Consider the following 53096-nt stretch of genomic DNA (forward strand, 5'->3'; position numbering starts at 1 on the left):
AGGTGCTCGGCGTCGGCGACCCGGCGCATGCCGCGCCCGCCGCCGCCTGCTACCGCCTTGACGAAGATCGGGTAGTCCAATTCCTGTGCCGCGGCAAGCAACTCGTCCACGTCGGCGGACGGCGCGCTGGACCGCAGCACCGGCAGCCCGGCCGCCTTGGCCGCCGCGATGGCCCGCGCCTTGTTGCCCGCGAGCTCGAGCACCTCGGCGGACGGGCCGATGAAGGTGATGCCCTCGCGGGCGCAGGCCGCCGCCAGGTCCGGGTTCTCGGACAGGAAGCCGTAGCCCGGGTAGACGGCGTCGGCGCCCGCCGACTTGGCCGCGTCGACGATCGCGTCGATCGAGAGGTACGCCCGGACGGGGTGCCCCTGTTCACCGATCTGGTAGGACTCGGCCGCCTTCGTCCGATGGACCGAGTTGCGGTCCTCGTACGGGAAGACGGCCACCGTCCCAACGCCGAGCTCGTAGGCCGCGCGGAAGGCCCTGATGGCGATCTCGCCCCGATTGGCAACCAAGACTTTCGTGAACATTGGCCTAAGGTACCCGGACCCACCCGCCTCACAGACACGGAAGGGCCCTTCGCAAGCATCTTCACAACGCCGTCCGGCGGCGTTGCGAAGATGCGTTCATCCGCGCGTCACACTGTCAGATCCAGTGCATCGTCCGATGCCGGAGCCCGCCGCGGAACTGACCGACGGCGAGGCCGATCATCAGTCCGCGCTCCTCGGCAACCAATCCGCGAGTGAATGGCAGACGAATCATGCGTAACAAGACTTCGGGCAGGTGAATTTCCGGCAACCCATTGTTCGGGAATTCCGCATTCAGCCGGGCGAGGCCGATGCCCCGGCTGCGTCCCTGCCGATATCCGGGACGGAAGCCCTGCCGGTATCGATAGGCGACGAGCGCCTCCGGCAGATATCCGAGACGGTATCCCTCGCGATGAGCCCGCCAGCCGAATTCGAGATCCTCGTTCGCGGCGTAGCTGGTGTCCTGGCCGCCCAGCTTCCGATACACCTCCGCCCGGCACGCCATGCTGGTCCCGATGATCACAGGTGCATAAACGCCGGTCGGCTGGAATTTGTCGGGCGCCGGGATGTTGGCGACGTGGCGCGGATTGGCCGCGTTGAGCGAATCACCTTCGACCGCAGAGCAAATCAGGTCGTAACCCTCGTCCAGGAACTCGACCATGCGGCTGACCCAATTGGCATGCGCCTGGTCGTCGTGATCGCAGAACAACAAGATCGTGCCGGTGGCTTGCGCCGCACCGACATTACGGGCAAATGCCGCACCGGAGGTCCCCGACGCGTCTACATAACGCAGTTCGAGGCGTCCGTGCAGCGGATGAGATTCGATATGGAGTTTCACATCGATCGGGGATCCGTTGTCGGCTATGACGACATCGAATTCCCCCCTATAATCTTGACGCGTCAAGGCGCCTAGTTGGACATCGAGTAGATCCAGGCCGTCGGCCGTCCCGATGTAGGTTGGAATGACGATCGATACCGACCGTTCAGTCACCACGCGTACTCCTGCAATCGTTTCCCCACGCGGGAGCCCTCCCCCCGAGGGGACAACCTTAAACGCATTTCGGAAAGAGCGGCTACACCCGAGTTCCGTGGGCTTCCTCACAGACTTGGTCAAATGACCAAACAGTGATGGGCAAATGATCGAAGACCGCCGCTCCCCCGCCCGGCCGCCCACCACCGCGCCGCGCGCCCTATGCTCGTAGGTGCAGCTGGTTCACTGCGGCGCGTACGAGATGGAGCCCCGTCGTCGCGCAGCGGAGTCGAGTTCGACCGCCCCGAAAGGGTGGCCGGGCGAGAGGGAACCCGGTGGGAATCCGGGACTGTCCCGCAGCGGTGAGCAGGAACGACCGCCGTCACACGCACTGGGCACCATGCCCGGGAAGCGACGGCCAGTAGGTCGGCCGGAAGGCCGGTGCCTGTGAGTCCGAAGACCTGCCAGCCGTGTCGGATACGCCGTATCCGGCGGCCACCGCCTCGTGGATCTGGGCGCGCGGTTCTACCAGTACTGATATGTCGGGCTCTAGTTCTGTCGAATCTCCTGGCGTATCTCGGTAGCCGCGCAGCCCTTATGGCGTCGGCCTACGACACCAGCACTGGAGAGACAACGTGACTGTTGTAAATCAGACACCGTTCACCGCAACGGTTCTCGGGCTACCTAGGGTCGGACCGCGGCGTGAGCTCAAGCGGGCCACCGAGGCCTACTGGGCGGGCAAGATCGACGCCGGGCAGCTGCACGCCGTCGCGCGCGAACTGCGCCACGCCCAGCTCACCGAATTACAAGCGGCAGGCCTGGATTCGATCCCGGTGGGCACCTTCTCGTACTACGACCAGGTGCTCGACACCGCCCAGCTGCTCGGCGCACTGCCGCAGCGGGTCGCCGGGATCGCCGATCCGCTGGACCGGTACTTCGCCGCCGCCCGCGGCACCGACACGGTGGAACCGCTGGAGATGACCAAGTGGTTCGACACCAACTACCACTATCTGGTGCCGGAAATCGGCCAGGACACCGTGTTTTCGCTCAATCCGCAGAAGCTGCTGGACGAGGTGCGCGAGGCGGCCGAGCTCGGCGCGAACGCGCGCGCGATGGTGGTCGGGCCGATCACCTTCCTGAAGCTGGCCAAGGCCACCGGCGGTGCGCCGTTGGACCGGCTCACCGAGCTCGTCCCGCTGTATCGCGAGTTGCTCCGGCTGCTGGCCGAGGCAGGGGTCGGCTGGGTGCAGATCGATGAGCCCGCGCTGGTCACCGACCTCACCGACGACGAAATCGACCTGGTGCGTAGCACTTACACCGATCTGTCCGCGTCGTCGCAGCGCCCCGCGATCCTGGTGGCCACCTACTTCGGCCACCCCGACGCGGCACTGACCGCGCTGGCGGGCACCGACATCGAGGGCATCGCGCTCGACTTCACCGCAGGCACCGGCGTCTCTGATGTGGTGGGCGTCCCGGCCCTGGCGGGCAAGCTGCTGGTGGCCGGCGTGGTCGACGGCCGCAACGTCTGGCGGGCCGATCTCGACCAGGCACTGTCCACCCTGGGCACCCTGCTGGGCAGCGCCGCATCGGTGGCGGTCTCGACCTCGTGCTCGCTGCTGCACGTGCCGTACACGCTCGCCGCGGAGACCGGGCTGGACGATCGCCTGCGGTCCTGGCTGGCGTTCGGCACGGAGAAGGTGGCCGAGGTCCGGCTGCTGGCGACCGCGCTGACCGAGGGCACCGAGGCGATCAGCGCCGAATTGGCCGACGTGCGGGCGGCATTGGCGACGCGGCAGTCCGACCCCCGGCTCAACGACGCGCAGGTGCGGGCCAGGCTGGCGGCGCTCGGTCCGGACGCGAGCCGGCGCGCGCCCGCCGAGGAACGTCGTGCGCTGCAACAGGAACGGCTGCAACTGCCGCCGCTGCCGACCACGACCATCGGTTCGTACCCGCAGACCTCGGCGATCCGGTTGGCCAGGGCCGCGTTCCGCAAGGGCGAGATCGACGAGGCCGAGTACATCCGCCGGATGCGTGCCGAGGTCGCCGATGTCATTGCGCTGCAAGAGAAGCTGGGCCTGGACGTGCTGGTGCACGGCGAGCCGGAGCGCAACGACATGGTGCAGTACTTCGCCGAACAGCTCGACGGCTTCGCCGCCACCGAGCAGGGCTGGGTGCAGTCCTACGGTTCGCGGTGCGTGCGACCGCCGATCCTGTTCGGCGACGTGACCCGGCCTGCCCCGATGACCGTCGACTGGATCAGCTACGCACAGTCGCTCACCGACAAGCCGGTGAAGGGCATGCTCACCGGGCCGGTCACCATCCTCGCCTGGTCGTTCGTCCGCGACGACCAGCCGCTCGGCGACTCGGCGCGGCAGGTCGCGCTGGCCATCCGGGACGAGACGGTGGACCTGCAGGCCGCGGGTATCCGCATCATCCAGGTGGACGAGCCCGCGCTGCGGGAGTTGCTGCCGCTGCGCAAGATCGACCAGCAGGCCTACCTCGACTGGTCGGTGCAGGCGTTCCGGATCGCCACCTCCGGCGTCTCGGACGCCACCCAGGTGCACACCCACCTCTGCTACTCGGAGTTCGGCGAGGTGATCGACGCGATCGCCGGGCTGGACGCCGACGTGACCTCGATCGAGGCGGCGCGCTCCCGGATGGAGGTGCTCGACGACCTCAACGCGGCGGGCTTCGATCTGGGTGTCGGGCCGGGTGTGTACGACATCCACTCGCCCCGGGTGCCCAGCGTGGAGGAGATCACCACGTCCTTGCGTGCGGCACTGAAAGCCGTTCCCGCCGAACGGCTGTGGGTCAATCCGGACTGCGGGCTGAAGACCCGCGGGCAGGTCGAGGTGGAAGCGTCACTGCGGAACATGGTGGCCGCCGCGACGGCTGTGCGCTGATCGTTCTGGCATTTTGAAGTTCAGCCCCCTTCGTGTTCGCGGAGGGGGCTGAACCCGACCCTTGTTTATGACTGACTGGTCATTCATAATCGGATCATGCCGAAGAAAGTCGACCGGGTCGCGCGCCGAGCGGAGATTCTCGAGGCGGCGGTGCGCGTGTTCGCCCGCAAAGGCTTCGCCACCTCGCGCATCGAGGACGTCGCCGCCGAGGCGGGTATTGCCAAGGGCAGCGTGTATCTATACTTCGACAGCCGAGATGCGTTGCTGGCCGGGGTTTTCGACAGCTACGCCGAGAGCAGCGGGCAGGTGCTGGCCGAGCTGGGCGACGGTACCGCGCTGGATCGGCTGACCCGGCTGATCCGCGGGACGGTCGAGATGCTCGCCGCGCACCCCGACCACACGCGCGTCCTGCTGGACGTCTGGGCGTCGAACCCACCGCTCGATATGGCGACGGTGTATCGCGAATACCGCTCGGCCATCGCGGATCTGCTGCGGCAGGCACAGGCCGACGGTGAGGTGCGACCCGGCATCGACGAACGGCATGCCGCAGTCGTCGTCGGCGCCATCGAGGGCTGTCTCGTCCAGGCGTTGGTCGATCCACAGGTGTCCCTGCGCGAACTGGCCGACCCGATAGTGCAGATCTGCGTGGAAGGAATCCGTCGATGAATCTCACGGATAGATTGATCGCGCCGAATGCCACGCGCGGCGAGGTCACCATCGGGTTCGGCGCGGCATTCGGCGGTGCCGCACTAGCTTTCGGGTTGGCGCTGCACGCCGAGTTGTCCTGGCTGAGCGTCGCCGTCGTCACGCTGGTCGCGTTCGACATGTTCGGCGGCGCGGTCGTCAACGCCACCGATTCGGCGAAGCGCTGGTATCACCGCCCGGACCGAACCAGCCTGCACCACCTCGGCTTCGTCGCCATCCACGTCCAGCCGTTCCTGCTCGCCCTGGTGGTCCCCGGCTTCACCTGGCTCGCCGCCGCCACCATCTACGCCTCGGCCCTCACCGGAGCCGTCCTGGTCACGACCGCCCCGCGCGAGCTACGCCGCCCCATCGCCTTCGGCGCCACCGCCGCCGCACTCACCATCACCACCAGCATGCTCACCGTCCCGCACGTCGTGGCCTGGTTCGCTCCGCTCCTGCTGATCAAACTGCTACTCGCACATTTACTTCCGGAGAACGCCAGCCGCTGACGGTCGGTGCCTCCCACTACGGGAGGCACCGACCCACCACCTCACTCGAATTCGGTCTCCGGCCGCAGCCGCTGCCGCCGCCGTGACGTGTACCGCTCACACGGTTCCTCGGCCCGCTTGACCGGTTGCTGCCGCGACCTGGAACTCATCCCCCGCCGCCACGCCGTATGACACCCCGGACATCGGTCCATACCAACCCCTTTTCACCCGTCGTCAACCACTCCATGAATCGCCCCTAACCACCTTCGACGCGCGAACTCACCCGTCGGTTCCGGGTAGCTACCAGGAATTTTCCAGAACGGTCCGACCGGTTCGACCGGGTTCAGCCCGCCAGGTTGAAGGCGCGGTTGATGACGCCCATGTCGAAGTAGTCGCGCCAGGCGACGATGGCGTCGCCGGCTACCTCGAAGACGCCGGTGACCGGGAGGGGGATGGCTTGGCCCGCGCTGCGGAGGGTGTCGGTGCGTTCGTTCATGACCAGGTTGCCCGCGGCGATCTGGTGGTGGATCTCGAAGTCGATGGCCTCGAAGGTGGTGAGGAAGCCCGCGATGAACTCGCGGATGGCGGCGCGGCCGACCACCGGTTCCATCGGGATGTTGTGGTAGACAGCGTCTTCGGCGAAGAAGGACGCGATGCGGTCCGGATCGGGGTCGGACCAGCTGCGGCACATGTCGCGGACGAGTTCATCGGGGCTTGGCATGGGTTTGGCTCACTTTCTGATGCCGGGGGCGGCCGAACCGCGTTGTCCGCGCCGCCTCCCCGATTCAACCAAGCAAGTGCTCGGTTAGGAAGACCCTGTCTCAGTGGAGCCCGGCGAGCTCGCGTTGCGGCACCCCGACGTACTCCGAGAGCGGCCGAATCAACGCGTTCGAGGCCGCCTGCTCCGCGATATGCGCGGTCCACCCGGTGATCCGGCTCATCACGAAGATGGGCGTGAACATCGCGATATCGAAGCCCATCAGGTAGTAGGCGGGTCCCGCCGGGAAGTCGAGATTCGGCTTGATACCCGTGGCCTCGGCCATCGCCCGCTCCAGTTCGGTGTACATCCGCAACCACCGTTGCCCACCGGTCACCTCGGCGACCTCCGCCAGCGCGGCCCGCATGGTCGGCACCCTGGAGTCGCCGTTCTTGTAGACGCGATGCCCGAACCCCATCACCTTCTGCTTGCCTTCGAGCTTGGCGCGCAACCATTCCGCGGCCAGCTCGGGTTCACCGATCGCCAGCATGGCGTGCATGACGGCCTCGTTCGCGCCGCCGTGCAGCGGCCCCTTCAGCGCGCCGATGGCGGCGGTGATCGCGCTGTACATGTCCGACTGCGTCGAGGTGACCACCCGCGCCGCGAAGGTCGAGGCGTTGAAACTGTGCTCCGCGTAGAGGATCAGGGAGATCTCGAAGGCCCGGACGATGCGCGGGTCAGGCACCGCGCCGAAGCACATGTTCAGGAAGTTTTCCGCGAAACCCAGATGCGAGTGCGGCGCAATGGGATCGAGGCCGCGCCGACGGCGCATATCGGCGGCGATGATCGTCGGCAGCGCCGCGGTGAGCCGTAAAGCCTTGCCCAACAAGGCACGCGGCGCGGGGGCCGCAGCCAGCTCCTCCTCCGGATCCTCGGCCCCGAGGAAACTCACCACCGTCCGGACCACATCCATCGGATGACAGGAGGTGGGCATCTTCTCGATCAGCGACAGGATGGATCGGTCGACCCGGCGCTGCGCCCGCTCCCGCTGGCACAGCAGCGCCAGCTGGGCCGCGTCGGGCAGTTCGCCGTACCAGAGCAGGTAGGCGACCTCTTCGAAGGAGCAGTGGGCCGCGAGATCCTGCACCGCGTAGCCACGATAGGTCAGTGAGTTGGTCTCGGGCACCACCTTGGAGATGGTCGTGGTATCGACCACCACCCCGGCCAGGCCCTTCTTGATCTCGGTCATGTCGCTCACTCGCTAGGGGTGTACGTGAAGATTCCGGAATCGAAGTCGTTGTACTGCTGGTAGTTCAGGAGTTCATAGAGTCGCGATCGGTGCTGCATCACCGGGATGAGACCGGATTGGGTTCCGGTCGAGGCGATTTCGCGCAGTCCGTGTTCCACGGCGTACATGGCCAGTCGCAGCGTCGTCACCGGGTAGATGACGGCGTTGTAGCCGAGATCCGCCAGGGTCTGTGCCGAGAGCAGCTCGGATTTGCCGAACTCGGTCATGTTGGCCAGCAGCGGAACATCCACGGCGGCGCGGAATTTCGCGAACTCCGCAGCGTCGGTCAGGGCCTCGGTGAAGATGAGATCCACGCCCGCGTCGGCGTAGGCCTTGGCCCGATCGATGGCCGCGGCCAACCCCTCGGTGCCGCGGGCATCGGTCCGGGCGCAGAGCACGAAGTTCGGGTCACGCCGCGCCGACACGCCTGCGCGCAGGCGGCGGACCATCTCGGCGACGGGCACCACCGCCTTGCCGTCGAGATGACCGCAGCGTTTGGGGTTCACCTGATCTTCGAGATGACAGCCGGCCAGGCCCGCATCCTCCAGCAGGGTCACCGTGCGTGCCGCGTTCATCGGTTCGCCGAACCCGGTATCGGCATCGATCAGCACCGGCAGGTCGGTGACCCGCGCGATCTGCTGTCCCCGCGCGGTGATCTCAGTGAGCGTGGTCAGGCCGATATCGGGCAGGGCGAGCTCGGCCGACATCACCGCGCCCGAGACGTAGACCCCCTCGAAGCCGACTTCCTGAATCAGCTTGGCCACCAGCGGATTGAACGCGCCGGGCAACCGCTGGAGCTGCCCCGATGCCAACCCGGCCCGGAAGGCCACCCGCTTGTCCGCCGCACTCGTCGCGGCCGCCAGCAGTCCCGTCATCGGCGGCACCGTTCTAGGCTGACGGCATGAACGATCGTCCCCTGCGCTACCGCTTGATCACCGGCGTCGACGACGCCTCGTTCTGTGCGCGGATCAGCGGCCTGCTCGATCAGGGCTACCGGCTGCACGGCTCCCCCTCGGTGACCTTCAACGGCGTCGCGGTGATCGCCGCGCAGGCGCTGATCTGGGATGGCGAGTAGCGGCATCAGAAGATCCCTTCCGGAGTTTTGGGCGCGCGGTCCAGCACGGCGTTCGACACGGTGAACGTGAGCTGATCCAGTTCGCCCGCAGCCAGTTCCGGGGTGCGCTGGGCCGCGTCGAGGAAACGATCCTGCTCGGCCCGGTCGAGCACGCCCTCGGCGAGCGTGCGGAACTTGGCGAGGTACTGCGCCCGCGCGAACGGTCGCGCACCGAGCGGGTGCGCGTCAGCGACGGCGAGCTCGTCGACGATGGTCTCCCCGCTGTGCAGCGTCACCACCGCCCGTGCGCCGAAAGCCTTTTCGTTAGGGTCGGTGGCGTGATAGCGCCGCGTCCACTCCGGATCCTCGGTGGTGGAGATCTTGCGCCACAGCGCGACGGTGTCCGGTCGCTGCGCGCGCTCCGGCGCGTAGGACCGCTCGTGGTGCCAGGCTCCGTCCTGTAGCGCGACCGCGAAGATGTAAGGCACGGAGTGGTCCAGGGTTTCGCGGCTGGCGTGCGGGTCGAACTTCTGCGGGTCGCCCGATCCGGTGCCGATCACCACGTGCGTGTGGTGGCTGGTGTGCAGCACGATCGAGGCGATCTGGTCGAGATCGCCGATGCGCGAACGCATCCGGCGGGCCAGGTCGATCGGTGCCTGGCTCTGGTACTCGGCCGAGTGCTCCTTGGTGTAGCTGTCCAGGATCGCGCGCTTCGCCTCGCCTGGACCCGGCAGTGGCACACGATATTCCGCGTCGGCCCCGCCGAGCAGCCAGGCGATCACCCCGTCGGCGCCCTCCCAGATCGGCGACGGCGCGCCCTCGCCACGCATGGCCCGGTCCACCGCCTCGACCGCCATCTTCCCGGCGAACGCGGGCGCGTAGGCCTTCCAGCTGGAGATCTCGCCCTTGCGCGACTGCCTGGTCGCAGTGGTGGTGTGCAGCGCCTGCCCGATCGCCTGGTAGATCGTCTCGGGGTCGAGCCCGAGCAGCGTGCCGATGCCCGCGGCGGCGGACGGCCCGAGGTGCGCGACATGGTCGATCTTGTGCTCGTGCAAGCAGACTCCGCGCACCAGGTCGATCTGGATCTCGTAACCCGTTGCCAGGCCACGGATCAGGTCCGCGCCGCTGCGACCGAGATGCTGGCCCACTGCGAGGATCGGCGGGATGTTGTCGCCCGGATGCGAGTACTCCGCCGCCAGGAAGGTGTCGTGAAAGTCGAGCTCGCGCACCGCGACTCCGTTGGCCCAGGCGGCCCATTCCGGCGATACCCAGCGCTGCGCGGGCAGGCCGAACACCGTCGCGCCCGACCGACCGGCGCCGGGCCGATACGGCTGCGCGAGCGCCTGCGCCCGGGCACTGGTCACCGGACGGCGGGTCAGTGACGCGGCCGCGACCGCCGCGTTGTCGATGATCCGGTTCACGATCATCTCGGCGACCTCCGCCGGGACCTCGACCGGGTCGGCAGCTACCTCGGCGATCTTGGTAGCCAGGTGTTCCGCGCGCGGGAAATCGGCGTCGGCGGGGCGGGCGCGTACGATGTGTGTCTTCAATGCGTCCTCCAAGGGGTGGTGAAAGAACCTCTCTTCGCACGCTACGCAGCCGACATCTCGCGCAAAATACCTCGCAGCAGCATATTTCTGTGGAAAAGAAGTGTGGATATTGCGATGATTGCGAAGGCCCGGGGCTACGATCTTGCAGGTGCGGAAGATGTATGCGGGCGCCCGGCTCCGACGGTTGCGCGAAGAACGCAGACTCACCCAGGCGGCTCTCGCGAAGTCGCTGGACCTGTCGCCCAGCTATCTCAACCAGCTCGAACGCGATCAGCGACCGCTCACCATCCCGGTCCTGCTAAAACTCAACTCCACCTTCGATCTAGACGTCCAGTTCTTCGCCGCCGACTCCGACGCGCGCCTCGTCTCCGATCTGCACGAGGTGCTGATCGACGCCGCGGGTGGGCACACCGCGCCGCTGACCGAGGTGGAAGAACTCGCGACCAGGCAGCCCGAGGTCGCCAGGATCGTCGTCGCGATGCACCGCCGCCTGCGCGCCGCGACCGACCAGCTCGACCTGCTCTCCGCCCGGGTGTCCGCGCCCACCGGCGCGCCGGGCATGCCCATGCCCTACGAGGACGTCCGGGACTTCTTCTACGACCACCACAATCACATCCCGCAGCTCGATCTCGCCGCCGAGCATCTGTTCGAGCAGTCCGGCCTGACCATCGGCTCGCTGGATCGCCAGCTCGCCAGGGTGGCCGAGGAGCGGGCCGGGGTCACCGTGCTCGTGCGCGGCGACGGTGCGGATCCGTCCATCCCGAAGCGGCAATACGACCCCGACAGCCGCACACTGACTTTGGCCAGGCGACTGCGGCCGGGGCAGCGCGCCTTCCAGATCGCGACCACCCTCGGGTTCCTGCTGTACAGCACCGAGCTGGACGGCGTGCTCGCCGAAACACCCTCACTCACCGGCGAATCCCGCACGCTGGCGCGGATCGGGCTGGCCAACTACTTCGCGGGCGCACTGGTGCTGCCGTACGGCCGCTTCCTGCGCTCGGCGGAGGAACTGCACTACGACATCGACCTGCTGGCGCTGCGCTTCGAGGTCGGCTTCGAGACCATCTGCCATCGGCTCAGCACGCTGCAACGCCAAGGCCAGCGCGGGGTGCCGTTCTTCTTCGTCCGCACCGACCGCGCGGGGAATATCTCGAAACGCCAGTCCGCCACCGCCTTTCATTTCTCCCGGGTCGGCGGCAGCTGCCCGCTCTGGGTGGTGCACGAGGCGTTCGCCCATCCCGGCCGCATCCTCACCCAGGTCGCGGAGATGCCGGACGGGCGGCGCTACCTGTGGATCGCGCGCACCGCGATGACCGCGCCGCACGGATTCGGCACCGCGACAAAGAACTTCGCGATCGGCCTCGGCTGTGACATCGAATACGCCGAGCGCCTGGTCTATTCGTCCGGCCTCCAGCTCGACGACCCCGCCGTGGCAGTGCAGATCGGCGCGGGCTGCAAGGTCTGCGAGCGTCCGTCGTGCCCGCAGCGCGCCTTCCCGCACATCGGCAGCCCCCTCGCCGTCAACGAGCTCACCAGCACCGACCTGCCCTATCCGCGCGTCGGACGCTGATCACCCGCGATCCTGGCGAGCTTGTCCGGGTTGGCCACCGCGTAGATGCCGCGGATCTGCTCGGTGCCCGGATCGATGTCGAGCACGACCACCGCGAACAGCGCGTCACCGGAGAAGACCACCGCCGACGGGTCACCGTTGACCCAGCGGTGCCGGATGCGCAGGTTCGGCACATGGCCCAGCACAATCGGACTCGTGATCAGCCGGGCGACCTTGTCCATGCCGTGGATCGGGCGCAGCGCCGCCCGCTGCTTGCCGCCGCCGTCGGACCAGAACGTCACATCCGGGGCCAGCAGTTCGAGCAGGCCCGCCATATCGCCGCCGAGCTGGGCGGCCAGGAACTTCTCGGTCACCTCCCGCTGCACCCTCGGGTCGGCCTGGTGGCGCGGTCGGCGGGCATGGACGTGTTCGCGCGCCCGGTGCGCGAGTTGCCGGACGGCCGCGGCGTTTCGGCCGAGCATGTCGGCGATGTCGGCGTGCGGATAGCCGAACACGTCGTGCAGCACGAACACCGCGCGCTCGAGCGGAGTGAGCGTCTCCAGCACCACCAGCATCGCCATCGAGACGGATTCGGCGCGCAGCGCGGTCTCGGCGCTGTCCTGGGCCGTCGGTTCGTCGGAGACCAGCGGCTCGGGTAGCCACGGCCCGACGTAGGTTTCCCGCCGCCTGCTGATCGCGGCGCGCCTGGCCAGCGCGTGGTTGACCGCGATACGGACCAGATAGGCGCGCGGGTGCTCGATCTCGGGGCCGTCCGCGCGAAGGCGCGCCACCCAGGCCAGCCAGGTGTCCTGCAGCACGTCTTCGGTGTCGGCGACACTGCCGAGCATGTTGTAGACGACCGAGAACAGCAGTTCCCGGTGGTCGGCGAACACAGTGGTCGCATCCTCGTCCACGATTTCGATCATCGTCGCTCCTCGTACCGGTGTCGCTACTAGGAGCGAGACAGCAGGGTGAAAAGTGACGCCCGCGTGAGAAATGTGATCCGGCTCTCCCCATGTCACGTACCGACCTGGGCGTCGGCTCTCGGATGGCAACGGATGAAAACACGTCCGCACCCGAGAGAGGACATCGGAGTGAGTGCACTCACCGAATCACCGTCGTTCCTGGCCACCCGCCGCGGCAAACTCATGCTGACCCTGCTGTGCCTGGTCGCGTTCCTCGACTTCGTCGACGGTTCGATCGTCAATGTCGCGCTACCCACCATCCAGCACGAGCTGGGGCTGTCGGTGTCGACGCTGCAATGGATCACCAGTGGCTATCTGCTGACCTACGGCGGGTTGATGTTGCTCGGCGGGCGGCTGGCCGACCTGCTCGGTCGGCGCCGCGTGCTGATCGCCGGGACGATCCTGGTCGGCACCGCCTCGGCCATCGGTGGCCTGGCCGAGTCCAGCGAGCTGCTGATCGGCGCCCGGTTCGCCCAAGGCGTCGGCGCCGCATTGATGCTGCCCGCGGCGCTGTCGATCCTCACCACCAACTTCCGGGAAGGCACCGATCGCACCACCGCGCTGAGCGTATGGGGCGGCACCGCCGGACTCGCCTCCGCCGCAGGGGTTTTCCTCGGCGGCGTGCTGACCCAAGGCCCCGGCTGGCGCTGGGTCTTCTATGTCAACACACCTGTGTGCCTACTGGTGCTGGCCGTGGTGCCGTTCCTGGTGCCCGATGACCGGCGCAACGAGATACGTGGTGGCTTCGATGTTTTCGGGACCGCGCTGGCGACCGGCGGTCTGATGCTGCTGGTCTACGGCTTGGTGCAGGCGCCGCAGCACGGGTGGGGCGATGTGCGGACGATACTGCAACTCGGCGTGGCGGTCGCGCTGCTCGCCGGCTTCGTGCTCAATGAGCAACGGACCGCGGATCCGCTTGTGCCGCTGTCGATCTTCCGGGTCAAAGGCCTCGCGGCAGCCAACCTGACCCACCTCACCCTGGCCGCGGGCATGCTCGCGATGTTCTTCTTCGTCACGCTCTACATGCAGGAAGTGCTGGGCTACGGGGAGTTCCAGGCGGGCAGCGCCTACCTGCCGATCAGCCTCACCATCGGTGCTGCCGCCGGCGTGACCGCGAAGTTCATCGCCAGGACCGGGACTCGGCCGCTCATCGTCGCCGGGTCGGTGATCTCCGGGCTAGGGCTGATCTGGCTATCGCGCATCCCCACCGACGGTTCGTACCTGGTCGACCTGCTGCCCCCGATGGTGGTCATGTCCGTCGGCCTCGGTGTGGTGTTCGTCGCGAACACCACCGCCGCCAACGCGGGCGTGCCCGCCGAGCAAGCCGGACTCGCCGCCGCACTGCTCAATACGGGCCAGCAGATCGGCGGCGCGCTCGGTTTGGCCGTGCTGACCGCGGTCGCAACCTCCCACACCACGAGCCAGCTGACCGCGGGCGACGCGCCGCTGGAAGCGATGACCTCCGGCTTCCAGCTCGCACTGCTGATCGGCGGGTTCATCACGCTCAGCGCCGCGTTCATCGGGTTGCGGACCGTCAACTCGCGTGGCGAGGAAGCCGCGGCGATACCTGTCGCCGCTTAGCGTGACTGCAGGCCGGGTAGCGGCAGTGTCGGTACCCGGCCCGCAGGTGTTCCATTCGTCCAAGCCCGTAGCCCGAGGTCAGGTCTACCGTGCGAAGCATGGCAACGACACGTTCTTCCGCCGCTGACGGCTCGATCGACGTCCTGTTGGTAGGCCTGCTCGACCAGTGGATGGCCGCGATCGTCGCCAACGATGCGGTCAGGATCGCCGACTACATGACCGACGACTGGACCATGGTCTCCGAGAACGGGATCACCTCGGCCGCGGAATTCCTCGCGTTCGTCCAGTCCGGTGCCCTGACCCATTCGGCGATGCAGCGCGTGGGCGAGGCCTCGATCAAGCACTACGGGCACGTCGCGGTGCTGACGGTGCGGGCCACCAATACCGCCCACTACCAAGGCGATCGGTTCGAAGCCGACGAGTGGACGACGGACGTCTTCGTCGAGACCGAGCAGGGGTGGCGCTGCTCGCTCACCCAGATCACCGCCGTCGCGGCGCAGTGATTCCCGTTGTCGGCCAGCCGATTACGACTTGGCCAGGTACTCCAAGCGTTCGGCGTCGACCGCCGCGTGCATCATGCTGGCCAAACCCGGATGCTTCTTCAGGCCCGGGTCGGCCTCGACTACCTCGCGGGCGAGATCCTGTGCGGCGGTGATGACTTCGAGGTCGTCGAGCAGCGAGAGCAGGCGCAGCGAGCGAGCGGTGCCGGACTGGGCCGAGCCGAGCACGTCGCCCTCGCGGCGGGTGCGCAGGTCGAGCACGGCGAGTTCGAAGCCGTCGGTGGTGGCGGCGACAGCGTCCAGTCGCGCCATGGCCGAGCCGTTGGGCGCGGAATCGGTGACCAGCAGGCACAACCCGGGATGCTTGCCTCGCCCGATGCGGCCGCGCAGCTGATGCAGCTGGCTGACGCCGAAGCGGTCCGCGTCCACGATCACCATGACGGTCGCGTTCGGCACGTCCACACCGACCTCGACGACGGTCGTGCAGACGAGCACGTCAACGGAGCCGTCGTTGAAAGCGCGCATCACCTGGTCTTTTTCGTCCGCGGGCAGGCGGCCGTGCAGCAGGCCGACGCGCAGCTCGGCCAGCGGACCGGTGCGCAACATCTCGAAGACGTCCAGCGCCGCCTGCGTGGTCGGGCCTTCCTTTTCCGGCTCCGCCGCCTTCTTGCCGTTGCGGGACTTGCCGGAGCCTTCCGCCTCGTCGTCGCCGATGCGTGAGCACACCACATAGGCCTGCCGACCGGCCTTGACCTCCTCGACGATGCGCTCCCAGGCGCGGTCGACCCAGTTCGGATGTTGCCTGCGCGGAACAACTTTGGAGGTGATCGGCGAACGACCCCGCGGCAGTTCGGTGAGCGTCGAGGTCTCCAGGTCGCCGAGGGTGGTCATCGCGATGGTGCGCGGGATCGGCGTCGCGGTCATCACCAGCAGGTGCGGGCTGGCACCGGATTTCGCCTTGGCGCGCAACGCATCCCGCTGTTCGACGCCGAAGCGGTGCTGTTCGTCGACGACCACCATGCCGAGGTCGAAGAATTCGACGTTGTCCTGGATCAGCGCGTGCGTGCCGATCACGATGCCCGCCTCGCCGGTCATCGCCGCCAGCAGCGCGGCCTTCTTCGTCGCGGTCGACATCGAGCCGGTGACCAGCACCACCTTGGTCGACTTCTCGCCCGCGCCGAGCTCACCGGCGTTACCGAGATCGCCGAGCATTGCGCGCAGGGACCGATAGTGCTGGGCGGCAAGCACTTCCGTGGGCGCGAGCAACGCGCACTGCTGGCCCGCGTCGACGATCTGCAGCATCGCCTCCAACGCGACGATCGTCTTACCCGAGCCGACCTCGCCCTGCAGCAATCGGTGCATCGGATGGCTGCGCGACATGTCCGCGGAGATCTCCGAGACCACCTTTTTCTGGCCCTCGGTCAGCTCGAACGGCAGCCGCTTCTCGAACTCGGCGGCGATGCCGTCGGCGCGCGGCGGACACGGGCGCGCGGCCCGGCCGGACACCTCGTGGCGGCGTTCGGCGAGCACCAACTGCAAGGCCAGCGCCTCGTCGAAACGCAGCCGCTCCTGTGCCTGGTCGATATCGGTCTTGCGCTCCGGCAGGTGGATCAGGCGCAGCGCGTCCGAGATCTTCATCAGTGAACGCTCGTTCCTGATGTCGTCGGGCAGCGGATCATCGATGGGATCGAGCTGATCGAGTACCTGCCGGACGCAGGCCAGCACGTCCCAGCTCTGCACCTTCGCGGTGGCCGGGTACACCGGGATGAACTCACGCTCCATGAACGAGGTGTCCACGCCCTCAGCGCCTTTCGCGCTCTGCGCGAGGCCGCGCAGGTCACCGCCGCCGCGCACGGTCTTCACCGCGCCCACCGACTCGTCGTCGGTTTCGGGCAGGATCAGGTAGCCCGGATGACTCAGGTTCCACTGGCCGGGCCGCCAGTAGTTCACCGTGCCCGACATCATGGCGCGAAGCCCTTCGCGGACAACGTATTTCACCTTGTCGCCGTTGAAGAAGGTGACGTCGACGCCGCGGCCGGTGCCGGAACCGGTGTCCAGCACCACCTTCAGCAGCGAACCGCGGCGGTTGCGCATCGGCCGCAGCTCGGCCTTGGTGATCCGGCCGATCACGGTGATGTGCGTACCGTCTTCGGGCTCTTCCTCGGTCAGCGGCTGACCCTGGGTGGCGTAGCGCAGCGGGTAGTGCCGGAGCAGGTCCTCCACCGTGTGCATGTCGAACGCGTCGACCAGCGAACCCGCCGCCTTCACGCCGAGGACATGGTCGAGCCGATCACTCAGGGTCGCCATCTACTCCACTCCGATCTGCACCAGATCCCCGTGCTGCCCACCGGAATACACGGTGACCTCCACGCCGGGAAAGCTTTCGCCGATGTGTGCGGCGAGTTCGCCGGCGAGACCGTCCGGTGCCGCCGCGCCCATCAACAGGGTGACCAGTTCGCCGCCGAAGGCGAGCATTCGGTCCAGCAGGGTCAGGCCCGCCGCGCGCACATCGTGGTCGATCACCACCACGTCGTGGCCGACCAAGCCGAGCCCGTCGCCCGCTTCGCAGGTGCCCACCATGGTGAGCGCCCGTTCCTGCGCCGCGCGCAGCGACCCCCACCTGGTGGTCGCGGCCGCCTCGGACATGGCGAAGGCGTCGTCGACGGCGATCCGGCCGCGGTCGTGCACGGCCAGCGCCGCGAGGCCCTGCACCATGGACGCGCTCGGCAGCAGCAACACGTCACGGTGCACGTCACGGGCGGCGACACCGACCGCGACCAGGTCGTGGGCGGGTAGCGCGCCGTTGGGCAGCACGAGCACCTCACGGTTCGGCATTGCCCGGATCGCGTCGAGCAGGGCCGCGGCCGTCACCGCGCCGTCGCCCGCCAGCACCACCGCGCCGGCGTCCTCGAACAGCTCGGCCGCGCCGACACCGGCCGCGACGGCCAGGATGCCGCGGTCGGCGGGGCCGTCGGTCTCCTTGGCGGAGTCCATCGTGGTGTGGGTGACCAGGTGGCCGGGGGTCATGTCGTGTTTGGCGGGCGCGAAGCTCTCGATGCGGATGCCGCTGAGCTTCCCGGCGGCGATGCCCGCTTCCACGGCGGCACCCGCGTCGGCGCAGTGCACGTGGGCGGACCAGGAACTGTCACCGTCGCCGACGACCACCACCGAGTCGCCGAGCTCGGTGAGGCGGGCGCGCAGTTCGGCCAGCTGATCCTGGTCGGTGTCGGCCAGCAGGTACATCACCTCGTATTGCGGTGCGGGCGAGCCGGTTACCTCAGCGCTTTCGGCAACGTGCGCCGGGACGGGGTCGCGCGGGGTGTACTCCGGCCGGGTCGGGAACTCGCCGAGGGTGACCGAGACGAGGCAGTCCAGCAGCACCACCAGCCCGCGCGCGCCCGCATCGACGACGCCCGCCTCGCGCAGCACGCCGAGCTGGGACGGGGTGTCGCCGAGCGCCTTGGCAGCACCGTCGGCCGCCGCCAACGCCACCTCCGCGAGTGAGGTGTCCGGGCAGTCGGCGGCGCTGGCGGCCGCGTAGTCGAGGACCGTGAGGATGGTGCCTTCGATCGGTTCGCTCAGCGCTTCGCGGACCAGGGCCGAGCCGCGGCGCAGAGCATCGCGCAGGGTTTCGGCGGTCAGCGGCTCGTGCCGGACCGCCTCGGCGATACCGCGCAAGACCTGCGAAAGGATGATGCCCGAGTTGCCGCGGGCACCGAGCGTCGCGCCGCGCGCCATCGCGGCGGCGACTTCGTGCGTCGACATTCCGCGTTCTTGGGCCGCAGCGTCGACATCATCCGCCGACATTGCGGCGAATCCGTCAGCAGCGGGCATCGCAGCGTCGACATCGCGTGCCGGGCTCGCAGCGTCGACATCGCGTGCCGGGCTCGCGGTGCCGCCATCGTGCGCCGAGCTCGCGGCGGCCGGAGCGTTCGCGACTGCCGCATCTCTCGCGGCGACTGTCGCGGAAGCTTTCGCAGCCGCATCCATCGCGGCGCGCATCGTGGCGAGCAGGTTGGTGCCGGTGTCGGCGTCCGGGATGGGGAAGACATTGAGGGCGTTGATCTCCTCGCGGCGATTTTCCAGGCCGTCGAGGCAGGCGCGGCCCCAGCGCAGCAACGCCGTGCCGTCCATCACATCCCGCGCTCCGGGCACCGTCTCCCCTTCTTTGTCAGACCTGCACCGCCCGCAAGGTTAGCGGGCGATACCGACATACTGGTGGTACCCACCTCGTGTTCCGGCAACGTCGGAAAGCGACCCGGTTTGGTGGATCGGGGGCCGTCCCGCTACCCTTGCAGGGTTGCCTCGCGTGGCCGTTGCCGGTTTGCGCTGGCCGATGTCAGTCGGCAGGGGTACGTCAATACATTGTTTCCGGACATGCTGCCCGCGGGCGGCGGTCCTCCACATGACATGAAGGAGTTCGCGACTATGGCTGCCGTCTGCGACGTCTGCGCCAAGGGCCCCGGCTTCGGGAAGTCGGTCTCGCACTCGCACCGGCGCACCAACCGTCGCTGGAACCCGAACATCCAGACCGTTCGCGCCCAGGTTGCGCCGGGTAACACCCGTCGCATGAACGTGTGCACCTCCTGCCTGAAGGCAGGCAAGGTCGTTCGCGGCTGATTCAGCCTCGGCTGAACCGGTAAGAGACCGACGCACGCCCCGGCACCCTCACGGGTGGTCCGGGGCGTAGTCATCGATGGGTGAAAATGTCGGGTATGACCGACCCCGAGTGGCGCATCCTGCCGCTCGCCGCCGAGCACACCTACCGCCTGGCCGAATGCCACATCGCCTGCTGGCGGGAGGCGTATCCCGGCCTGGTGCCGGCGCATGTGCTCGACGCGTTCGATGTCGAGCGCCGCGCCGAGCAGTGGGAGCGGCAACGGGTCACCTACCCCGGACGTACGCGGGTGGCGCTCGTCGATGATCGAGTGATCGGCTTCGTGACGGCGGGCGAAAGTCTCGACGATCCGCCGGTGACCCCGCTCCAGCTGAACGCACTGTACGTCCGAGCGTCCTGGTACGGCACCGGCGTCGCGCACGATCTGCTGCGCGCCGCGGTCGACCCCGCAGCGGCCTGCTCGCTGTGGGTCTTCGAGGAGAACCCGCGCGCTCAGTCCTTCTACCGCAAACACGGTTTCGCGCTGGACGGCACCCGCCGGGTCGAAGCATTCACGCCTGCCATCGAGGTCCGAATGGTCCGCCCGTCCGGCGCCGAGCAGTGAGACAGCCCACTCGCGCGCACGCGATAAGGTGCTGACCATGACCTCCACCGAGCAAGCCGGGTACGTGAGCACCGCCGACGGCGTTCTGCAGATCACCATCGCGACCGCGGCCAACGGTACGTCCATGGACTTCGGCGGAATCGTCGCGGGCACGGCCGCCCTGCGGTCGCTCGGCAGCGACGTCGGCGCCGTCCTGTTGACCGGCACGGGCGCCAACTTCTGCGCGGGCGGCAACGTGCGCGGCTTCGCGGCAGCGACCGACCGGGCCGCCCACATCTACGGTCTGGCAACGGATCTGCACCATTTCGTGCGCGCGCTCGACGCGACGACGGTGCCGGTGGTCGTCGGCGTGCACGGCTGGGCCGCGGGTGCGGGCATGAGCCTGGTCTGCGCCGCCGACATCGCGCTCGGCGGGCCGAGCACCAAGCTGCGCCCGGCCTACCCCGGCATCGGCCTGAGCCCCGACGGCGGCATGTCGTGGACGCTGCCGCGCATCGTCGGACTGGGCCGGGCCCGCGAAATCCTGCTCACCGACGCGGTTTTGGACGCCGACGAAGCGGTGCGGCTCGGCATCCTCAGCAGGCTGGTCGCCGACGACGAAGTACAGGTCGAGGCGCTGAAACTGGCCCGAACCCTCGCCGCCGGACCACGATCCACCTACGCGAGCATCAAAACCCTGCTGGCACAGTCCACTTCATCAGCCCTGAGCGACCAGCTGGATCGCGAGCGTGATGCGATCGCCGCCGCAGCCAACGGCGCGACCGGTCGCGAAGGGGTCGACGCGTTCGTGGCGAAGCGAAAGCCCAACTACAGCTAGCTCACTCGCCGGTCTGCAAGACGAACTTGGCGACCGCGTCGGTGAAGGAGTCGTTGTCGTCACCGGCCGCGGTGTGGGCCGCGCCGCCGATCTCGACCAGCTGCGCGTGCGGCACCAGCTCCTGAAACGCCGCTGCGCCTTCGGGACTCACCACATCCGACTGCATGCCGCGCACCAGCAGCACCGGAATCGTCAGCTTGCGTGCGGCGGCTTCCAGCTGGTCGGTCATCTCCGACGGATCCTCGACGCGCTGCGACAGCATGTCCGGATCCCAGTGCCAGTACCAGCGGCCGTCGCGCCGGCGCAGATTGCGCAGCAGGCCGTCGGTGTTCTTCGGGCGCGGCCGGTGCGGCAGGTACTCGGCGACGGCGTCGGCCACCTGCTCGAGGCTGTCGAATCCGTTGCGGTGCTTGCCCAGAAAGTCGATCACCCGCGCGACACCGGCCTGCTCCGGTCTGGTCACGATGTCGACGAGCACCAGCGCGCTGATCGCCGTGCCCGCGGGTTCGGCGGTGGCGAGCAGACCGGTGATGCCGCCCATGCTCGCCCCCACCACCACGGCGGGCGCACCGAGTTGTTCGAGCACGAGCAGCAGGTCGGAAACCATGGTGTCGCGGCGGTAGTCGGCGGCGTCGGACCACGCGCTGTCGCCGTGGCCGCGCGCGTCCAGCGTGACCACACGCATGCCCGCCGCACCCAGCTTCGCGCCGGTCTGTTTCCACGAGTGCCTGGTCTGCCCGCCGCCATGCAGAAAGACGACGAGCGGACCGTCGGCCGGGCCGAACTGGTCCGCGACCAACTCGATCCCACCCGAGCCGCGCAGCCGCAGCAGTGCGGGCTCGAGAAGTTTGTTCGCTTTACTCACGAATCGAGGATCGCATAGAACCGGTTACGGTTCGCGGGCGAGCCTCGCTAACTCAGCAGTCCCACTTGCCCGACGCGCTCAGCGTGCGCTGCAGCAGGCAGGCGACCTTGGCGTTGACCGAGGAGGAGATGGTGGAGGAGCCGTTGGAGGTGAATTCCTCGCCGATCTGCGTCGAGGCGGTGTCCGCGGGGGCAGACGTGGTCTCGGTGGCCTGCTCCAGCGGCAGGCCCGCCGCACTCGCGGTCGCGGCGCCACCCGCGAGGGCGGCACAGATGGCCAGGGTGGCGGTGGTGCCGCGCAGTGCGCCGCGAACGGTGGTGTTGGGCATGGAAAAGCTCCTCACTCGAATTTCAATCTAGGTAGATCACACACAGACGCCTGCTCAAGGCAGGCGCCAGTCAACGGGTTCGGCACCCAGTTCGTCGAGTAGTTCGTTCACTCGGGAGAACGGGCGCGAACCGAAGAAGCCACGCGAGGCCGACAGCGGCGACGGGTGCGCGGACTCGATGTAGGGCACCTCGGCCCCGACCAGGGTCGGCTTGAGCGTCGCCGCGTCGCGACCCCAGAGGATGGCGACCAGCGGCTCGTCGCGGGCGACCAGCGCGCGAATCGCCTGCTCGGTCACCGCCTCCCAGCCCTTGCCGCGATGCGAGGCGGGCTGGCCGGGGGTCACCGTGAGCACCCTGTTCAGCATCAGCACGCCCTGGTCGGACCAGGGACTCAGGTCACCGCAGGACGGCGTCGGGTGGCCGAGGTCCTTGGTGTACTCGGCGAAGATGTTGGCCAGGCTGCGCGGGACCGGCGAAACATCCGGTGCCACAGAGAAACTCAGGCCCATCGCATGACCGGGCGTCGGGTACGGGTCCTGGCCGACGACGAGCACGCGCACCGCCTCGAACGGACGTTGGAAGGCGCGCAGCACATTCTCACCGGACGGTAGGTAGCCGCGGCCCGCCGCGTTCTCTTCGCGCAGAAACTCGCCCATGGCGGAAATCCGATCCGCCACCGATTCGAGTGCCTTCGCCCATCCCGGATCCATGATTTCCGACAGTGGTTTCGCGCCCATGACCGCACAACTTATCGTGGTTCGCTCCCGGACGCCGAGTCCGCCCCACTGAACGATTCCCACCCGGCACTGCCAGCGGGGGGCACACCGTCGACCGTGACGCCGTGACCGGCCGACACTCGGCCGATCGGCACCCATCCGGCGGGCAGCTCCGCCCCGGCCGACCAGGTGCCGACGAACGCGTGGTCCTCGCCGCCGGACAGAATCCATTGCGCCGCATCGGCATCCAGGCGTGCGGCGAGGTGTTCGAGTGCGGGGTCGTGCAATGCGGACGAATCGAGGTCGATGGCGACGCCGGATGCGGTGGCGATATGGCCGAGATCGGCGAGTAGGCCGTCGGATACGTCGGTGAGTGAGTTCAAGCTGTCACTGAGCGTTTCGAGCACCGCCGCATAGGGCGGCTGCGGGACACGATGTGCGGCAAGCGCTTCAGCGAAGTCGTCGGCTTCGGCACCGGCCGTCAGCATCGCAAGGCCGGCGGCCGACCAACCGAGACGGCCCGCGACGGCGACCGTGTCGCCCACGCGCGCACCAGCTCTCGTGACGGGCGCTCGGCCACGCAGGTCACCGAACGCGGTCACCGAGATGACCAGATCGCGGCTGCGGACCAGGTCACCGCCCGTGATCGACGCACCCGCACGGGTCGCCTCCGCCCACATCCCCTCGGTCAGGCCGTCGATCACGTCCAGCGCTGTGTCGGCCGGGCAGCCGAGGGCCACCACGAACGCGCTCGGCCACGCACCCATCGCGACCACGTCCGCCGCGTTCTGCGCGACCGCCTTGCGGCCGATATCCACCGGACTCGACCAGTCGAGCCGGAAATGCCGGTCCTGCACGAGCATGTCGGTGGTGACCACGAACCGGCCGTCGGGCGCGGCCACCATCGCGGCATCGTCACCGGGCCCGAGCAGCACCCCCGGCGCCTGCACCCGGCCGCGGTTGATCCGCTCGATCAGCGCGAACTCCCCCAGTTCACGCACCGTCCTCGGTCCCGTGTGCTCGCTGATGACCGGTCCTTTCAGACGCGCTGCCGACTGGAATCGACCCGAAGGTACCCTTTTCAGGGCAATCGACTACTACCGGGCCGGTCACCGCGCCGCCGCACCTCCCGCGGCCCCGACCACCCATTCAGTGCGACAGGAAGGATCGGTGAGCATGGCGGCGGAATCGTCGGACCGCGATTCGGCGAAGGAGACGGTGAGGAAGAAGCCTGCCGACGGCACCGACCCTGCTGCGAACCCGCCGGGAACCACCTATGCCGAGCCTGCTGCCACGTCGGACGCCACCGCCACTGAGCCCGCGGCCACAGCGGAAGCCGCCACCATGCCCGCCGATAGCGCGCTAGGGACAACTGCCGCTGAGTCTGCTGCCACAGCGGGGACGGATGCCACCACGGCGGCCGCCGCCGATACACGGGACGCCGAGCCCGCCGCTGCGGAACCTGATGGCAGCACCGCCGACTCGTCCGCGAGCGCCCGCCAGTACTCCCCCGCCCTCATCGCCACCGCCGTGGCCTTGCCGGTCGTCCTGGTGGTCGGCGTCCTGGTGGCCGCGATCCTCGCCCGCCGCGCCCCCGTCGAACGCGAACCGCTGGTCCTCGGCCCGGTCCCCGCACCCGCCGCCACCGGCCCCGCCTGCACCACCCTGCTCCCCACCCTGCCCACCGAACTCGGCGACTTCACCAAATCCACCCTCGTGGAACCCTCCCCGCCGGCCACCCGAGCCTGGCAGCGCACCGACGGCGGCGACCCGATCGTGCTGCGCTGCGGCCTGGACCGCCCCCTCGAATTCAACCGCGCCTCGGCCCTGCAGATCGTGAACAACGTCCAGTGGTTCGAGGCCCGCGACCAAACCGCCAAGGCGAGCACCTGGTTCGCGGTCGACCGCGAAACCTACATTGCCCTCACCATTCCCGACGGCTCCGGCCCCACCCCCCTCCAAGCGGTCTCCGACACCATCACCGCCAACCTCCCCGCCACCCCCCTAGACCCAGGCCCCCTCCCCAACTGACCCAACGGGACATGCCAGCGCCCGCACTACGCCCCGTTGATCAGTCGCGAACCACCGGATTCAGAGTGGCTTTCCCGCTGGAGAGGTCGAGGGCGACGGCGCCGGGCGCCCCGTCCCCGGGGTTCTCCCGATGCATCAACGTCGACTGAACCTGCTCGAACTCATGCTGCTTACCCGCCGCGAACACCGCATCGAACTGCTCGAACCCCACCGCCGAAACCGGCCGCCCATCGCTGCGCATCCACGGCACCAACGTCTTCCCGGTCACCTTCCGCCACGTCACCTCAGCGAAAGACAGCGCAATCAACAGCAGCGCCAGTCCGGGAATAGTCGTCGCCACGAGCATATTTCGAGAATACGCACGCACCGGTGCTAGCGAAGTCCGCAGGCGAGAGCCCGCTGATCAGAGCTTGGTCAGCGCGTTCTCGCAGATCTTCTCGCACAGTTCGGCGAAGCCGATGCCGACAACCGCAGCCGACTGCGGGAGCAGGCTGGTCGCGGTCATCCCCGGCAGAGTGTTCGCCTCGAGGCACCACATGCGGCCTTCGCTGTCCACCCGGAAGTCGACGCGGCTGTAGTTGCCCAGCTTGAGCGCGTTGTGCGCCTGCACCGCAAGGCTGCGCATCTCATCGGCTTGCGCATCGGAGATCTGGGCCGGGAAGATTTCCACCGCGCCGTCGACCTGGTATTTGTTGCGGTAGTCGAAGATCTCGCTGCCCTGCGGAATGATCTCGCCCACCGCGAGCGCTTCGCCACCGAGCACCCCGATGACGAATTCGCGTCCGGGAACGAACTTCTCGACCATCACCTCTTCATCGTGCAGGCGGGCTACCCGCACGGCGTCGGCGAACAGCGCAGGATCCTTGACGACCGTCAGTCCAACCGTGGAACCCTGCTTGTTCGGCTTCACGACCACCGGACAGCCGAGCTGATCATCGAACTCCGCCTCGGGGCCGACCATGTACCAGTCCGGCGTCGGCACACCCGCGAGCCGGAACAGCCGCTTGGAGACGTCCTTGTCCATCGCCACCGCGCTGGCCAGCACGCCGCTGCCGGTGTAGGGCACGCCCGCCAGATCGAGCAGGCCTTGGATCGTGCCGTTTTCACCGGTGCCGCCGTGCAGCGCGAGGAACACGACGTCGACGGAGCGCAAGCCACCCGGTTCGCTGAGCAGCTGCATGGTGACATCTTCACCGGGAATGATGCTGAGATCCGGCGGCTCGACGGGCACCGTGGCCTCCATGAGCCGGTCCTCGTCGCTCGGCTTCAGCTTGCCCGCCGTGGTGTCGAAGGCCGAAACGTCGTGGCCGCGGTCGCGTAGCGCACGGAATACCTGACCCGCCGTCGCGATCGAGACATCCCGCTCACTGTTCGTCCCGCCAAACAGCACCGCTACCCGCATGTGTTTCCGCCTTGATCCGCGCTCGGTTTCAGCCTGCATCGACAACCGAGCAGGCTACACGGGCGCGCCGCGTCCACGGCAAACGTGGTGCGCGCCCGTCATAACACCGTACGGCCAACACTCACCAGCGGAAGACGATGCCCGACCCGGGCCACACTGCAAGGGACGGGTGGCCTACTCCGGCTTGATCCGCCGTCCGAGCAGATTACCGACGGCTTCCCGCACGGCCATACCTTCGTGGCAGACCTGGTTCACGGCGGTGGTGAGCGGCATGTCGACATCGTGCTTCACAGCGAGCGCACGGATGGAGGTGCAGGACTTGACGCCTTCGGCGACTTGGCCGTGCGTTGCCTCCTGCGCGGTTTCCATGGAGCCGCCCGCACCGAGGGCGTGGCCGAAGGAGCGGTTGCGGGACAGCGGTGAGGTGCAGGTGGCGACGAGGTCGCCGACGCCGGCGAGGCCGGAGAGGGTGGCGGGTTCGGCGCCGAGGGCGACGCCGAGGCGGATGATTTCGGCGAGGCCGCGGGTGATGATGCTGGCGACGGTGTTGTCGCCCAAGCCCATTCCGGAGGCGATGCCGCAGGCGAGGGCGATCACGTTCTTGCACGCGCCGCCGATTTCACAGCCGATTACGTCGGTGTTGGTGTAGGGGCGGAAGTATCCGGTGGCGCTGGCGTGCTGCAGCGCCACGGCGCGGTCGGCGTCGGAACAGGCGATCACGGTCGCCGCGGGCTGGCCGACGGCGATCTCCCGAGCCAGGTTCGGGCCGGACAGCACGGCAACCCGGCTCGCGTCGGCCCCGCTGACCTCGGCGATCACCTGACTCATCCGCAGCAGCGTGCCGTTCTCGATGCCCTTGGCGAGGCTGAGCAGCGACGCCTCCGGCGGGATCAGCCCCTTCCACTGCTCGAGATTCACGCGCAGGGATTGGGACGGCACCGCGAGAACCACGATGTCGGCCGCGTCGAGGGCGACGGCGGGGTCGTGGGTGGCTTTCAGCGGGGGCAACGGAATATCGGTGAGGTAGGACGGATTGCGATGTTGGGTGTGCAGTATTTCGGCGACCTCGGGTCGTCGCGCCCAGATGGTGACGTCGGTTCCCGCGTCCGCCAAGACCTTTGCGAACGCGGTCCCCCAAGATCCCGCGCCCAGTACTGCCGCCCTCGTCATCTGCCCAATATGCCATGGAAGGATTGGACGCATGCGCCCGCACGCCGTGCATGCCGTGATCGCGGTGAAGAGCCTCGATCAGGCCAAGAGCCGACTGGCCGACCGGCTGCGCCCGGAACACCGGGCCCGGCTGGTCCTCGCCATGCTCGCCGACACCATCACTGCTACCGCGGCCGTGCCGGAGATCGTTTCGATCACCGTGGTCACGCCGGATCCGGCGGTGGCCGACCTGGCCCTGTCGATGGGCGCCGCGGTGCACCCGGAGCCACGCACCGCCGGCCGGGACGGGTTGAACGACGCGCTGGCCGACGCCGCGACGGGGCTGCGGCACCGGTACGGCCCGGTCGATCTGCTCGCGTTGCAGGCGGACCTGCCCGCGCTGCGCCCGGAGGAACTGGCCGACGTGCTGACGGTCGCCCCGCGCGGACTGCGCTCGATCGTGGTCGATCACGCGGGCACCGGCACCGCAGCGCTACTTGTCCGCGACCCCATTGCCGCCCTCGAACCCCGTTTCGGCCCTGGTTCAGCGGGCAAACACAGAGCGGCGGGTGCGGTCGACTTGGTCGGCGAGTGGCCCGGGTTGCGACTGGATGTGGACACGGCCGACGACCTGGACCTGGCCATTGAGCTCGGCGCGGGCTGCGCCACCAGGGTGGCGCTGCACGACATCGGCTGGCCGGATCGTGTTCACCTCCCGGTTCGCCGAGTGTGCTAGGAGGTCGCCAGAGTGAGGTGATGCTCACGGCAATCACAGTGTCGGGCTCCACACTGCCCGGTTTGTAGGGGATGATCGTTGGCGTGAGTGAGCGAAGCGAGCCAACCGTCTGCCGGCGTGTATCGCGCCTGTCAGAGCCTAGCGCCAGCGAGGTACGGCTATGAGCGATACGGAAGTTGTCAAACCGCAATTGCTTCCTACTCCGCCGCCAGCGGCGAGCCCGGTGCAGACCGACGCGACGATCGTGCAGTTGCCACGTGATCGCTACCTCAACCGCGAGCTGAGCTGGCTCGATTTCAACGCCCGGGTGCTCGCCCTGGCCGAGGACGCTTCGCTGCCCCTGCTGGAGCGCGCCAAATTCCTCGCCATCTTCGCGTCGAATCTCGACGAGTTCTACATGGTGCGCGTCGCCGGCCTCAAGCGCCGCGCCGAGACCGGTCTGCTGGTGCGTTCCGCGGACGGCCGCTCGCCTGGCGAGCAACTGGAGTTGATCGCCGCCCGCGCGCAGGAGATCGCCGTGCGTCACGCGCGCGTGTTCCTGGACGACGTGCTGCCCGCGCTCACCGCCGAGGGCATCGCGATCATCGACTGGACCGACCTGAACGACGATGAGCGCCAACGCCTCTCGGGCCACTTCCAGGATCAGGTGTTCCCGGTGCTGACCCCGCTCGCGGTGGACCCGGCGCACCCGTTCCCCTACATCAGCGGCCTGAGCCTGAATCTCGCGGTGACGGTGAAGGATTCCGCCACCGGCGGCGAGCACTTCGCCCGAGTCAAGGTGCCGGACAACGTAGATCGGTTCGTCCGGGTGCGACGCACCGACGCCGGCTCGACCATCGCTGCCTTCCTGCCGATGGAGGAGCTGATCGCGGCGCACCTCGATCTGCTGTTCCCCGGCATGGAAGTGGTTGAGCAGCACTCGTTCCGGATCACCCGCAACGCCGACTTCGAGGTCGACGAGGACCGCGACGAGGACCTGCTGCAGGCCCTGGAACGCGAACTCGCGCGCCGCCGCTTCGGCTCGCCGGTGCGGCTCGAGGTCTCCGACGATATGACCGAGCACATGCTCGAATTGTTGTTGCGTGAACTGGATGTCGATCCCGGCGACGTGATCCAGGTGCCGGGTCTGCTCGACCTGTCCTGCCTGTGGCAGGTGTACGGGGTGGACCGGCCGAACCTCAAGGACGCGCCCTATGTGCCCGCCACCCCGCCCGCGTTCGGTGAGCGGGAGACGCCGCGCAACGTGTTCGCGGCGCTGCGCGAGGGCGACGTGCTGGTGCACCATCCGTACGACTCGTTCTCCACCAGCGTGCAGCGTTTCATCGAGCAGGCCGCCGCGGACCCGCAGGTGCTCGCCATCAAGCAGACGCTCTACCGCACCTCCGGTGACTCCCCGATCGTCAACGCGCTCATCGACGCCGCCGAGGCGGGCAAGCAGGTGGTCGCGCTGGTCGAGATCAAGGCGCGCTTCGACGAGCAGGCCAACATCAAGTGGGCGCGCCAGCTGGAGCAGGCCGGCGTGCACGTGGTCTACGGTCTGATCGGCTTGAAGACGCACTGCAAGACCTGTCTGGTGGTGCGCCGCGAGGGCGCAACCATCCGCCGCTACTGCCACATCGGCACCGGCAACTACAACCCGAAGACCGCGCGGCTCTACGAGGACGTCGGATTGCTCACCGCCGCACCGGAAATCGGTGCCGACCTGACCGACCTGTTCAATTCGCTGACCGGTTACTCGCGAAAAGAGAACTACCGCAACCTGCTTGTCGCGCCGCATGGCGTGCGCGCCGGGATCATCGAGCGGATCCAGCGGGAGACCGCACTGGCCGCAGAGGGCAAGGACGCCCGAATCCGGTTGAAGGCCAATGCGATCGTCGACGAGGAGATCATCGACGCGCTGTACCGGGCCTCGCTGGCCGGGGTGCCGGTGCAGATCGTGGTGCGCGGCATCTGCGGGCTGCGCCCCGGTGTGCCGGGGATGAGCGAGAACATCGAGGTCCGCTCGATCCTCGGCCGCTTCCTCGAACATTCGCGGGTGATGCACTTCCAGGCTCAGGATCAGTACTGGATCGGCAGTGCCGACATGATGCACCGCAATCTGGACCGGCGCGTGGAAGTGATGGCGCAGGTGAAGGATCCGCGGCTGACCGAGCAGCTCGGGCAGGTCTTCGACTCCGCCCTGCATCCCAACACCCGCTGCTGGGTACTCAGCTCGGATGGCAATTGGCTTGCGTGGCCCGAACACGCAGGCGATGACGATGTCGAAGTGCGTGACCACCAAGAATTCCTCATGCGGCTGCGGAGGCCAGAACAACAGTGAGTGGTGCTACGGGGTACGAGATGGAAGGGGGCCCCTTCTGGGATCCCCGTGTTACCGCCAACATTCACGCCGCGGGCGCGGTGCTGTGGCGGCGAGCGCCGAACGGCGGCGTGGAGATCGCCGTCGTGCACCGGCCGAAGTACCAGGATTGGTCGCTGCCCAAGGGCAAGCTCGATCCCGGTGAGACGCCGGTGCTCGCCGCGGTCCGCGAGGTCCGCGAGGAGACCGGTCTGGACTGCAAGCTGGGCCGCTACCTCGGGCACGTCACCTATCCGGTGCCCGGACACCGCAAGCTGAAGCGGGTGGACTACTGGGCGGCCGAGGTGGCGGGCGGCGAGTTCACCGCCAATGATGAAGTGGACGTGCTGAATTGGTATCCGCTGGATCGGGTGATGGACCAGCTGTCCTACCCGATGGATCGGCAGGTGCTGCGCGCGTTCACCCGGCTGCCACCGGAAACCCGCACACTGCTGTTGGTGCGGCACGCGAAAGCCGGTCGGCGAGACCGCTTCTCCGGTCCCGACCCGTTGCGCCCACTGGATCGGTCCGGCCAAGCCCAAGCAGGAGCTCTGGTCTCGAACTTGCTGGCGTTCGGGGCATCTGAGATCTATTCGGCCGATCCGGTGCGCTGCGTGCAGACGGTGACACCGCTGGCCGAGAAGCTCGGCGTCGAGATCACACTCGAACCGCTGCTGTCCGAAACCGGTTATGCCGCAGCGCAGGACGCGGCGCGGCAACGGGTCGTCTCGCTGGTGTCGGATACCCAGGTGCCCGTTGTGTGCAGTCAGGGCAAGGTGATTCCGGATCTGCTGCGCTGGTGGGCCGAGCGCGACGGCATCACACTGCCGTCCGCACGCAACCGCAAGGGCAGTGTGTGGGTGCTGTCGTTCGTCGACCGCAAGTTGGTCGCCGCCGACCATCTGGACCGCTCGCTGAACTCCGACGTCGTGAAGTCCTGACCGCTGCCACCGGCAGCACCGGAACAGCCCCCTGAAAGACAGCCCCAGACAACCGAAACGGCCCCGGAGGCATCCTCCGGGGCCGTGTTCGATCGGTACAGCGGGTGATTCGGCCGCACGACCGGTCACCCGGCGCCAATACCGTACTGGCGCAGTATCTAGCGGCGACCGCGAGCGGGCGCCTTCTTGGCGGCCGACTTCTTGGCCGGAGCCTTCTTGGCGACCGTCTTCTTGGCCGCGGTGACCTTCTTGGCCGGCGCCTTCTTGGCGGCGGTGACCTTCTTGGCAGGCGCCTTCTTCACGGCCGTCTTCTTGGCAGCCGTCTTCTTGGCGGGCGCCTTGGCCGCAGTCGTCTTGCGAGCAGCGGTCTTTGCGGGCGCCTTCTTGGCGGCCTTCTTCGCCGTGGTCTTGGCCGGGCCCTTCGTGGGGGTGGCCTTCTTGGCGGCGGTCTTCTTGGCCGCCGTCTTCTTGGCAGCCGCCTTCTTCGCCGCCACCGGGGCATTCACGCCGCGCTTGACGGCGGGACCGCTCTGGGCGAGCTTCTGCTTACCCGCGATCACGGCCTTGAACTGAGCGCCCGGACGGAACGCAGGCACCGAAGTGGGCTTCACCTTGACGGTTTCGCCGGTGCGCGGGTTCCTGGCAACTCGAGCCGCACGCTTGCGCTGTTCGAACACACCGAATCCGGTGATTGTGACGCTCTGACCCTTGTGCACCGCGCGCACGATGGTGTCGACCACATGCTCGACTGCCGCGGTGGCCGTGCGCCTATCAGTACCCAACTTTTCGGTCAGAACGTCGATCAGTTCCGCCTTGTTCATTGAATCCTCCGCAGACTAATGGCCCGTCGTCGGACCGACTAGGTACCACGGTAAACCCACTTTGGGCAAGAGTCTATGTGCCACGCCAAAATTCATGTGGTTTAGCACACGTCCAGCTATCGGCCCCCTTGCCATCCAGCTAACACCCCGGGGTGTTTAGGACTGCGAAATACGTGCCGGGAGGGTAGTGGGTTTCCATGCTGGCCTTGCGTTTTCGAACTCGGCGATGGTGTCGCTGCGGCGCAGGGTGAGCCCGATGTCGTCCAATCCTTCGAGCAGACGCCACCGTGTGTAGTCATCAATATCGAACGGCAACACGGCGGTTCCGGCGGTCACCGTGCGCGCCTCGAGGTCCACAACCAATTCGAGTCCGGGCTGTTCCTCGAGCAACTTCCAGAGCATTTCGACATCGTTCTGTGACATCTGAGCGGCCAACAGCCCGCCCTTACCGGCATTGCCACGGAAGATGTCGGCGAACCGGGACGAGATCACCACCCGAAAGCCGTAGTCCGACAGCGCCCAAACGGCGTGCTCACGCGACGATCCTGTACCGAAATCCGGGCCCGCTACCAGCACACTTCCCCGGTTGTACGGCTCGTTGTTCAGAATGAAGTCCGGATCGTTACGCCACGCGGCGAAGAGTCCGTCCTCGAATCCGGTGCGGGTCACCCGCTTCAGGTACACAGCCGGGATGATCTGGTCGGTATCGACATTGGAACGGCGGAACGGCACGCCGATCCCCTTGTGCACGGTGAAGGCTTCCATTGATTCTCCTGAGTCGGTGGGGGTATCGCGTCCGGTCAGTCCAGATCCGCAGGCGAGGACAGGGTTCCGCGAACCGCCGTCGCGGCCGCTACGAGCGGGGAAACCAGGTGCGTACGGCCACCTTTGCCCTGTCGGCCCTCGAAGTTGCGGTTCGATGTCGAGGCGCAGCGCTGGCCCGGTTCGAGCTGATCCGGATTCATTCCCAGGCACATTGAGCAGCCCGCCTGCCGCCATTCGGCGCCCGCGGCGGTGAAAATCTCGCCCAGTCCTTCTAATTCGGCCTGTGCGCGAACCCGCATAGACCCCGGTACAACCAACATTCGCACCGAGTCGGCGACCTTGCGTCCCTTTAAAATACCGGCCACCGCACGCAAATCCTCGATGCGTCCGTTGGTGCACGATCCGACGAATACGGTGTCGACCGAGACCTGCCGAAGCGGAGTGCCCGGCTCCAAATCCATGTACCGCAGCGCTTTCGCGGCGGACTCGCGCGCCGTCTCGTCGGCGATCTGGGCGGGGTCCGGCACCGATTCGCCAAGGGGCGCGCCCTGTCCGGGGTTGGTGCCCCAGGTGACGAACGGGGTCAGCTCGCTCGCGTCGATGTGCACCTCGGCGTCGAACACCGCGCCCTCGTCGGTCTTCAGCGCTTCCCAGGCGGCCACTGCTGCCGTCCAGTCGGCTCCCTGCGGCGCGTGCGGGCGTCCTTCGAGGAATTCATAGGTCGTTTCGTCCGGAGCGATCATGCCGGCCCTGGCGCCCGCTTCGATGGACATGTTGCAGATGGTCATTCGCGCCTCCATCGACATGGCCCGAATCGCCTCGCCGCGGTACTCCAGCACGTAGCCCTGACCGCCGCCGGTGCCGATTTTGGCGATGACGGCCAGAATCAGGTCCTTGCTCGTCACACCGGGGGCCAACGTGCCGTCCACGGTGATCGCCATCGTCTTGAACGGGCGCAGCGAGAGTGTCTGGGTGGCAAGGACATGTTCGACCTCGGAGGTGCCGATACCCATCGCCAGCGCGCCGAACGCGCCGTGCGTCGAGGTGTGACTGTCTCCGCACACCACCGTCATTCCCGGCTGGGTGAGGCCGAGCTGGGGGCCGACGACGTGCACGATGCCCTGGTCCAGATCGCCCATCGGATGCAGGCGCACACCGAATTCCGCGCAGTTTCGGCGCAGTGTGTCCACCTGAGTGCGCGAAATCGGGTCCGCGATGGGCTTATCGATGTCGGCGGTCGGGACATTGTGGTCCTCGGTCGCGATGGTCAGATCGGGCCGCCGGACCGGCCTGCCCGCCGCGCGGAGGCCGTCGAAGGCCTGCGGGCTGGTCACCTCGTGCACGAGATGCAGGTCGATGTAGATCAGGTCGGGTTCGCGCCCGACGCCCTCGCCCGAACCGCGGGCTACGACGTGCTGCTCCCACACCTTTTCGGCCATGGTGCGTGGCTGTGCCATTTCTCGATCACCTTTCGACGAGCATCCGATCGCGGTCCGGGCTGGGAGCGCGGGGGCGGCTGCACAAGTTTTCGGATATGCGAGGTCGGATGCCCCGTGGGAGATTCCGCGTGGGAACACCCAGCAGTGGATTTCCCAGCATCCGAGACGCTAGTATCGTTCTATGAGACAGCATAGCGGCATCGGCGTCCTCGACAAAGCAGTGGCGGTGTTGTACGCCGTCGCCGAGCACCCCTGCGGTCTCAACGAGCTGTGCGCCCGCACCGGCCTGCCCCGCGCCACCGCCCATCGCCTGGCCGTCGGCCTGGAAGTGCACCGGCTGCTGGCCCGCGACAACACCGGAATGTGGCGACCGGGCCCCGCCCTCGCCGAGCTCGCCGCGGGCGCCACCGATCCGCTGCTGGAGGCCGCATCGGCCATCCTGCCCCGGTTGCGCGAGATCACCGGCGAAAGCGTCCAGCTGTACCGCCTGGACGGCAATGCGCGCATCTGTGTCGCGGCCTTGGAACCACCCGTCGGACTCCGCGACACCGTCCCCGTCGGCGCGCGACTGCCACTCACCGCGGGCTCCGCCGCCAAAGTGCTGCTCGCCTGGGCCGATCCCGACCTGCAACGCACCATCCTCGCCGACGCCGTCTTCGGCGAACGCGCACTGACCGAGGTGCGCAAGCGCGGCTGGGCACAGAGCGCGGCCGAACGCGCCTCCGGCGTGGCCAGCGTTTCCGCCCCCGTGCGCGATGCCGGCGGCACCGTGATCGCCGCCGTCTCGGTCTCCGGCCCGATCGACCGCATGGGCCGCAGGCCCGGCGCGCGCTGGGCCGCCGACCTGGTCGCCGCCGCCGAAGCCCTACACAAGCGCCTATAACACGTTCTAGAAATGACCTTCTAGAGTGAGTCCATGGGAGTCAACCAACGGGCACAGATCGTCATGTCCGACACCGAGATCACCGAGTTCCTGGAGCGCAGCCGCATCGCCACCCTGGCGACCATCGGCCCCAAGGGCACCCCGCACCTGACCGCCATGTGGTACGCGCTCATCGACGGCGAGCTGTGGTTCGAAACCAAGGCCAAGTCGCAGAAAGCCGTCAACCTACGTCGCGATCCGCGCATCACCTGCATGATCGAGGCCGGCCAGACCTACGACCAGTTGCGCGGCGTCTCGATCGAGGGTCACGCCGAGATCATCGACGACCCCGACAAGCTCTACGCCGTCGGTGTCAGTGTGTGGGAGCGCTACACCGGCCCCTACAGCGAAGACGTCCGCCCGATGGTCGAGGCCATGCTGCACAAGCGCACCGCCATCCGCGTCGTCGCACACCGCATTCGCAGCTGGGATCACCGCAAGCTCGGCCTCCCCCAGCTCCCCCTGGGCGGCACCACCGCCCAATACCTCGACTGACCCGCCTATGCGTTGCGGCACAGCCCCCGACGCGCCCTCGATATCGACCTGACATCGCCCCCCTCCGGCGACTAACGTCGAACCGTTCCACACCAATCGGCCGAAACCCGCTGGACCTGTTCCGCGGCACCCGGCCGCCACCACGAGGAGACGGCGATGACGGAACCGGATAGTTCCCCGAGCTCGAGCAACACCGAGGGCACCAGCGCCGACGAGCTGAAGCGCAAGTTCAAAGAGGCGCTCGACCGCAAAAACCAGCACAACGCCCGCACCGCCGACCACCTCGACGGCCGCTCCAAGGGCGCCAACGCCACCCACGGCAGCGCCAGCCACAAGCGCGAATTCCGCCGCAAGAGCGGATAACCCCCGCCGCCGAAAAAGGCCCCTCGGTCACCGACCGGGGGGCCTTCGCTGTACCTGGGGTCCCCTACCCGCGCCTCGCCGGCCCGAGGCCGCACAGCTCGCAACGAGACCGCGCAGCCCCACCACAAATCCGCACCGCGTCTCGGGATCCCCACCGACTCCGACGCCCCAAACCAGTGCGCATCCCGAGAAGTAGTGCGGCTACCACCGCAGGCAGACAAGGCACTGAAACGAAAGATCCCCACCTCACCAACCCCGTGCGCGCCGAGGGCGAAGCCTCTCGGCCAGGGGGTCCGGGGGCGCAGCCCGCCGGGCGGGGTTTGGGGGTTGCACCCCCAAAAACACGCGGAAAACCAGAACGGCCCATGCTCTCCATGAGCATGGGCCGTGCACTGGTTTGTAGCCCCGACGGGATTCGAACCCGCGCTACCGCCTTGAGAGGGCGGCGTCCTAGGCCGCTAGACGACGGGGCCAGGACTGCTTCTCGTTTGCACGAGGAGCACCTTTGGTTGATCTTTCGATCAGGAGGCTCGGCTAGCTTAGCTGGCCGGAGCGTGGCGACCAAATCGCCAGCTGCTGTACTGATTTCGGCCGCGCAACCGATCTCGACAACAATCTCTCCGCTGGGGTACCAGGACTCGAACCTAGAATGGCTGAACCAGAATCAGCTGTGTTGCCAATTACACCATACCCCAATGACCAGGTCTTTCAGCCTCGCGTCTGGGTGACTGCGAGGCCTTGTTCCGAGCCGAGAAGAAGAGTACCAAACGGCTACGGGTTAACTACAAATCGCCTGGTCAAAGCCTTGTTTTCGGCCTGTTTCGCCGTTTCAGACAGTCGCCGACCACTCCAGTGCGGAGCGCAGCCGTCCGAGGCTTGCTTCGCGGCCGAGCAGTTCGAGCGACTCGTACAGTGGCGGGCTGATGTGTGATCCGGTCACCGCGACGCGCACGGGCGCGAATGCCTTGCGTGGTTTGAGGCCCAGTTCATCGATCAGCGCGGTTTTCAGCGCTTCTTCTATAGCGGATGTCGACCACTGCGCGAGTGGCTCCAGCGCAGTAATAGCAGCTTGCAATACCGGGGTTGCGTCGGCGCCGAGATTCTTGGCTCCCGCGGCGGGGTCGATCGCAAATTGTTCGGCGGGCGCCAACAGGAAACGCAACAGTTCCCAAGCATCCGACAAGACGACGATCCGGGTCTGCACGAGTTCGGCCGCCGCGGCGAAGATCTTCTCATCGATTTCGGCACCGATATGACCATGTTGGGTCAGGTACTCGCGCAGTCGGTTGCTGAAATCAGCGGGTTCCAGCAATCTGATGTGCTCAGCGTTGAGCGCATCCGCCTTCTTCTGATCAAATCTGGCCGGATTCGAATTTACTTTCGATATGTCGAACGCAGCAACCATCTCCGCCATGGTGAACAGGTCGTGGTCGTCTGCGATGCTCCAGCCGAGAAGTGCCAGGTAATTCAGCAAACCTTCCGGGATGAATCCGCGGTCCCGATGGACGAACAGATTCGACTCGGGATCGCGCTTGGACAACTTCTTGTTGCCCTGCCCCATGACGAACGGCAGGTGACCGAACTCCGGCGTGAAGTCGGCCACGCCGATCCGGCGCAGGGCGCCGTAGAGCGCGAGCTGGCGCGGTGTCGAGGACAGCAGGTCCTCGCCGCGCAACACGTGAGTGATCTTCATCAACGCGTCGTCGACCGGGTTGACCAGCGTGTACAACGGATCGCCGGTGCCGCGGGTGAGCGCGAAGTCCGGCACGGTGCCCGCTTTGAAGGTGGTCTCGCCGCGCACCAGATCGTGCCAGCTGAGGTCCTCGTCGGGCATCCGGAGGCGAATCACCGCGGGGCGCCCGGCATCTCGGTACGCCTCGATCTGCTGCGCGGTGAGCTCGCGATCGTAGTTGTCGTAGCCGAGCTTCGGGTCACGGCCGGCCGCGCGATGACGCGCCTCGACTTCCTCTGGCGTGGAGAAGGATTCATAGGCCTCCCCCGCGTCGAGCAGGCGCCGGACCACATCGAGGTGCAGATCCTTGCGCAGCGACTGGCGGTACGGCTCGTACGGGCCGCCGACCTCCGGCCCCTCGTCCCAGGTGAGGCCGAGCCAGCGCAGCGCGTCGAGCAGCGCGCGGTAGGAGTCCTCGGAATCCCGTGCCGCATCGGTGTCTTCGATGCGGAACACGAACTTTCCACCGTGGTGCCGGGCGTAGGCCCAGTTGAACAGCGCCGTGCGGATCAGGCCGACGTGCGGCGTCCCGGTCGGCGACGGGCAGAAGCGGACCCGTACTTCAGTCATGGCTCTCTTTCGACTAGCTGACCATTACCAGTGACCGGCAAGCAGTCACTAGCGGTGCTTGGCGGCAACGGGATTGATGAGGGTGCCGATGCCCTCCACGGTCACGGACACTTGCTGGCCGGCCTGGACCGGACCGACGCCCTCGGGCGTCCCGGTGAGGATCACGTCACCGGGCAGCAGCGTCATCACCGTGCTGATCCATTCGATGAGCTTCGGAATGTCGTGCAGTAGAAGCGAAGTGCGGCTGCGCTGGCGGACTTCGCCGTCGAGCTCGGTGACGATCTCCAGATCCGAGGGATCCAAGGAGGTTTCGATCCACGGGCCGAGCGGGCAGAAGGTGTCGTAGCCCTTGCCCCTGGTCCATTGGCCGTCGTGGCGCTGCTGGTCGCGCGCGGTGACATCGTTGGCGACGGTGTAGCCGAGCACCACGTCCAGCGCGCGGGCGGCGGGCACGTCCTTGCACGGACGGCCGATGACGACGGCGAGCTCGCCCTCGTAGTCGACCTGAGAGGAGCTGGGCGGCAGGATGATCGGCGCGTTCGGCCCGATGATCGAGGTGTTGGGCTTGAGGAAGATCACCGGATCTTCCGGTGCGGGCCCGCCCATTTCGGCCGCGTGCGCCGCATAGTTCTTGCCGATACACACCACCTTGCTCGCCAGGATGGGCGCGAGCAGGCGCACATCGGCCAGCGGCCAGCTCCGCCCGGTGAACGTCGGCGTACCGAACGGGTGTTCCGCGATTTCCTTCGCGATGCTGTCGCTTCCGTCCCCCTCGATGCTGACGAACGCGACCCCATCGGGACTGGCTACTCGACCTAGACGCATGCCGGGCAGTCTATCGACCGGCTTCCACCTGCCCGAACGCGCCCAACCGAGCGGTACGCACGGCCGCGCACCGGCGGGCTGAGCCAGCTGTGCGCAGGCCGACATCCACTACCCGTAATCCACTTGCCCGGCCGGTGTAACGTAAGCCTCGCTGTTCACTCAATGGGACTTTACTCCCAAATAATGAGATATGAGGTGAGGCCGATGGCTACCGTCCCCCAGATCCAGGAGGCTCGACGGTGGTCCATGCTCGGCCTCGGCGTCTTCGCGCAGGCCGCCAGCGCGGTCTTCGTGAACGGTGCACCCTTCCTGCTGCCCGCGCTGACCGATCGGGGCATGCCGCTGGCCACCGCAGGACTTTTAGTGGCAATGCCCACACTGGGATTGGTCTGCACACTGATCGCGTGGGGGTACGTGGTCGATCGGATCGGTGAGCGCAAAGTACTGATCGGCGGTCCACTCCTGATGCTGGCCGCCGGCGTCGCCGCGTCGACCACCACGCACGACATCGCTTTGGGCGCACTGCTGTTCCTCGGCGGCATCGGCGCCGCGAGCACCAACGGCGCGAGCGGTCGCGTCATCGTCGGCTGGTTCCCACCGCATCGGCGGGGCCTGGCCATGGGTATTCGGCAGACCGCCCAGCCGCTCGGCGTCGCCGTCGGCGCGTTGACCGTGCCCGCCGTCGCGGCCGCATACGGTGTGCCCGCGGCGATTCTGGTGCCGGCGGTGATGGCGGGTGCCGCCGCGGTGGGCTGCCTGATCGGCATCATAGATCCACCGCGACCGACCGGGGCCGGCACCGATGCGGCGTTGCGCGCCAATCCTTATCGCGGTGATTCGACACTCTGGCGCATCCATGCGGTCTCTGTGCTGCTGGTCATACCGCAGGGCACCGTGTGGACTTTCGCACTGTTGTGGCTGCACCGCGACGTGGGCTGGTCGTTGGCCGCCGCGGGAATTCTGGTCACCGTGACCCAAATCCTGGGTGCCGCAGGGCGAATCGGTGCGGGCGCCTGGTCCGATCGCGTTAGCAGCCGGTTGGGTCCGTTGCGCACCGTCGCGATCGCCGCCGTGCTGTCGATGGCCGCGCTGGCACTGGCGGCGGCGACCCACATGTGGTGGGCCGCAATCCCGTTGCTCGTCGCCGCCTCGGTGATCACGGTCTCCGACAACGGGCTGGCCTTCACCGCCGTCGCCGAGATCGCCGGTCCCTACTGGAGCGGCCGCGGCCTCGGCATCCAGAACACCGGCCAGAATCTGGCGATGGCCGCGGTCCCGCCGACGTTCGGCGCCCTCATCAGCACAAGCGGTTTCGCGGCCGCCTACCTGGTGGCCGCCGCGCTCGCGGTAGCCGCCGTCCCCCTGGTTCCAACCGGCCGCAGCACCAATAACCGTCCAGCCCCGACGGATTGACGCCCGATCCGAGACTTCGATCCGAGGGCGGATGCGACGACCATCACTGTGGAAGGTCGGGAACGACTAGGCCACAACACTTTTAGTACAAATGCACCATTCAGCCCACTGAACACGACACATCGCGCAACCACGCGCTCCGTTGCTGATTACATCGCAACCCCCACCCCTGTCGCATTTAGCGACACCCTGTCGCCAACGGGTAGTATGGAAACATCCCGTCGCTATCAGGACCAGGAGCCAGATGCCGAGGATCGACGCACCAACCGTCGCCGAACACCGGGCGAACCAGGAACGCGCGCTGCTCGACGCCGCCCGGGTGGTGCTGCTACAGAACGGACCACAGGCGGTGACGCCCGCCACGGTCGGCGCGGCCGCCGGGCTCGCGCGCAGCAGCGTCTATAAATACTTCCGCTCCGGTGACGAAATCCTGTTCCGGATCGTGGCGGACGCGCTGACGGAATGGGGCGTGCGCCTGCGCGATACGGTCGAACGGGCCGAGACCGCCGCAGGCCAAGTCGAGGCCTACGTGCGAACCACCTTGGCACTGGCCGCATCCGGCGCGCACCGCATCGCCGTGCTCGGCAGCATCCTCCCCCGCGACGAGACCGCCCGGCGCGACCTGGCCGACGCGCACCACGAACTGGCCGGCCCGCTTCGGGCGGCACTGGCCGCCCTGGACAACCCGAATCCCGAACTCACCGCCGATCTGATCGACGGCGCACTGTCCCGTGCCATCGAACGCATCGATGCGGGCTGCCCGCTCGATGAGATCGCCCCGGAGACAGTCGCGTTCGTCCGCCGCGCGGTCGGCATCAGTCACCGGCCGAACCGCCACCGCGGCAAGGGCTGATCCCAGCCGGCCTCAAACCGCAAGCAGCGCAGCAGGATCGAAGGTGACCCGGAACGGCTTATCGGCGTCAACGACCGCATCGAAGATACTGCCGGAACCGACAACGGGGTCGGCGCCATAGCCGCCGTCGCCCAACACCATCCGATGCACCAGCACCTCGGGCTGGTGCTCGACGATCCAATACTGTGGAATGCCCACCGCCGCGTACTCGCGCACCTTCCGCACCCGGTCGGTGCGTTCGGTCCCGCTGCCCGGCGCGATGACCTCGACGGCCAGCCGCACCTCCGATCCCGGAATTCGCTTGGGCACGTCCGCGACCACGGCGGCCCTGGCGACCTCACGAGGAATCACGATGATGTCCGGCTTGCGCACTCCGCTGCGCGTGCTGACCTCCCAGCCACTCCCGACGCAGAGATGCACCGCGGCACCGACGGCACCGGCGTCGATGAATCGGCCGAGCCGCTGCGTCACGTGGTTGTGCCGAGCGCCGGCATTCACCTCGACCAGCCAGCCGTCCTCGAGCTCGAAACCCTTGCCGCCGCCGGGCACATCGCGCAGGTCCAGCCCGGCATACGGGCCGACCTGTGGCCGCTGCTTCCCGCGCCGTCCGTTCACCGAAACCTCCGTTTCACCAGGTGGTCCCTCGACGGGCGGCTGGGTGCGGCACACGTCATGGACTCAATCCCTGGTTACCACGCCACGTGCGTTTCACACGTACCCGAAAAGTCCCGCACCGGAAGTGCTCCGGCACGGGACTTCAGGAAGTTTCGCTCAGACGCCGGCGGCGATGCGGTCGCCGATCTCGACCGTCGACGCCGAGCCCGCGCGCGCGGCGAGGTCCTTGGCGACGGCGGATTCGATGCGGGCGGCCGCTTCGGCATTGCCGAGATGGTTGAGCAGCAACGACACCGAGAGGATCGCGGCTGTCGGATCGGCCTTGGACTGCCCCGCGATGTCGGGGGCGCTGCCGTGTACCGGCTCGAACATGCTCGGGTTGGTGCCGGAGGCATCGATATTGCCGCTGGCGGCCAGGCCGATGCCACCGCTGACGGCGGCGGCGAGGTCGGTGATGATGTCGCCGAACAGATTGTCGGTGACGATCACGTCGAACCGGCCCGGGTCGTTCACCATATGAATGGTCGCGGCATCGATGTGCTGGTAAGCCGTTGCCACATCAGGGAATTCGGCCGCGACCTCGTCGACGGTGCGCTGCCACAGCGAGCCCGCGAAGGTGAGCACGTTGGTCTTGTGCACCAGCGTGAGGTGCTTGCGGCGGGCCTGCGCCTTGGCGAAGGCGTAGCGCACCACGCGCTCGATGCCGAAGCGGGTGTTGGTGCTGACCTCGGTCGCCACCTCGTGCGGGGTCTGCACGCGGATCGCGCCGCCGGTGCCGGTGTAGGGCCCCTCGGTGCCCTCGCGGACGACGACGAAATCGATGTCGGGGGTGCCCGCCAGCGGACTTGTCACGCCCGGAAACAGCTTGGACGGCCGCAGATTCACGTGATGATCCAGCGCGAACCTGGTGCGCAGCAGCAGGCCGCGCTCGAGCACGCCGCTCGGCACCGACGGATCGCCGATCGCGCCGAGCAGGATCGCGTCGTGCTGCTGCAACTCGGGCAGCACGGAGTCCGGCAGAATCTCACCGGTCGCGTGGTACCGCTTGGCGCCGAGGTCGTACTCGGTCCGCTCGACACCGGGCTGGACCACGTCGAGCACCTTGAGCGCCTCGGCGATCACCTCGGGTCCGATGCCGTCGCCGGGGATGACAGCAAGCTTCATTGCAACAACGCTCCGTTCGATATCGCCGGCCGCACCATGACCGGCCGCGCTCAGTGCCTCTATTTCCCGGTGCCGCGCACCTTTCGACTCCCGCGCACGATGTCGTGCGCGTGGTGCCGATCGGTGCGCGGCGTCCGGGCCTTCGATCAGAACAGATCGACGACGACGACCTTTGCGGCACCGACGGATTCGGCGATCGCGGCCTCCACGTCGGCGGGCACCTCACGGTTGACGCGCAGCATCACCGTCGCGCCTTCCTTGTCGACGTCCTGGCTCAGCTGTGCGGCGAGGATGTCGATCCCGGCCTCGCCGAGCTTGGTGCCGATCTTGCCGAGCGCGCCCGGCTTGTCCTCGTAGTTCAGCACGGCCACGTTCAGGCCCTCGGCGCGCATGTCGTAGTTGCGGCCGTTGATGTTGACGATCTTCTGCACCTGCTGCGGCTCGGTCAGCGTGCCCGCCACGTTCAGGGTGCGGCCGTCGCCGAACACCGCGCGCAGGTCGACGACGCTGCGGTGGCTCGGGCTCTCCGACACGGTGTTCACCTGGGCGGTGATGCCGCGCTCCTTGGCCAGGGTCGGCGCGTTGACGAAGGTGACCTGGTCTTCGACCAGTGCCGAGAAGATGCCGCGCAACGCCGAAAGCTCCAGCACCGCAACGTCTTGCGCGGCGAGCTCGCCACGCACCTGCACCTCGACGCTGACCGGCAGTTCGTCGGACAGCGCGCCGAGCAGGGCGCCCTGCTTGCGCACGATGTCGAGCCACGGCGCGACCTCTTCGCCGACGCTGCCGCCGGTGACATTCACCGCACCGGGCACGAATTCCCCGGCGAGCGCGAGCAATACGGACTTGGCGACATCGGTGCCCGCCCGGTCCTGCGCCTCGGAGGTGGACGCGCCGAGGTGCGGGGTCACCACGACCTGCGGAAGCTCGAACAGCGGGCTGTCGGTGCACGGCTCGGTCTCGAACACGTCGAGGCCGGCGGCCCGCACGTGGCCGGACTTGATGGCATCGGCGAGCGCCTGCTCGTCGACCAGGCCGCCACGCGCCGCGTTGACGATGATGACGCCCGGCTTGGTCTTGGCGATGGCTTCCTTGCCGATGATGCCCTTGGTCTCCGGGGTCTTCGGCAGGTGCACCGAGATGAGGTCGGCGCGCTCGAGCAGCTCGTCCAGGCTCAGCAGCTCGATGCCGAGCTGGGCGGCGCGGGCCGGCGAGACGTAGGGGTCGTACGCGACGATCTTGGTCTCGAAGGCGGCGAGCCGGGCTGCGAACAGCTGGCCGATGCGGCCGAGACCGACCACGCCGACGGTCTTGTCGAAGATCTCGACGCCGTTGAACTTGCTGCGCTGCCAGGTGTGCTCACGCAGCGTCGCATCGGCGGCCGGAATCTGGCGGGCGGCGGCGAGCAGCAGCGTGACGGCGTGCTCGGCGGCGGTGTGGATGTTCGAGGTCGGCGCGTTGACGACCATGACACCGCGCTCGGTGGCCGCGGGCACGTCGACATTGTCGAGGCCGACGCCGGCGCGCGCGACGATCTTCAGGTTCTTGCCCGCCTCCAGCACCTCGGCGTCCACCGTGGTCGCAGAACGCACGAGTAGCGCGTCGGCTTCGGGGACCGCGGCGAGTAGAGCCGGGCGGTCAGGGCCGTCGACCCACCGAACCTCGACTCCGTCACCGAGCGCGTCGACGGTCGACTGGGCAAGCTTGTCGGCGATCAGGACAACAGGACGGCCTGCTTGGCTCACTGTGGAGTACTCCTGGGGAAAGGGGTCGGCAATTACCGCCGATCAGCTTAGTGGGCGTCGTTTCGGCATGTGCTACCCCCTGGTAAGGCGGCCGTCGTCAGTATGGCCCATTAGTCAAATTATGAAGACCGGTCTACTGTTACCACCATGGGTGCCAAGGGAACCGAGACGCGCGGCAAGCTGATCGACGCCACGCGCGGACTGGTCGAGAAGCACGGCTACTTCGGCGCGGGCCTCAACCAGATCATCGAGACCAGCGGCGCACCGCGCGGCTCGCTGTACTTCCACTTCCCCGGCGGCAAGGACCAACTCGTCGCGGCAGCCGTCGCCCAGTCGGGCAACGAGATCACCGCACTGATCGACGCGGTCGCACCCGGCGACACCGCGGCCGCGGCAACCAGCTTGCTCGCTGCTTTCGGCGATCGGCTGGAAGCCTCCGACTGGCACCAGGGTTGCCCGGTCGCCACGGTCACTCTCGACGTTTCCGCGGCGAACGACACGATCCAAGCCGAATGCGCCGCCGCGTACACGGCTTGGGAACAGGCGCTGCGCATTCGATTGCAGGCCGACGGCCGCTCGGACGCTGCGGACTTGGCCGCGGCCATCCTCGCCATGATCGAGGGCGCTTTGCTGTTGGCTCGGGCGCAGCGCAGCCGCGAGCCGCTCGAGCGGGTGGCGCGGACGATTCGCACGATGCTCTGATCCGGCGTTATGCCAAAGGTTTTCGCAGGTCTATCGAATATGTAGACCGGTCTATTAAGGAGAGATCTATGACCGTCAGCATCGTTGTCGGCGCCGCCGGGTTCATCGGCCGCGCCGTAGTCGAACAGCTGCTGAAACAAGGCGGGACCGTCACGGCCGCCCTACGGCCGGGAAGCGAGAACCGGCTCGCCGCATGGCTGGAGTCACGCGCTGTCGACCAGACCCGCCTCCACGTCGTGGCCTGTGACATCACCGCGAAAGATCTCGGCCTACCTGCCGAGCTCGACACGTCCGGCATCCACGACGTCTATAACTGCGCGGCGCGTTTCGCTTTCGGCCTCGACAAGGACGACGCGTACGCGGTGAACGTGACCGGCGCGCTCAACGTGCTCGACTGGGCGACGGAGCTGCCTGCCCTGCGGCGCGTCGTCCACATCACCGGCTATCGCGTCACCGTCGAGGACCCCGGCGAACAGCGCTACGAGCGTGGGGCTTACGAGGCCTCCAAGGTCGAGTCGGACCCGATGCTGCGGCGGCGGGCGGCCGAGCGCGGCATTCCGCTCACCATCGCCAATCCGAGCAGCGTGCTCGGCCCCGGCCAATACGTCGGGCTCGCAAGCATTGTCGCGGACCTGTGGCACGGCAGGCTCGTGGCGATCCCCGGCGGTCGCGAAACCTTCCTTCCGATAGTCGATCTGGACTACTTCGCGACCTTCCTGACCGCCTTGCCGAGCCAGGACGACACGGTGGGCCGATCCTTCACGGTGCTCGATCCCCGAACCCCGGTGCTGCCGGACCTGATTCGGCTGCTCGCGCGGCATCTGGGCGTGCGCGCGCCGCACTTCTCGATTCCGGTCAGTGTTATCCAGAAGCTGCCGCGGGCGCTCACCGGCGCCGACCCCGAGTCGCTGCCGTTCATCGCCGACGATCGTTACGACACCACTGCCGCGGAAGAGGTCGCACGGCGGGCCGGAATCACCATGCCGCACACGGAGACCGTGCTGCGCGCCTGGGCCGATCATCTGGTGTCGAGCCGGTTCGGTGCCGTCGAGGCGGATCCGACCGCCGGATTCGTCGACGGCACTTGGGTTTCCGGGGATCGGGAGAATCCCGAGTATGTGCTGTTGCACGGGCTGCCGGTCGACAGCGATTCCTGGGCGGCGGTGCGGGCGGCGCTCGAAGCACCGAGCTTGGTCGCCGACCTGCCCGGTCTCGGGCGGTCGGCACCGGGCGACATCGATGACGTGCTACCGCGATTGATGAGTTCCGTCCGCAGTCGTCCGGTGCTGGTCGGTCATTCGCTCGGCTGCGGTCCGGTGCTGCGGTACGCCGCGGCGCATCCGGAGCGCATCGCCGGCGTTGTCCTGGTGTCGCCCGCGTTTCTTCAGCAGCCGACCGGTCGGCTGCTGCGTTCCCCGCTGACCGCGGTGGCGTTGCGGCGAATGTCGGCCGCCGCCTTGGCAGCTCGGCTGGGCATCCCCATAGGCCCGGCGACGGACGCCGCCACCAACTTGCGGCGGCCACGAGTGGCAGCGCGCACGGTCGCTGCGCTGCGACGGGCGAGCGCACCTGCTCGGCGACACGAGTTGACGGAACTGCTGGCGGAGATCTCTGTGCCGGTGCGGATCGTCGTCGGCGCCGAGGACCCACTCTCGGCCGCGGTGACGAGCGAACCGATCGTCATCGAGGGCACCGGCCACTACCCACAGTTGACCCATCCGGCCCGGGTCGCGGCCGAGATCGCCCGGTTGGACGTCACCGCGCAGGCCCACTGACAAACGAGGAGGGCCCCGCACCACTCGGGTGCGGGGCCCTCTCCGGAATCGCGCTCAGTGGCGCGAGACCCGGTCGATCACTCGACCATCACGTTGATTCAGCGGCCGCCGAAGGATCCCGTCCACAGGGTGTTGACGATTCCGTGGAGAGCGGCACCGAAGGTGTCCAGGAAACCGCCGAGGGCAGCGCTACCGGTGTCGATGATAACGGGGATCATTTAAATACCTCTTCGTTGAAAGACCATCCAGTTGTACTGGCTGACACAAGGCACATCGGCGTCTCGACAAAGTCGGTTACTAATTTTCGCTGTTTAGTGACGCAGGTTACAGTCACATCACGAAGAACACCTGGTCAGGTGACCATTTGGGGTTCATGCCCGGAGAACCATGGGCTTGACCACGTCGTATGCGTCGACGCCGATGCGCGGAGATGGCCACAGCGGTAAACATGACAATCTTCTAAGAAATCGATGGGACCCGAATAAGAGGGGCATTCGGACTCGGACATTCCCGACAAGTAAGACGGTTGCAGAATACGTCGTAACAAGTGTTCGAATTCCTCGATAGCTCGCACTAGAAGCACTCGTTTGCGTCTCGTCGAACAACAGCATCCAGCTGCCGAATCAGCCCTGGATAAACCTGGCGCGCAATACCGTTCGCCGCCTCCGCAAAGCTGCTCAGCCTGCCGCTGCGACAGCTCGGGAAAACGCCCGCACCCGGGTGGTTTCCCGGTTGCGATGCCAGACCAGGCCGAGCCGGGAGTGCGCCAACCCGGTCACCGGCACGAAGCGCACCTCCGGCCGGTCGTGGTACACGGCGGTCGGATGGCACAGCAGCATCGCACCCTGGCCAGCCGCCACCAGCTCGATTCCCTCCCGCAGTGTGCCGACGCCAGGGCCGACAGGCACAGGCCGACCGCCCGGCGTGACATCCAGCGACTGCGCGCGCCGCCAGTACTGCGGCGCGGGCCCGCGCACACCGATCAACGCGAACTCGGCGAGATCCTCCGGCGACAAGCTGGCCCGCGCCGCGAGCGGATGTTCGTTGTGCACCGCCAGCATCTGAGGCTGCTCTGAAAACACCTGTCCTAGAACGAGATCACTCTCCCCCATCGGCAGCAGCACCACCGCGATATCGACCTCGCCGCGCTGTACCGGACCGAACGGGTCGGCCAGCGGAATCTCGATCACCTCGGTGCCGCAGTGCGGGAACCTGCGCGCGAACAGCGCGAGAGCGTCCGTCAGATTCTCGCTGGTCGAACCCTGAAAACCGATGCGCAGCACCCCTTCCATGCCGCGCGCGGCGGCCCGGACACCGTCCACCGTCGCACGCAGCGCAGCATACGCGGGCTGCAGGTCGGCGAGGAAGTCCGCGCCGAGCGGGGTGAGCGCGACCTTGCGACTGGTGCGCTCGATCAACCGCGCGCCCACCCGGTGCTCCAGCGCGCGCAGCAGTTGGCTGACCCGGCCCTGCGAGACGTACAGCCGTTCGCCCGCGCGTCCGAAGTGCAGTTCCTCGGCCAGCACCAGGAACGCCTCGAGCTCGCGCACCTCCAAGCCACTCATGACTGCGCCTCGCTCATCGGCTTCCCTCTCCACCGTCGATTAGTCCAGCTCATAGAACGATGAGACCTTCGCCGTTGTTTCCACCAGGCCTGGTCAGTTGGCTGGAGTCATGACACAGGTTGAGGAAATCGCGAGTCCGACACCGGCAGCGCGCGATTCGGCACGGCGTGGCTGGCTCGGCGTCGGTGCCGTGACCGGGGCCACGTTCACGGTCGTCACCTCGGAGATGCTCCCGGTCGGGTTGCTCACTCCGATCAGCGCGACTTTGCGGGTCAGCGAGGGCGCAGCGGGGCTTTCGCTGACGGCCACCGGCCTGGTCGCCGCGCTGTCCGCACCGCTGATCACCGCCGCGCTCGGCCGCACCGACCGCAGGCTCGTGCTCTGCGCGCTACTCGCGGTGCTGACGGTGGGCAATGTCGGCGCAGCGTGGGCGCCGAACTTCGCCGTCATGATGGGGGCCAGGGTGCTGGTCGGCGTCGGGATCGGCGGGGTGTGGGCGATCGCGGCGAGCATGGCGGCGCGACTGGTCCCGCCGAAGTCAGTCGGTACCGCTACCGCGCTCGTCTACAGCGGCGTCGCGGTCGCCTCGGTCATCGGCGTCCCCGCCGGGACCTACATCGGCGCTCTCGCCGGATGGCGCGCGGCGTTTCTCGTCATCGCCGGGCTCGCGGTGGTCCTGCTGGTCGCGATCGCCGTCCTGCTACCGAGATTGACTGCTACGCAGGCAGTTCCGCTTCGGGACACCCTGCGATTGATGCGAGAACCGCAGTTACGCACCGCATTGCTGGTCGTGGCGTTCCTGGTGACGGGGCACTTCGCCGCCTACACCTACATCCGCCCGCTGCTGGAGAAGGTGACCGGCATCGGCGCGAGCGCCATCGGCACCCTGCTCCTGGTGTACGGAATCGCCGGTGTCCTCGGCAATTTCGGCTCGGGTGCCGCAGGCGTGCGCAGCCCGCGCCGGACGCTGATCACGATCGGCATCCCGCTGGCAGTCACCGTGCTGTTGATACCCGCACTGGGCGGTTCGCTGTGGCTCGCGGTCGTGCTGATGGTGGTGTGGGGGCTGTCCTACGGTGGGGTGTCGGTCACCTCGCAGAACTGGGCGTTCGCCGCGGCACCCGACGCACGCGAGGCGGCGTCCTCGCTCAACGCGGGTGTCTTCAACGCCGCCATCGCCCTCGGTGCGTTCCTGGGCGGGCGCACAGCGGATGCGTTCGGCATCACCTCCGCGATGTGGCTCGGCGGCGCGCTGGTCCTCATCGCGCTGATCATCGCCGCGGTCAGTCGCCCGGCAGAAGCCCGCGAGCTGCGCGGATAGCCGAAAACCAGATGCGGTCGTGATCATCGGCCGCCTAGCATCGGCGGCATGGCCCTACGCGCGATCCCTGCTTCGATGGACCCGACGGTGGTCGGGTCCATCGACTTCGAGCTGGACCGAGTCGAGCGCGAGCACCGCGTCTCGGTCCGGCTCGCCATCGAAAGCGGCAGCCGCGCCTGGGGTTTCCCGTCGCCGGATTCCGACTACGACTGCCGGTTCGTCTACGTCGCGAGCCTGGATACCTACCTCTCGCCCTGGCGCACCCGCGACGTCATCGAGACGCCGCTGACCGGTCTGCTCGACGTGAACGGCTGGGACCTGGCCAAGGCGCTGCGCCTGCTGGTCGCGGGCAATGCCGTGCTCATCGAATGGCTGATGTCGCCGATCGTGTACCGCGGCGATACTCGGTTCCGAGATGACCTGCGCGCCTTGGCCGACGAGGTCGCCGACCGCGACCGGGTGGCCCGGCACTACCTGCACCTGGGTGGCAAGCAGTGGGAGTTGTTCGACCGCAACCGATCTCTGAAGAAGGTGTTCTACTCGCTGCGCCCGGCCATGGCGTTGCGCTGGCTGCGCGAGCATCCCGGCGCGGCGGTGGCGCCGATGCACCTGCCGACCCTGATGGACGAGTGCGACCTGCCCGCCGAACTGGTTGCGGCAGTGGCGGAGTTGACCGAGCTGAAGTCGCGCACCCGCGAAATGGGCAGCGGGACAGTGCCGGTGCCGATCGCCTGGTTCATTGAGGCCGAATTCGCGCTGGCGGCAGACACTTTCCCGAAGACCGCGGACCCGGACCTCGACCGCGCCCGTAGTCTCACCGCGGAGTTCTTCCGTGCCGAGGCACAGCAGTAACCGCTCACGATTCGGCGACGGCCGCCGCGTACGCCTGGGCGAGCCGGTGCGTGGCGGTCGGCCGATCCTGGTCCGGACGGGGGATACCCAAGTGGGACTCCCGGAGTTCATCCATGAACTCCGCCCATAGCTCCGGCCCGCCCTCCGCCAAAAGCTCGGCTCGCACCCGCAATCGCTTGGTGGTCGGCCGGTGCCGCAGCCCCCAAACCCCGAGTTGGGCCATGATCGGCACCAGTTGGATGGCAGGCTCGGTCAGCCGGTACTCCACCTTCTGACCAGGCCTGCCATCCGCGCGACTGAGCATGCCCGCCGCGACCAGCTTTTTTAGCCGGTCGGACAGGATGTTCGAGGCAATGCCCTCCTCCGAGCCGGCCAGCAGTTCCCGGAAATAGCGCCGGTTGCCGAACATCACGTCCCGCAGCACCAGCAGGGTCCACCGATCGCCGATCACCTCGATCGTCGCGTTGATCGGGCAGCCCGAGCGTCCCTCATCGCGCATCCACCGCTCCTTCGCCGCGAAACCGAGTCGAACTTCTGCTTGCAATATACAACCAGTTGTCCGTAATCTGATCGCAAGCGATTGCGAATTGCAAGCACTATAGAAAGACTGGCACCATGACAAAGCTGTACGTGCGCAACCTGGCGATCTCCCTCGACGGCTACGTCGCCGGACCGAACCAGAGCGCGGACAACCCGCTCGGCGAAGGCGGCATGGGTCTGCACGAGTGGGTCTTCGCCACGCAGACCGGCCGTACCTGGTTCGGCAACGAGGGCGGCGAGACCGGTGTCGACGACGATTTCGTCAAGGCGGGCGAGGTCGGCATCGGCGCAACCATCATGGGCCGCAACATGTTCGGGCCGATCCGCGGCGCGTGGCCGGACGAGGAGTGGAAGGGCTGGTGGGGCGACAACCCGCCGTACCACCACGACACCTTCGTGATGACCCATCACCCGCGGCCTTCGCTGCCGATGGCGGGCGGGACCACGTTCCACTTCGTGAACGACACCCCGGAAGAAGTACTGAAGCAAGCGGTCAAGGCAGCCGACGGGAAGGACGTCCGGCTGGGCGGCGGGTCATCGGTCGTGCGTCAGTTCCTACAGGCGGGTCTGGTCGACGAGCTCCATCTGGCCGTCGTGCCGATCCTACTCGGCGGCGGCGAACGACTCTACGACGACCTCGGCACGCTGCCGGGCTACCGGGTCAGCTCGGTGGTCCGCTCCCCCGCGGTCACCCACGTGCAGTTCCGCAAGGCCTGAGAAGTCCCCCGAAATGGGGAAAGGCCCCGCACCATGCCGGTGTGGGGCCTTTCGAAAGCTTGGGAGCGAATCAGAGAACGCGAACGTCCTGCGCCTGCGGGCCCTTCTGGCCCTGGCCGATTTCGAACTCCACGCGCTGCCCCTCATCGAGGGACCGGAAACCCGCGCCGCTAACGGCCGAGTAATGCACGAAGACGTCGGGGCCTCCGCCGTCTTGCGCGATGAAGCCGAAGCCCTTCTCGCTGTTGAACCACTTCACAATGCCCTGAGCCATTTCATACTTTCTGTAGACGAGCCAGATTCTGGCAAATGGAATGCCCTGGTCTCGTAGATCAACGATGCCATGATCCGACGAATTTCTCCACATCTTCCCCGGTCAACTGTGAGCAATACAACGCTGACGTGGGGTTGTTGCCTTCACCTCCCATGCTCTGACAGGCCCCGATCCGGGAAAACCACCCGAAACAGACGTTCGGGAACCTGAGCTTGTTGCCAGGCGCGTTCGTCGTCCCCCTCCGACGAATCGGCCTGTACCGCCTGCATCGCATAGTTGGCCGCATGCACCGCGTGGCCCGCGACATGGGCGGTGGCCGCGGCGTG

Annotated in this window: 52 protein-coding genes, 2 tRNA genes and 1 riboswitch; of the genes, 24 read left to right on the top strand and 30 right to left on the bottom strand. The window is 67.5% G+C overall.

Annotated elements, in window-relative coordinates; all coding sequences use genetic code 11:
- Together NN4_RS33195 and NN4_RS33200 are read right to left on the bottom strand one after the other, a co-directional pair.
- On the bottom strand, positions 1 to 530 hold a 530-nt coding region (locus NN4_RS33195), incomplete at its 3' end, for a biotin carboxylase N-terminal domain-containing protein (protein ID WP_281289439.1).
- 115 nt (positions 531 to 645) lie between these two features.
- The gene (locus NN4_RS33200) at positions 646 to 1521 is read right to left on the bottom strand and encodes a glycosyltransferase family 2 protein (RefSeq protein ID WP_186818756.1); all 876 of its coding nucleotides are present in this window, start codon (positions 1519 to 1521) and stop codon (positions 646 to 648) included.
- Positions 1522 to 1785: 264 nt separating this feature from the next.
- A riboswitch (cobalamin riboswitch) is annotated at positions 1786 to 1980 on the top strand.
- Positions 1981 to 2132: 152 nt separating this feature from the next.
- Here NN4_RS33200 and metE point away from each other — a divergent pair.
- From metE to NN4_RS46690, 3 genes are all read left to right on the top strand, one after another.
- Positions 2133 to 4400, top strand: a complete 2268-nt coding sequence (gene metE / locus NN4_RS33205) for a 5-methyltetrahydropteroyltriglutamate--homocysteine S-methyltransferase (RefSeq protein ID WP_147139663.1) — start codon at positions 2133 to 2135, stop codon at positions 4398 to 4400.
- A gap of 96 nt (positions 4401 to 4496) precedes the next feature.
- Positions 4497 to 5066: a TetR/AcrR family transcriptional regulator gene (locus NN4_RS33210; protein WP_147139665.1), complete on the top strand. Its 570-nt coding sequence runs from the start codon at positions 4497 to 4499 to the stop codon at positions 5064 to 5066.
- The gene (locus tag NN4_RS46690; protein ID WP_147139667.1) at positions 5063 to 5593 is read left to right on the top strand and encodes a hypothetical protein; all 531 of its coding nucleotides are present in this window, start codon (positions 5063 to 5065) and stop codon (positions 5591 to 5593) included. Before NN4_RS33210 ends, NN4_RS46690 begins: the two co-directional genes overlap by 4 nt.
- Before the next feature lie 322 nt (positions 5594 to 5915).
- Here the strand turns inward: NN4_RS46690 and NN4_RS33220 are convergent, their stop codons facing one another.
- The 3 genes from NN4_RS33220 to prpB all read right to left on the bottom strand — a co-directional run bounded on the left by NN4_RS33220 (position 5916) and on the right by prpB (position 8432).
- The gene (locus tag NN4_RS33220; protein ID WP_147139668.1) at positions 5916 to 6293 is read right to left on the bottom strand and encodes a nuclear transport factor 2 family protein; all 378 of its coding nucleotides are present in this window, start codon (positions 6291 to 6293) and stop codon (positions 5916 to 5918) included.
- A gap of 100 nt (positions 6294 to 6393) precedes the next feature.
- A complete protein-coding gene (locus tag NN4_RS33225) occupies positions 6394 to 7518 on the bottom strand; it encodes a bifunctional 2-methylcitrate synthase/citrate synthase (protein WP_147139670.1) in 1125 nt (374 codons plus the stop codon).
- A 5-nt stretch (positions 7519 to 7523) separates the two neighbouring features.
- Positions 7524 to 8432 carry a methylisocitrate lyase gene (prpB, locus tag NN4_RS33230; RefSeq protein WP_147139672.1) on the bottom strand — a complete coding sequence of 303 codons (909 nt, stop codon included), beginning with the start codon at positions 8430 to 8432 and terminating at the stop codon, positions 7524 to 7526.
- 26 nt (positions 8433 to 8458) lie between these two features.
- On the opposite strand from prpB, the gene NN4_RS33235 reads away from it, so the two are divergent.
- On the top strand, positions 8459 to 8632 hold the full coding sequence (locus tag NN4_RS33235) for a DUF1737 domain-containing protein (protein ID WP_147139674.1): 174 nt from the start codon (positions 8459 to 8461) through the stop codon (positions 8630 to 8632).
- A 5-nt stretch (positions 8633 to 8637) separates the two neighbouring features.
- On the opposite strand, the gene prpD is transcribed toward NN4_RS33235, so the two are convergent.
- The gene (prpD, locus tag NN4_RS33240) at positions 8638 to 10161 is read right to left on the bottom strand and encodes a 2-methylcitrate dehydratase PrpD (protein ID WP_147139676.1); all 1524 of its coding nucleotides are present in this window, start codon (positions 10159 to 10161) and stop codon (positions 8638 to 8640) included.
- A 148-nt stretch (positions 10162 to 10309) separates the two neighbouring features.
- On the opposite strand from prpD, the gene NN4_RS33245 reads away from it, so the two are divergent.
- Positions 10310 to 11731, top strand: coding sequence for a short-chain fatty acyl-CoA regulator family protein (locus NN4_RS33245; RefSeq protein WP_186818757.1), 1422 nt, complete (start codon positions 10310 to 10312; stop codon positions 11729 to 11731).
- Here the strand turns inward: NN4_RS33245 and sigJ are convergent.
- A complete protein-coding gene (sigJ, locus tag NN4_RS33250) occupies positions 11710 to 12636 on the bottom strand; it encodes an RNA polymerase sigma factor SigJ (protein ID WP_147139678.1) in 927 nt (308 codons plus the stop codon). The two genes, NN4_RS33245 and sigJ, sit on opposite strands and share 22 nt — an antisense overlap.
- Positions 12637 to 12804: 168 nt before the next feature.
- Here sigJ and NN4_RS33255 point away from each other — a divergent pair, with 168 nt between their 5' ends.
- Together NN4_RS33255 and NN4_RS33260 are read left to right on the top strand one after the other, a co-directional pair.
- Positions 12805 to 14256 carry an MFS transporter gene (locus NN4_RS33255; RefSeq protein ID WP_308633343.1) on the top strand — a complete coding sequence of 484 codons (1452 nt, stop codon included), beginning with the start codon at positions 12805 to 12807 and terminating at the stop codon, positions 14254 to 14256.
- Between the two features lie 98 nt (positions 14257 to 14354).
- The gene (locus NN4_RS33260) at positions 14355 to 14759 is read left to right on the top strand and encodes a nuclear transport factor 2 family protein (protein WP_147139682.1); all 405 of its coding nucleotides are present in this window, start codon (positions 14355 to 14357) and stop codon (positions 14757 to 14759) included.
- A gap of 21 nt (positions 14760 to 14780) precedes the next feature.
- Here the strand turns inward: NN4_RS33260 and recG are convergent, their stop codons facing one another.
- Together recG and NN4_RS33270 are read right to left on the bottom strand one after the other, a co-directional pair.
- On the bottom strand, positions 14781 to 17063 hold the full coding sequence (gene recG, locus NN4_RS33265) for an ATP-dependent DNA helicase RecG (RefSeq protein ID WP_147139684.1): 2283 nt from the start codon (positions 17061 to 17063) through the stop codon (positions 14781 to 14783).
- Positions 17064 to 18890 (bottom strand): DAK2 domain-containing protein, encoded by a 1827-nt coding sequence (locus NN4_RS33270; RefSeq protein ID WP_246181216.1) that lies wholly within the window; start codon positions 18888 to 18890, stop codon positions 17064 to 17066.
- A gap of 294 nt (positions 18891 to 19184) precedes the next feature.
- Here NN4_RS33270 and rpmB point away from each other — a divergent pair, with 294 nt between their 5' ends.
- The 3 genes from rpmB (at position 19185) to NN4_RS33285 (ending at position 20795) form a co-directional block, all read left to right on the top strand.
- Positions 19185 to 19376 carry a 50S ribosomal protein L28 gene (gene rpmB, locus NN4_RS33275; protein WP_011210730.1) on the top strand — a complete coding sequence of 64 codons (192 nt, stop codon included), beginning with the start codon at positions 19185 to 19187 and terminating at the stop codon, positions 19374 to 19376.
- A gap of 95 nt (positions 19377 to 19471) precedes the next feature.
- Complete coding sequence (locus tag NN4_RS33280) at positions 19472 to 19978, top strand: GNAT family N-acetyltransferase (RefSeq protein ID WP_147139686.1); 507 nt, start codon at positions 19472 to 19474, stop codon at positions 19976 to 19978.
- Positions 19979 to 20015: 37 nt separating this feature from the next.
- Positions 20016 to 20795, top strand: coding sequence for an enoyl-CoA hydratase/isomerase family protein (locus NN4_RS33285; RefSeq protein WP_147139687.1), 780 nt, complete (start codon positions 20016 to 20018; stop codon positions 20793 to 20795).
- Between the two features lies 1 nt (position 20796).
- Here NN4_RS33285 and NN4_RS33290 read toward each other — a convergent pair whose 3' ends face one another.
- From NN4_RS33290 to NN4_RS33305, 4 genes are read right to left on the bottom strand one after another with little or no spacing between them, the layout of a single operon-like run.
- Positions 20797 to 21660: an alpha/beta fold hydrolase gene (locus NN4_RS33290; RefSeq protein WP_147139689.1), complete on the bottom strand. Its 864-nt coding sequence runs from the start codon at positions 21658 to 21660 to the stop codon at positions 20797 to 20799.
- A 52-nt stretch (positions 21661 to 21712) separates the two neighbouring features.
- Positions 21713 to 21988 (bottom strand): hypothetical protein, encoded by a 276-nt coding sequence (locus NN4_RS33295; RefSeq protein ID WP_147139691.1) that lies wholly within the window; start codon positions 21986 to 21988, stop codon positions 21713 to 21715.
- A 54-nt stretch (positions 21989 to 22042) separates the two neighbouring features.
- Positions 22043 to 22726, bottom strand: a complete 684-nt coding sequence (locus tag NN4_RS33300; protein ID WP_107658461.1) for a uracil-DNA glycosylase — start codon at positions 22724 to 22726, stop codon at positions 22043 to 22045.
- 11 nt (positions 22727 to 22737) lie between these two features.
- Positions 22738 to 23706, bottom strand: a complete 969-nt coding sequence (locus NN4_RS33305) for a thiamine-phosphate kinase (protein WP_147139693.1) — start codon at positions 23704 to 23706, stop codon at positions 22738 to 22740.
- Positions 23707 to 23881: 175 nt separating this feature from the next.
- On the opposite strand from NN4_RS33305, the gene NN4_RS33310 reads away from it, so the two are divergent.
- The gene (locus NN4_RS33310; protein WP_246181213.1) at positions 23882 to 24736 is read left to right on the top strand and encodes a DUF3515 domain-containing protein; all 855 of its coding nucleotides are present in this window, start codon (positions 23882 to 23884) and stop codon (positions 24734 to 24736) included.
- Between the two features lie 40 nt (positions 24737 to 24776).
- Here the strand turns inward: NN4_RS33310 and NN4_RS33315 are convergent, their stop codons facing one another.
- The 3 genes from NN4_RS33315 to NN4_RS33325 form a co-directional block, all read right to left on the bottom strand.
- Positions 24777 to 25082, bottom strand: coding sequence for a DUF6191 domain-containing protein (locus tag NN4_RS33315; RefSeq protein ID WP_147139695.1), 306 nt, complete (start codon positions 25080 to 25082; stop codon positions 24777 to 24779).
- 57 nt (positions 25083 to 25139) lie between these two features.
- A complete protein-coding gene (locus tag NN4_RS33320; protein ID WP_147139697.1) occupies positions 25140 to 26138 on the bottom strand; it encodes a D-alanine--D-alanine ligase family protein in 999 nt (332 codons plus the stop codon).
- A gap of 174 nt (positions 26139 to 26312) precedes the next feature.
- The gene (locus tag NN4_RS33325) at positions 26313 to 27308 is read right to left on the bottom strand and encodes an NAD(P)H-dependent glycerol-3-phosphate dehydrogenase (RefSeq protein ID WP_147139699.1); all 996 of its coding nucleotides are present in this window, start codon (positions 27306 to 27308) and stop codon (positions 26313 to 26315) included.
- A 31-nt stretch (positions 27309 to 27339) separates the two neighbouring features.
- Here NN4_RS33325 and cofC point away from each other — a divergent pair, with 31 nt between their 5' ends.
- From cofC to NN4_RS33340, 3 genes are all read left to right on the top strand, one after another.
- Positions 27340 to 28023 carry a 2-phospho-L-lactate guanylyltransferase gene (gene cofC, locus NN4_RS33330; protein ID WP_147139701.1) on the top strand — a complete coding sequence of 228 codons (684 nt, stop codon included), beginning with the start codon at positions 27340 to 27342 and terminating at the stop codon, positions 28021 to 28023.
- 160 nt (positions 28024 to 28183) lie between these two features.
- Positions 28184 to 30343, top strand: coding sequence for an RNA degradosome polyphosphate kinase (locus NN4_RS33335; protein WP_147139703.1), 2160 nt, complete (start codon positions 28184 to 28186; stop codon positions 30341 to 30343).
- Positions 30344 to 30363: 20 nt separating this feature from the next.
- On the top strand, positions 30364 to 31302 hold the full coding sequence (locus NN4_RS33340) for an NUDIX hydrolase (RefSeq protein WP_147139706.1): 939 nt from the start codon (positions 30364 to 30366) through the stop codon (positions 31300 to 31302).
- 158 nt (positions 31303 to 31460) lie between these two features.
- Here NN4_RS33340 and NN4_RS33345 read toward each other — a convergent pair whose 3' ends face one another.
- From NN4_RS33345 to leuC, 3 genes are all read right to left on the bottom strand, one after another.
- Complete coding sequence (locus NN4_RS33345; RefSeq protein ID WP_107658468.1) at positions 31461 to 32123, bottom strand: HU family DNA-binding protein; 663 nt, start codon at positions 32121 to 32123, stop codon at positions 31461 to 31463.
- A 156-nt stretch (positions 32124 to 32279) separates the two neighbouring features.
- A complete protein-coding gene (gene leuD / locus NN4_RS33350; protein ID WP_135232543.1) occupies positions 32280 to 32888 on the bottom strand; it encodes a 3-isopropylmalate dehydratase small subunit in 609 nt (202 codons plus the stop codon).
- 35 nt (positions 32889 to 32923) lie between these two features.
- Positions 32924 to 34345 (bottom strand): 3-isopropylmalate dehydratase large subunit, encoded by a 1422-nt coding sequence (gene leuC / locus NN4_RS33355; RefSeq protein ID WP_107658470.1) that lies wholly within the window; start codon positions 34343 to 34345, stop codon positions 32924 to 32926.
- Positions 34346 to 34508: 163 nt separating this feature from the next.
- Between leuC and NN4_RS33360 the strand changes: the two genes are divergently transcribed.
- The 3 genes from NN4_RS33360 to NN4_RS33370 all read left to right on the top strand — a co-directional run bounded on the left by NN4_RS33360 (position 34509) and on the right by NN4_RS33370 (position 36107).
- Positions 34509 to 35210, top strand: a complete 702-nt coding sequence (locus NN4_RS33360; protein ID WP_135232545.1) for an IclR family transcriptional regulator — start codon at positions 34509 to 34511, stop codon at positions 35208 to 35210.
- A 33-nt stretch (positions 35211 to 35243) separates the two neighbouring features.
- Complete coding sequence (locus tag NN4_RS33365) at positions 35244 to 35744, top strand: pyridoxamine 5'-phosphate oxidase family protein (RefSeq protein WP_147139707.1); 501 nt, start codon at positions 35244 to 35246, stop codon at positions 35742 to 35744.
- A 156-nt stretch (positions 35745 to 35900) separates the two neighbouring features.
- Positions 35901 to 36107, top strand: a complete 207-nt coding sequence (locus NN4_RS33370) for a DUF5302 domain-containing protein (protein ID WP_107658473.1) — start codon at positions 35901 to 35903, stop codon at positions 36105 to 36107.
- Positions 36108 to 36507: 400 nt separating this feature from the next.
- On the opposite strand, the gene NN4_RS33375 is transcribed toward NN4_RS33370, so the two are convergent.
- The 4 genes from NN4_RS33375 to NN4_RS33390 form a co-directional block, all read right to left on the bottom strand.
- Positions 36508 to 36580: transfer RNA gene (locus tag NN4_RS33375), tRNA-Glu, on the bottom strand.
- Positions 36581 to 36730: 150 nt separating this feature from the next.
- Positions 36731 to 36802, bottom strand: a tRNA-Gln gene (locus tag NN4_RS33380).
- 134 nt (positions 36803 to 36936) lie between these two features.
- A complete protein-coding gene (gene gltX, locus NN4_RS33385; protein WP_147139709.1) occupies positions 36937 to 38409 on the bottom strand; it encodes a glutamate--tRNA ligase in 1473 nt (490 codons plus the stop codon).
- A 48-nt stretch (positions 38410 to 38457) separates the two neighbouring features.
- Positions 38458 to 39234: a fumarylacetoacetate hydrolase family protein gene (locus tag NN4_RS33390; protein WP_107658475.1), complete on the bottom strand. Its 777-nt coding sequence runs from the start codon at positions 39232 to 39234 to the stop codon at positions 38458 to 38460.
- A 204-nt stretch (positions 39235 to 39438) separates the two neighbouring features.
- Here NN4_RS33390 and NN4_RS33395 point away from each other — a divergent pair, with 204 nt between their 5' ends.
- Together NN4_RS33395 and NN4_RS33400 are read left to right on the top strand one after the other, a co-directional pair.
- Entirely contained in the window at positions 39439 to 40647 is a 1209-nt protein-coding gene (locus NN4_RS33395) for an MFS transporter (RefSeq protein WP_147139711.1), read from the top strand.
- A 244-nt stretch (positions 40648 to 40891) separates the two neighbouring features.
- A complete protein-coding gene (locus NN4_RS33400; RefSeq protein WP_147139712.1) occupies positions 40892 to 41500 on the top strand; it encodes a TetR/AcrR family transcriptional regulator in 609 nt (202 codons plus the stop codon).
- 12 nt (positions 41501 to 41512) lie between these two features.
- Here NN4_RS33400 and NN4_RS33405 read toward each other — a convergent pair whose 3' ends face one another.
- From NN4_RS33405 to serA, 3 genes are all read right to left on the bottom strand, one after another.
- Positions 41513 to 42115, bottom strand: coding sequence for a Uma2 family endonuclease (locus tag NN4_RS33405; RefSeq protein WP_246181214.1), 603 nt, complete (start codon positions 42113 to 42115; stop codon positions 41513 to 41515).
- A gap of 156 nt (positions 42116 to 42271) precedes the next feature.
- Positions 42272 to 43279, bottom strand: coding sequence for a 3-isopropylmalate dehydrogenase (locus tag NN4_RS33410; protein ID WP_147139715.1), 1008 nt, complete (start codon positions 43277 to 43279; stop codon positions 42272 to 42274).
- Between the two features lie 146 nt (positions 43280 to 43425).
- Entirely contained in the window at positions 43426 to 45024 is a 1599-nt protein-coding gene (serA, locus tag NN4_RS33415; protein ID WP_147139716.1) for a phosphoglycerate dehydrogenase, read from the bottom strand.
- Positions 45025 to 45171: 147 nt separating this feature from the next.
- On the opposite strand from serA, the gene NN4_RS33420 reads away from it, so the two are divergent.
- Together NN4_RS33420 and NN4_RS33425 are read left to right on the top strand one after the other, a co-directional pair.
- Positions 45172 to 45726, top strand: a complete 555-nt coding sequence (locus tag NN4_RS33420) for a TetR/AcrR family transcriptional regulator (protein ID WP_147139719.1) — start codon at positions 45172 to 45174, stop codon at positions 45724 to 45726.
- Positions 45727 to 45794: 68 nt separating this feature from the next.
- Positions 45795 to 47501, top strand: a complete 1707-nt coding sequence (locus NN4_RS33425) for an alpha/beta fold hydrolase (RefSeq protein WP_147139721.1) — start codon at positions 45795 to 45797, stop codon at positions 47499 to 47501.
- A gap of 677 nt (positions 47502 to 48178) precedes the next feature.
- On the opposite strand, the gene NN4_RS33430 is transcribed toward NN4_RS33425, so the two are convergent.
- On the bottom strand, positions 48179 to 49066 hold the full coding sequence (locus NN4_RS33430) for a LysR family transcriptional regulator (RefSeq protein WP_147139724.1): 888 nt from the start codon (positions 49064 to 49066) through the stop codon (positions 48179 to 48181).
- A gap of 109 nt (positions 49067 to 49175) precedes the next feature.
- On the opposite strand from NN4_RS33430, the gene NN4_RS33435 reads away from it, so the two are divergent.
- Together NN4_RS33435 and NN4_RS33440 are read left to right on the top strand one after the other, a co-directional pair.
- Complete coding sequence (locus NN4_RS33435; protein ID WP_147139726.1) at positions 49176 to 50387, top strand: MFS transporter; 1212 nt, start codon at positions 49176 to 49178, stop codon at positions 50385 to 50387.
- Positions 50388 to 50435: 48 nt separating this feature from the next.
- Positions 50436 to 51239, top strand: coding sequence for a nucleotidyltransferase domain-containing protein (locus NN4_RS33440; protein ID WP_147139728.1), 804 nt, complete (start codon positions 50436 to 50438; stop codon positions 51237 to 51239).
- Between the two features lie 4 nt (positions 51240 to 51243).
- Here NN4_RS33440 and NN4_RS33445 read toward each other — a convergent pair whose 3' ends face one another.
- Positions 51244 to 51738, bottom strand: a complete 495-nt coding sequence (locus NN4_RS33445) for a winged helix-turn-helix transcriptional regulator (RefSeq protein WP_147139729.1) — start codon at positions 51736 to 51738, stop codon at positions 51244 to 51246.
- Positions 51739 to 51854: 116 nt separating this feature from the next.
- Between NN4_RS33445 and NN4_RS33450 the strand changes: the two genes are divergently transcribed.
- Positions 51855 to 52496, top strand: coding sequence for a dihydrofolate reductase family protein (locus NN4_RS33450; protein ID WP_147139731.1), 642 nt, complete (start codon positions 51855 to 51857; stop codon positions 52494 to 52496).
- 70 nt (positions 52497 to 52566) lie between these two features.
- Here the strand turns inward: NN4_RS33450 and NN4_RS33455 are convergent, their stop codons facing one another.
- Together NN4_RS33455 and NN4_RS45840 are read right to left on the bottom strand one after the other, a co-directional pair.
- Complete coding sequence (locus NN4_RS33455) at positions 52567 to 52770, bottom strand: cold-shock protein (protein ID WP_054814460.1); 204 nt, start codon at positions 52768 to 52770, stop codon at positions 52567 to 52569.
- Positions 52771 to 52913: 143 nt separating this feature from the next.
- Positions 52914 to 53096, bottom strand: a 183-nt coding sequence (locus NN4_RS45840; RefSeq protein WP_371865786.1) for a putative immunity protein, incomplete at its 5' end; no start/stop codon positions are given.

The organism is Nocardia ninae NBRC 108245 (genome assembly GCF_007990755.1).
Classification (GTDB): domain Bacteria; phylum Actinomycetota; class Actinomycetes; order Mycobacteriales; family Mycobacteriaceae; genus Nocardia; species Nocardia ninae.

What these genes read in the sequence shown, in the direction of transcription:
- NN4_RS33280 (WP_147139686.1), top strand. Translation starts at nt 19,472, where the DNA reads ATGACCGACCCCGAGTGGCGCATCCTGCCGCTCGCCGCCGAGCACACC.
- prpB (WP_147139672.1), bottom strand. Translation starts at nt 8,432, where the DNA reads ATGACGGGACTGCTGGCGGCCGCGACGAGTGCGGCGGACAAGCGGGTG.
- leuC (WP_107658470.1), bottom strand. Translation starts at nt 34,345, where the DNA reads ATGGCACAGCCACGCACCATGGCCGAAAAGGTGTGGGAGCAGCACGTC.
- gltX (WP_147139709.1), bottom strand. Translation starts at nt 38,409, where the DNA reads ATGACTGAAGTACGGGTCCGCTTCTGCCCGTCGCCGACCGGGACGCCG.
- NN4_RS33270 (WP_246181216.1), bottom strand. Translation starts at nt 18,890, where the DNA reads ATGGACGGCACGGCGTTGCTGCGCTGGGGCCGCGCCTGCCTCGACGGC.
- cofC (WP_147139701.1), top strand. Translation starts at nt 27,340, where the DNA reads ATGCGCCCGCACGCCGTGCATGCCGTGATCGCGGTGAAGAGCCTCGAT.
- NN4_RS33285 (WP_147139687.1), top strand. Translation starts at nt 20,016, where the DNA reads ATGACCTCCACCGAGCAAGCCGGGTACGTGAGCACCGCCGACGGCGTT.
- NN4_RS33390 (WP_107658475.1), bottom strand. Translation starts at nt 39,234, where the DNA reads ATGCGTCTAGGTCGAGTAGCCAGTCCCGATGGGGTCGCGTTCGTCAGC.
- NN4_RS33300 (WP_107658461.1), bottom strand. Translation starts at nt 22,726, where the DNA reads ATGGGCGCGAAACCACTGTCGGAAATCATGGATCCGGGATGGGCGAAG.
- NN4_RS33425 (WP_147139721.1), top strand. Translation starts at nt 45,795, where the DNA reads ATGACCGTCAGCATCGTTGTCGGCGCCGCCGGGTTCATCGGCCGCGCC.
- NN4_RS33450 (WP_147139731.1), top strand. Translation starts at nt 51,855, where the DNA reads ATGACAAAGCTGTACGTGCGCAACCTGGCGATCTCCCTCGACGGCTAC.
- NN4_RS33235 (WP_147139674.1), top strand. Translation starts at nt 8,459, where the DNA reads ATGAACGATCGTCCCCTGCGCTACCGCTTGATCACCGGCGTCGACGAC.
- leuD (WP_135232543.1), bottom strand. Translation starts at nt 32,888, where the DNA reads ATGGAAGCCTTCACCGTGCACAAGGGGATCGGCGTGCCGTTCCGCCGT.
- NN4_RS33430 (WP_147139724.1), bottom strand. Translation starts at nt 49,066, where the DNA reads ATGAGTGGCTTGGAGGTGCGCGAGCTCGAGGCGTTCCTGGTGCTGGCC.
- NN4_RS33440 (WP_147139728.1), top strand. Translation starts at nt 50,436, where the DNA reads ATGGCCCTACGCGCGATCCCTGCTTCGATGGACCCGACGGTGGTCGGG.
- NN4_RS33455 (WP_054814460.1), bottom strand. Translation starts at nt 52,770, where the DNA reads ATGGCTCAGGGCATTGTGAAGTGGTTCAACAGCGAGAAGGGCTTCGGC.
- NN4_RS33420 (WP_147139719.1), top strand. Translation starts at nt 45,172, where the DNA reads ATGGGTGCCAAGGGAACCGAGACGCGCGGCAAGCTGATCGACGCCACG.
- NN4_RS33260 (WP_147139682.1), top strand. Translation starts at nt 14,355, where the DNA reads ATGGCAACGACACGTTCTTCCGCCGCTGACGGCTCGATCGACGTCCTG.
- NN4_RS33365 (WP_147139707.1), top strand. Translation starts at nt 35,244, where the DNA reads ATGGGAGTCAACCAACGGGCACAGATCGTCATGTCCGACACCGAGATC.
- NN4_RS33225 (WP_147139670.1), bottom strand. Translation starts at nt 7,518, where the DNA reads ATGACCGAGATCAAGAAGGGCCTGGCCGGGGTGGTGGTCGATACCACG.
- NN4_RS33315 (WP_147139695.1), bottom strand. Translation starts at nt 25,082, where the DNA reads ATGCTCGTGGCGACGACTATTCCCGGACTGGCGCTGCTGTTGATTGCG.
- NN4_RS33345 (WP_107658468.1), bottom strand. Translation starts at nt 32,123, where the DNA reads ATGAACAAGGCGGAACTGATCGACGTTCTGACCGAAAAGTTGGGTACT.
- NN4_RS33310 (WP_246181213.1), top strand. Translation starts at nt 23,882, where the DNA reads ATGGCGGCGGAATCGTCGGACCGCGATTCGGCGAAGGAGACGGTGAGG.
- NN4_RS33340 (WP_147139706.1), top strand. Translation starts at nt 30,364, where the DNA reads ATGGAAGGGGGCCCCTTCTGGGATCCCCGTGTTACCGCCAACATTCAC.
- NN4_RS46690 (WP_147139667.1), top strand. Translation starts at nt 5,063, where the DNA reads ATGAATCTCACGGATAGATTGATCGCGCCGAATGCCACGCGCGGCGAG.
- NN4_RS33410 (WP_147139715.1), bottom strand. Translation starts at nt 43,279, where the DNA reads ATGAAGCTTGCTGTCATCCCCGGCGACGGCATCGGACCCGAGGTGATC.
- NN4_RS33295 (WP_147139691.1), bottom strand. Translation starts at nt 21,988, where the DNA reads ATGCCCAACACCACCGTTCGCGGCGCACTGCGCGGCACCACCGCCACC.
- NN4_RS33395 (WP_147139711.1), top strand. Translation starts at nt 39,439, where the DNA reads ATGGCTACCGTCCCCCAGATCCAGGAGGCTCGACGGTGGTCCATGCTC.
- NN4_RS33320 (WP_147139697.1), bottom strand. Translation starts at nt 26,138, where the DNA reads ATGCGGGTAGCGGTGCTGTTTGGCGGGACGAACAGTGAGCGGGATGTC.
- rpmB (WP_011210730.1), top strand. Translation starts at nt 19,185, where the DNA reads ATGGCTGCCGTCTGCGACGTCTGCGCCAAGGGCCCCGGCTTCGGGAAG.
- sigJ (WP_147139678.1), bottom strand. Translation starts at nt 12,636, where the DNA reads ATGATCGAAATCGTGGACGAGGATGCGACCACTGTGTTCGCCGACCAC.
- NN4_RS33210 (WP_147139665.1), top strand. Translation starts at nt 4,497, where the DNA reads ATGCCGAAGAAAGTCGACCGGGTCGCGCGCCGAGCGGAGATTCTCGAG.
- NN4_RS33325 (WP_147139699.1), bottom strand. Translation starts at nt 27,308, where the DNA reads ATGACGAGGGCGGCAGTACTGGGCGCGGGATCTTGGGGGACCGCGTTC.
- NN4_RS33220 (WP_147139668.1), bottom strand. Translation starts at nt 6,293, where the DNA reads ATGCCAAGCCCCGATGAACTCGTCCGCGACATGTGCCGCAGCTGGTCC.
- recG (WP_147139684.1), bottom strand. Translation starts at nt 17,063, where the DNA reads ATGGCGACCCTGAGTGATCGGCTCGACCATGTCCTCGGCGTGAAGGCG.
- NN4_RS33370 (WP_107658473.1), top strand. Translation starts at nt 35,901, where the DNA reads ATGACGGAACCGGATAGTTCCCCGAGCTCGAGCAACACCGAGGGCACC.
- NN4_RS33400 (WP_147139712.1), top strand. Translation starts at nt 40,892, where the DNA reads ATGCCGAGGATCGACGCACCAACCGTCGCCGAACACCGGGCGAACCAG.
- NN4_RS33445 (WP_147139729.1), bottom strand. Translation starts at nt 51,738, where the DNA reads ATGCGCGATGAGGGACGCTCGGGCTGCCCGATCAACGCGACGATCGAG.
- NN4_RS33335 (WP_147139703.1), top strand. Translation starts at nt 28,184, where the DNA reads ATGAGCGATACGGAAGTTGTCAAACCGCAATTGCTTCCTACTCCGCCG.
- NN4_RS33435 (WP_147139726.1), top strand. Translation starts at nt 49,176, where the DNA reads ATGACACAGGTTGAGGAAATCGCGAGTCCGACACCGGCAGCGCGCGAT.
- NN4_RS33360 (WP_135232545.1), top strand. Translation starts at nt 34,509, where the DNA reads ATGAGACAGCATAGCGGCATCGGCGTCCTCGACAAAGCAGTGGCGGTG.